This window comes from Mesorhizobium sp. B4-1-3 (assembly GCF_006439355.1).
Taxonomy (GTDB): domain Bacteria; phylum Pseudomonadota; class Alphaproteobacteria; order Rhizobiales; family Rhizobiaceae; genus Mesorhizobium.
Map to the genome: position 1 here is coordinate 114,074 of NZ_VFTG01000006.1, position 57,671 is coordinate 171,744.

43 protein-coding genes (2 of these 43 running past the window's edge) are annotated in these 57,671 nt (G+C 64.0%); 24 read left to right on the forward strand and 19 right to left on the reverse strand.

Going from position 1 to position 57,671, the window contains the following annotated elements:
* Positions 1–710 carry the 3' portion of a VOC family protein gene (locus tag FJW06_RS10745; protein WP_140751358.1) on the forward strand. 67 nt of this gene lie to the left of the window's left edge, so 710 of the gene's 777 nt are visible here — the last part of the coding sequence; the start codon falls outside the window, past its left edge; it ends in the stop codon at positions 708–710.
* A 28-nt stretch (positions 711–738) separates the two neighbouring features.
* Here the strand turns inward: FJW06_RS10745 and FJW06_RS10750 are convergent, their stop codons facing one another.
* Positions 739–1,230: a hypothetical protein gene (locus tag FJW06_RS10750; protein ID WP_140751360.1), complete on the reverse strand. Its 492-nt coding sequence runs from the start codon at positions 1,228–1,230 to the stop codon at positions 739–741.
* A gap of 198 nt (positions 1,231–1,428) precedes the next feature.
* On the opposite strand from FJW06_RS10750, the gene FJW06_RS10755 reads away from it, so the two are divergent.
* A complete protein-coding gene (locus FJW06_RS10755; protein ID WP_140751362.1) occupies positions 1,429–1,821 on the forward strand; it encodes a DoxX family protein in 393 nt (130 codons plus the stop codon).
* Between the two features lie 83 nt (positions 1,822–1,904).
* Here the strand turns inward: FJW06_RS10755 and FJW06_RS10760 are convergent, their stop codons facing one another.
* Together FJW06_RS10760 and FJW06_RS10765 are read right to left on the reverse strand one after the other, a co-directional pair.
* Complete coding sequence (locus tag FJW06_RS10760; protein ID WP_140751364.1) at positions 1,905–4,331, reverse strand: FAD-dependent oxidoreductase; 2,427 nt, start codon at positions 4,329–4,331, stop codon at positions 1,905–1,907.
* Positions 4,332–4,397: 66 nt separating this feature from the next.
* Entirely contained in the window at positions 4,398–5,936 is a 1,539-nt protein-coding gene (locus tag FJW06_RS10765) for a trimethylamine methyltransferase family protein (protein WP_140751366.1), read from the reverse strand.
* Between the two features lie 211 nt (positions 5,937–6,147).
* On the opposite strand from FJW06_RS10765, the gene FJW06_RS10770 reads away from it, so the two are divergent.
* On the forward strand, positions 6,148–6,738 hold the full coding sequence (locus tag FJW06_RS10770) for a hypothetical protein (protein ID WP_140751368.1): 591 nt from the start codon (positions 6,148–6,150) through the stop codon (positions 6,736–6,738).
* Positions 6,739–6,751: 13 nt separating this feature from the next.
* Here the strand turns inward: FJW06_RS10770 and FJW06_RS10775 are convergent, their stop codons facing one another.
* The 6 genes from FJW06_RS10775 to FJW06_RS10800 all read right to left on the reverse strand — a co-directional run bounded on the left by FJW06_RS10775 (position 6,752) and on the right by FJW06_RS10800 (position 21,399).
* Positions 6,752–9,073, reverse strand: coding sequence for an ABC transporter ATP-binding protein (locus FJW06_RS10775; RefSeq protein ID WP_140751370.1), 2,322 nt, complete (start codon positions 9,071–9,073; stop codon positions 6,752–6,754).
* Between the two features lie 52 nt (positions 9,074–9,125).
* Positions 9,126–10,283, reverse strand: a complete 1,158-nt coding sequence (locus FJW06_RS10780; RefSeq protein ID WP_140751372.1) for an ABC transporter permease — start codon at positions 10,281–10,283, stop codon at positions 9,126–9,128.
* A gap of 11 nt (positions 10,284–10,294) precedes the next feature.
* Entirely contained in the window at positions 10,295–11,329 is a 1,035-nt protein-coding gene (locus FJW06_RS10785; protein ID WP_040984157.1) for an ABC transporter permease, read from the reverse strand.
* Between the two features lie 150 nt (positions 11,330–11,479).
* Complete coding sequence (locus FJW06_RS10790) at positions 11,480–13,138, reverse strand: ABC transporter substrate-binding protein (RefSeq protein WP_140751374.1); 1,659 nt, start codon at positions 13,136–13,138, stop codon at positions 11,480–11,482.
* Between the two features lie 276 nt (positions 13,139–13,414).
* A complete protein-coding gene (locus FJW06_RS10795; protein WP_140751376.1) occupies positions 13,415–19,468 on the reverse strand; it encodes a translocation/assembly module TamB domain-containing protein in 6,054 nt (2,017 codons plus the stop codon).
* Between the two features lie 2 nt (positions 19,469–19,470).
* Positions 19,471–21,399 (reverse strand): autotransporter assembly complex family protein, encoded by a 1,929-nt coding sequence (locus FJW06_RS10800; protein WP_140751378.1) that lies wholly within the window; start codon positions 21,397–21,399, stop codon positions 19,471–19,473.
* Positions 21,400–21,676: 277 nt separating this feature from the next.
* On the opposite strand from FJW06_RS10800, the gene FJW06_RS10805 reads away from it, so the two are divergent.
* The 11 genes from FJW06_RS10805 (at position 21,677) to FJW06_RS10850 (ending at position 37,497) form a co-directional block, all read left to right on the forward strand.
* Positions 21,677–27,157 carry an alpha-2-macroglobulin family protein gene (locus tag FJW06_RS10805; protein WP_140751380.1) on the forward strand — a complete coding sequence of 1,827 codons (5,481 nt, stop codon included), beginning with the start codon at positions 21,677–21,679 and terminating at the stop codon, positions 27,155–27,157.
* 82 nt (positions 27,158–27,239) lie between these two features.
* On the forward strand, positions 27,240–29,330 hold the full coding sequence (gene pbpC, locus FJW06_RS10810; protein ID WP_140751382.1) for a penicillin-binding protein 1C: 2,091 nt from the start codon (positions 27,240–27,242) through the stop codon (positions 29,328–29,330).
* A gap of 1 nt (position 29,331) precedes the next feature.
* Positions 29,332–29,595, forward strand: a complete 264-nt coding sequence (locus FJW06_RS30900) for a hypothetical protein (protein ID WP_348644026.1) — start codon at positions 29,332–29,334, stop codon at positions 29,593–29,595.
* A gap of 5 nt (positions 29,596–29,600) precedes the next feature.
* Positions 29,601–30,053, forward strand: coding sequence for a M15 family metallopeptidase (locus FJW06_RS30905; RefSeq protein WP_348644027.1), 453 nt, complete (start codon positions 29,601–29,603; stop codon positions 30,051–30,053).
* 202 nt (positions 30,054–30,255) lie between these two features.
* Positions 30,256–31,284 (forward strand): sulfate ABC transporter substrate-binding protein, encoded by a 1,029-nt coding sequence (locus FJW06_RS10820; protein WP_140751384.1) that lies wholly within the window; start codon positions 30,256–30,258, stop codon positions 31,282–31,284.
* A 93-nt stretch (positions 31,285–31,377) separates the two neighbouring features.
* A complete protein-coding gene (gene cysT, locus FJW06_RS10825) occupies positions 31,378–32,229 on the forward strand; it encodes a sulfate ABC transporter permease subunit CysT (RefSeq protein WP_140751386.1) in 852 nt (283 codons plus the stop codon).
* Positions 32,222–33,106, forward strand: a complete 885-nt coding sequence (gene cysW, locus FJW06_RS10830) for a sulfate ABC transporter permease subunit CysW (protein WP_140751388.1) — start codon at positions 32,222–32,224, stop codon at positions 33,104–33,106. The genes cysT and cysW overlap by 8 nt, the downstream gene beginning before the upstream one ends.
* Before the next feature lie 13 nt (positions 33,107–33,119).
* Positions 33,120–34,160 carry a sulfate/molybdate ABC transporter ATP-binding protein gene (locus tag FJW06_RS10835; protein ID WP_140751390.1) on the forward strand — a complete coding sequence of 347 codons (1,041 nt, stop codon included), beginning with the start codon at positions 33,120–33,122 and terminating at the stop codon, positions 34,158–34,160.
* Positions 34,161–34,365: 205 nt separating this feature from the next.
* Entirely contained in the window at positions 34,366–35,352 is a 987-nt protein-coding gene (locus tag FJW06_RS10840) for a sulfate ABC transporter substrate-binding protein (protein WP_140751392.1), read from the forward strand.
* A gap of 335 nt (positions 35,353–35,687) precedes the next feature.
* Positions 35,688–36,137 (forward strand): Rrf2 family transcriptional regulator, encoded by a 450-nt coding sequence (locus FJW06_RS10845; RefSeq protein ID WP_040984137.1) that lies wholly within the window; start codon positions 35,688–35,690, stop codon positions 36,135–36,137.
* A gap of 214 nt (positions 36,138–36,351) precedes the next feature.
* Positions 36,352–37,497: a hypothetical protein gene (locus FJW06_RS10850; RefSeq protein WP_140751394.1), complete on the forward strand. Its 1,146-nt coding sequence runs from the start codon at positions 36,352–36,354 to the stop codon at positions 37,495–37,497.
* 26 nt (positions 37,498–37,523) lie between these two features.
* Here the strand turns inward: FJW06_RS10850 and FJW06_RS10855 are convergent, their stop codons facing one another.
* From FJW06_RS10855 to FJW06_RS10885, 7 genes are all read right to left on the reverse strand, one after another.
* Positions 37,524–38,036 carry a gluconokinase gene (locus FJW06_RS10855; RefSeq protein ID WP_140751396.1) on the reverse strand — a complete coding sequence of 171 codons (513 nt, stop codon included), beginning with the start codon at positions 38,034–38,036 and terminating at the stop codon, positions 37,524–37,526.
* A 43-nt stretch (positions 38,037–38,079) separates the two neighbouring features.
* The gene (locus FJW06_RS10860) at positions 38,080–39,066 is read right to left on the reverse strand and encodes an ABC transporter permease (protein WP_140751398.1); all 987 of its coding nucleotides are present in this window, start codon (positions 39,064–39,066) and stop codon (positions 38,080–38,082) included.
* Complete coding sequence (locus tag FJW06_RS10865) at positions 39,063–40,043, reverse strand: ABC transporter permease (RefSeq protein ID WP_140751400.1); 981 nt, start codon at positions 40,041–40,043, stop codon at positions 39,063–39,065. Before FJW06_RS10865 ends, FJW06_RS10860 begins: the two co-directional genes overlap by 4 nt.
* Complete coding sequence (locus FJW06_RS10870; RefSeq protein WP_140751402.1) at positions 40,040–41,584, reverse strand: sugar ABC transporter ATP-binding protein; 1,545 nt, start codon at positions 41,582–41,584, stop codon at positions 40,040–40,042. The genes FJW06_RS10865 and FJW06_RS10870 overlap by 4 nt, the downstream gene beginning before the upstream one ends.
* Positions 41,585–41,652: 68 nt before the next feature.
* Positions 41,653–42,777 carry a sugar ABC transporter substrate-binding protein gene (locus FJW06_RS10875; RefSeq protein WP_140751404.1) on the reverse strand — a complete coding sequence of 375 codons (1,125 nt, stop codon included), beginning with the start codon at positions 42,775–42,777 and terminating at the stop codon, positions 41,653–41,655.
* 348 nt (positions 42,778–43,125) lie between these two features.
* Positions 43,126–44,154 carry a LacI family DNA-binding transcriptional regulator gene (locus FJW06_RS10880; protein WP_140751406.1) on the reverse strand — a complete coding sequence of 343 codons (1,029 nt, stop codon included), beginning with the start codon at positions 44,152–44,154 and terminating at the stop codon, positions 43,126–43,128.
* 268 nt (positions 44,155–44,422) lie between these two features.
* Positions 44,423–45,649 carry an MFS transporter gene (locus FJW06_RS10885; protein WP_140751408.1) on the reverse strand — a complete coding sequence of 409 codons (1,227 nt, stop codon included), beginning with the start codon at positions 45,647–45,649 and terminating at the stop codon, positions 44,423–44,425.
* Positions 45,650–45,803: 154 nt separating this feature from the next.
* Here FJW06_RS10885 and FJW06_RS10890 point away from each other — a divergent pair, with 154 nt between their 5' ends.
* Positions 45,804–46,091, forward strand: a complete 288-nt coding sequence (locus FJW06_RS10890; RefSeq protein WP_073985318.1) for a DUF3175 domain-containing protein — start codon at positions 45,804–45,806, stop codon at positions 46,089–46,091.
* Positions 46,092–46,108: 17 nt separating this feature from the next.
* Here FJW06_RS10890 and FJW06_RS10895 read toward each other — a convergent pair whose 3' ends face one another.
* Together FJW06_RS10895 and FJW06_RS10900 are read right to left on the reverse strand one after the other, a co-directional pair.
* Positions 46,109–46,885, reverse strand: coding sequence for a FadR/GntR family transcriptional regulator (locus FJW06_RS10895; protein WP_140751410.1), 777 nt, complete (start codon positions 46,883–46,885; stop codon positions 46,109–46,111).
* A 101-nt stretch (positions 46,886–46,986) separates the two neighbouring features.
* Complete coding sequence (locus FJW06_RS10900) at positions 46,987–47,883, reverse strand: NAD(P)-dependent oxidoreductase (RefSeq protein WP_140751412.1); 897 nt, start codon at positions 47,881–47,883, stop codon at positions 46,987–46,989.
* Between the two features lie 147 nt (positions 47,884–48,030).
* Here FJW06_RS10900 and FJW06_RS10905 point away from each other — a divergent pair, with 147 nt between their 5' ends.
* Positions 48,031–48,969: an NAD(P)-dependent oxidoreductase gene (locus FJW06_RS10905; RefSeq protein WP_140751414.1), complete on the forward strand. Its 939-nt coding sequence runs from the start codon at positions 48,031–48,033 to the stop codon at positions 48,967–48,969.
* A 96-nt stretch (positions 48,970–49,065) separates the two neighbouring features.
* Here FJW06_RS10905 and FJW06_RS10910 read toward each other — a convergent pair whose 3' ends face one another.
* On the reverse strand, positions 49,066–50,055 hold the full coding sequence (locus FJW06_RS10910; protein ID WP_140751416.1) for a sugar-binding protein: 990 nt from the start codon (positions 50,053–50,055) through the stop codon (positions 49,066–49,068).
* Positions 50,056–50,507: 452 nt separating this feature from the next.
* Between FJW06_RS10910 and FJW06_RS10915 the strand changes: the two genes are divergently transcribed.
* The 8 genes from FJW06_RS10915 to FJW06_RS30795 form a co-directional block, all read left to right on the forward strand.
* Positions 50,508–51,251 carry an ATP-binding cassette domain-containing protein gene (locus tag FJW06_RS10915; RefSeq protein ID WP_140751418.1) on the forward strand — a complete coding sequence of 248 codons (744 nt, stop codon included), beginning with the start codon at positions 50,508–50,510 and terminating at the stop codon, positions 51,249–51,251.
* Between the two features lie 56 nt (positions 51,252–51,307).
* A complete protein-coding gene (locus tag FJW06_RS10920; protein WP_140751420.1) occupies positions 51,308–52,306 on the forward strand; it encodes an ABC transporter permease in 999 nt (332 codons plus the stop codon).
* Between the two features lie 145 nt (positions 52,307–52,451).
* Positions 52,452–53,279: an AraC family transcriptional regulator gene (locus FJW06_RS10925; RefSeq protein WP_140751422.1), complete on the forward strand. Its 828-nt coding sequence runs from the start codon at positions 52,452–52,454 to the stop codon at positions 53,277–53,279.
* Positions 53,280–53,645: 366 nt separating this feature from the next.
* Entirely contained in the window at positions 53,646–54,089 is a 444-nt protein-coding gene (locus FJW06_RS10930) for an SRPBCC family protein (protein WP_140751424.1), read from the forward strand.
* A 12-nt stretch (positions 54,090–54,101) separates the two neighbouring features.
* Entirely contained in the window at positions 54,102–54,896 is a 795-nt protein-coding gene (locus FJW06_RS10935; RefSeq protein WP_140751426.1) for an FAD binding domain-containing protein, read from the forward strand.
* Between the two features lie 56 nt (positions 54,897–54,952).
* Positions 54,953–55,435 carry a (2Fe-2S)-binding protein gene (locus FJW06_RS10940; RefSeq protein WP_140751428.1) on the forward strand — a complete coding sequence of 161 codons (483 nt, stop codon included), beginning with the start codon at positions 54,953–54,955 and terminating at the stop codon, positions 55,433–55,435.
* A gap of 12 nt (positions 55,436–55,447) precedes the next feature.
* Positions 55,448–56,815: a xanthine dehydrogenase family protein molybdopterin-binding subunit gene (locus tag FJW06_RS30790; RefSeq protein ID WP_140751430.1), complete on the forward strand. Its 1,368-nt coding sequence runs from the start codon at positions 55,448–55,450 to the stop codon at positions 56,813–56,815.
* 1 nt (position 56,816) lies between these two features.
* Positions 56,817–57,671: the 5' portion of a molybdopterin cofactor-binding domain-containing protein gene (locus tag FJW06_RS30795; protein WP_140751432.1), read on the forward strand. It continues 150 nt past the right edge of the window; 855 of the gene's 1,005 nt are visible here — the first part of the coding sequence; it begins with the start codon at positions 56,817–56,819; its stop codon lies beyond the right edge, outside the window.

Below are 57,671 nucleotides of genomic sequence, written 5' to 3' on the forward strand. Positions count from 1 at the left end.
CTTTCTACACCGCCGTTGTCGGATGGAAAGCCGAGCCTTTCGACAAGGCGCCTGGCATGCCCCGCTATATCGTCGTGAACTCAGCCATGCGCGGCGTCGGCGGGCTGATGACGATGCCGGGAGAACCCGCCAAGAGGGGCATGCCGCCGACCTGGCTGGGTTACATCTATACCAAGGATGTCGACGCCTCGACGCAAGCGCTCAAGGACGCCGGCGGCGCGGTCCATCGGGCGCCCGACGACATTCCAGGCGTCGGCCGCTTCGCCGTCGTCGCCGACCCGCAAGGGGCGGCCTTCATGTTCTTGCAGCCCAATCAGCCTGAACAGCCGCCGGTGCCGGCGACCACGCTTGGCCATGTCGGCTGGCATGAGCTCTACACGACCGACTGGAAGGCGGCTTTCGAGTTCTATTCCAGCCAGTTCGGCTGGGAGAGCGCCGGCGAGTTCGACATGGGCGAGATGGGTATTTACAAAACCTTCGGAGCCGGCCCCGAATCCGGCGGCGGGATCATGAACAAGCCGCCTCAGATCCCGGTTCCCGTCTGGCAATTCTATTTCAACGTCGACGCCATCGATGCCGCGGCGAAGCGTGTCGCCGACAATGGCGGCAAGGTCATCATGGGTCCGATGGACGTGCCGAGCGGCCAGTGGATCATCCAGTGCCAGGACCCGCAAGGCGCGCATTTCGCGCTGCTGGCGCCGGCACGATAGCAGCACTGTTCGATGGGCTGGCGCCGGGTCACTCCGGCGTCAGCACCGCGAGCTTCAGGTCGGCCTTTTTCGCGCCGCTGAGCTGGATGATGGCCGCGCCGCCAGCCAACTTGAAGCGCACGCTCTTGCGGATGCCCGGGCAGTTCTTGACGCCGCTGAAAGCCGCCGATTTCACGGTCTTCCCGTCCTGCACGACATCGATCCAGGCCTCATCGGACAGGCTGAACTGAAGCTCACCCCCGGGCGGCACGGTCACATTTGCCGTCGCACCGAACGTGCCGGCTTTCGGCGCACGGTCCGGCGGCACTTCAAAGCTGACCGTGTCGACGGCCTCAAGCGAGAAATCCACCGCTTGCCCGACCGCGAGGGTGGCGCCGGACTGAACCGCCGGCGCTGTCGGAAACAGGGCTTGCTCGCGCGCGACCGGCCATTTGAAGGCATCGCAACCCGCGTCTGCGGCTGCGGCGAAGCTGGTGCCTGCAAGAATTGCCAACAGGCTGATGATGACGACTTTTTTCATGGCAAAGCGGATCCGTACGGTTTGATACCTCATCCATCAATACAACTTTAAGGATAAATATGCAACCATGGAGAGAATAAGAATCTGGGAGAATGAACATTTCCACTCACCGATTGTTGATGGTGAGCCATGGGAAGTGAGTGGTCCATTGCCAGGCGATAATCTATGGCCGGACGGGGAGGGTAGATGGAGTTCTAGATGAAGCTTTTCGAAGGCCTTGCTCAGTACCGTCCGCAAGCGCTGGGCGTGTTGCGCATCATGACCGCCTTGCAGTTCATCGAACATGGCTCGCAGAAGCTGTTCAACTTCCCGGCCAGCGCTGAGCCGCACGCCCTCACTGCGCTGACGACGACCGCCGGCATCCTCGAATTCGCCGGCGGCATCCTTTTGGCGCTCGGCCTCTTCACCCGCCCGGTCGCCTTCCTTCTGGCCGGCGAAATGGCCATCGCCTATTTCATGGCGCACTTCCCGCGCGGCTTCTTCCCTGTCAACAATGGCGGCGACTTGGCGATCTCCTTCTGCTTCATCTTCCTCTATCTGTTTTTCGCTGGTCCTGGCGCCTTCGCACTGGACAACCGCCGCAGCGCCTGAAGCATCGAAGGCTGCGCGTCTGGAGGCTTTTTGTTTTGACGCGATTCCGCGCGGAAAACCGCTTCGCACCTTCTGGAATTGCTCTAGCCGCGCATCCGCTCGAAATTGGCATCGAACAGCGGTGCGGCCTGGATGCGCGCCGCATGGCGCTTGCCGAGGATCTCGATCTCGAAGCCGTCCGGCCTGTCGGCGATTTCCTTCGGCAGATAGCCCATGGCAACCGACTTCTTCGAATGATGGGCGTAGCCGCCCGAGGTGACCCAGCCGCGCACGACGCCCTCATGCCAGATCGCCTCGTCACCGATGACATCGGCATCGACAGCGTCGACGATGAAGGCGCGCAGCCTGAGCTTGCCGCCTTGCTTGCGTTCGGCAAGCGCTGCCTGCTTGCCGATGAAATCGGCCTCCTTGCCATAGGCGACGAAGCGGTCGAGCCCGGCCTCGACCGGCCCGTAGATCGGCCGATATTCGCGCGCCCATGAGCCGTAGTTCTTTTCCAGCCTCAGCGCGTTGAGCGCGCGCGAGCCAAACAGGCCGATGCCGAATTCCTCGCCAGCTTTCACCAGCGCGTGGTAGGCGGCGCGCTGGTATTCCGGCGCCACCCAGATCTCATAGCCGAGATCGCCGGTATAGCTGACGCGGCCGACAAGGCACGGCGCCATGCCGATATCCATTCGCGCAAACGCCATGAAGGGGAACGCCGCGTTGGAGACATCGGCGCGGGTGACCTTGGCGAGCACTTCCCTCGCCTTCGGCCCGGCAATCGCAAGGCCGGTGAGCTTTTGCCCCAGCGCCTCGACCCTCACCGAGCCGTCCTTGGGCAGATGCGCCTCGAACCAGCGCATATGATACTGCTCGGCGATGCCGGATCCGGCGATGAACCACTCTGCGTCGTCGATATTGGCTAAAGTGAAATCACCGATCAGCTTGCCGTCGGCCTTCAGCATCGGCGCAAGCGTCATGCGGCCGCGCTTGGGCAGCTTGCAGGCGAAGATGCGGTCGAGCCACGCGGAAGCGCCCTCGCCCGTCACCTTGTATTTGGCGAAGTTCGAGATCTCCGACAGACCGACGCCGTTGCGCACCACCGCGACTTCCTTGGCGACATGGTTGAAGTCGGTGGAACGCCGCCAGGAAAACTCGTCGGTGACGTCTTCCGGCGCATACCAGAGCGGCACTTCGAGCCCATAGGACACGCCCCATTGCGCGCCTTTGGCGGCAAGCGTGTCGTAGAGAGGCGTCGTCTTGAGCGGACGTCCAGCCGGTAGTTCCTCGTTCGGGAAACGGATCGAGAAGCGCCGCGAATAATTCTCGCGCACCTTGGCGTTGGTGTAGGCCATTGTCGCCCAGTCGCCATAGCGCGCCACGTCCATCGCCCAGATGTCGGCGCCCGGATCGCCTTCGATCATCCAGTTGGAGAGCGCAAGGCCGACGCCGCCGCCCTGGCTGAAGCCGGCCATGACGCCGCAGGCGACCCAGAAGCCCGGCAGGCCGCGCACCGGACCGACCAGCGGATTGCCGTCCGGCGCGAAGGTGAAGGGGCCGTTGATGATGTGCTTGATGCCGGTCTTCTGGAACGCCGGGAAATGGCGGAAGCCGACCTCCAGCGACGACGCGATGCGGTCGATGTCCGGCTCCAGCAGCTCATGCCCGAAATTCCAAGGTGTGGTGAACTCCGACCACACCTTGTTGGCCTTCTCATAGGTGCCCATCAGCATGCCGCCGCGCTCCTGGCGCAGATAGAGCTCGCCGTCGAAGTCGACCGCGTGGATGATCTCGGTGCCGGTCTTCTTGTTCCAGTCGGCGACTTCCGGCATGTCCTCGGTGATCAGGTACATATGCTCCATCGCGAGCACCGGCAGTTCGAGCCCAACCATGCGGCCGACCTCGCGCGCCCACAGCCCGCCGGCATTGACGACATGCTCGGCGATGATATCGCCCTTGTTGGTGATAACGCGCCACAATCCGTCGGGACGCCGCACGATATCCTCGACCTTGGTGAAGCGCTCGACCTCGGCGCCCAGCTTGCGTGCGGCCTTGGCATAGGCATGCGTGACGCCGGACGGGTCGAGATGGCCGTCCTCCTTGTTGCGCACCGCGCCGACGAACTGGCTGGGATCGATGAGCGGCATCAATTCCGCCGCTTCCTTGGCCGAGATCACCTCGAGGTCGATGCCGAGATAGCGGCCCTTCGATACCACGCCGCGCAGCCAGTCGAGCCGCGCCTCGGTCGCGGCCAGCAGCACGCCGCCGGTCAGGTGCACGCCGGTCGCTTGCCCAGAAAGCTCCTCGATCTCCTTGTAGAGCGAGATCGTGTATTTCTGCAGCTTGGCGACGTTGGGATCGCCATTGATGGTGTGCATGCCGCCGGCCGCGTGCCAGGTCGAACCGGACGTCAGCTCGTCGCGCTCGAGAAGCACGACGTCGGTCCAGCCATGGCGGGCAAGATGGAACAGCACCGAGCATCCGACGACACCGCCGCCGATGACCACGACCTTTGCATGCGACTTCATGGACTTTTTTCTCGTTGGTTCAGTGAGTTGAGAGATCGAAATGAATCAGGATGGGAAGCTGTTCCCTCACGGCTCGCCTTGCCCGATCGCTTCCTTGCGGCGCGCCATATAGGCTTCGAGCGCTTCGCGCAGGGCAGGATCCATGGGCGGCTGGGCATATTCCTCCAGCGCCTTCTTCCAAAGCCTGGTCGCGCGCGCCGTCGTGTCCAGCGCGCCCGCCTCCTGCCAGGCCTCGTAATTCTGCCAGTTGGAAAGCATCGGCTGGTAGAAGACGGTGGCGTAGCGCTCCAGCGTGTGGGGCTCGCCGAAGAAGTGGCCGCCGGTCGGCACCGCGCCCAGCGCCTCCACCGCAAGCTCCGGCTCGTCGACCACGATCGGCCGCAGGAATTCCATCATGTGCTGGATCATCTCGACATCGATGACGAGCTTTTCGAACGAGGCCGTCAGCCCGCCTTCCTGCCAGCCGGCGGCATGATAGACGAGATTGCCGTGGCCGAGCACCGCGCCCCACAGCGCCATCATCGTCTCATAGGCGCCTTGCGCGTCGGCGGCGTTGGAGGCCGAGCCAGGCGTCGTGCGGTAGGGCAAATTGTAGCGCCGCGCCAATTGCCCGGAAGCAACGTTGGCCTTGGTGTTCTCCGGCGTGCCGAAGGCCGGCGCACCCGACTTCATGTCGACATTGGAGGTGAAGGCGCCATACATCACAGGCGCGCCGGGACGCACCAGCTGGGTCAGAACGATGCCGAACAGCGCCTCGGCGTTCTGCTGCGCCAGCGCGCCGGCCAATGTCACCGGACTCATCGCGCCCATAAGCGTGAACGGCGTCACCGCCACCGACTGGCCGTATTCGGCCATGGTCATCAGCCCCTCCGCCATCATCTCGTCGAAGCGGCGCGGCGAGTTGACCGAAATGATGGTGGTGATTCCCGGGTCCTGCGCCATCTCATCCAGCGTCAGACCGCGCGCGATCGCCATCATTTCGATGCCGTCCAGCGCCCTGCCCCGGCCGATGGCCGACACGTGGAAACATTTGTCGGTCAGCGTCAGATTGGCGAAATAAGTGTCCATATGCCTTGTGTTCGCCGGCAGTTCGACCGGCGCGCAGACCTGGTTGCCCAGCATGTGGATGCAGTTGAAATGCTGCGCCAGCCGCACAAGGTCGGAATAGTCGGCGAGGTTGCCGGCGCGGCGGCCGCGTTCCATGTCGTGCACATTGGGAGGGCCGGCGACGAGGGTGAAATTGATGGTGCTGCCGCCGAGATGGACGGCGTTGTCCGGATTTCGGGGCGTCAGCGTATATGCCGGGCGTGTCGACTTCAGCGCCTCCTCGACCATGCCGCGATCAACGCGCACATTCATCGAGCCGCGGTCAACCTTGGCGCCGGCACGCTCCAACAGCGACAGCGCCCGCGGGCTCATCACCTCGATGCCGAAGTTTTCCAATATATGCATCGATGCCTGGTGGATGGCCTCGATCTGATCGGCCGACAGCAGCGCCATCGGCGGATAGGGATTCTCCACCCGTCGTCGCGGCAGTTGTGGGATGGCGGCCGGTCCCCGGTTGCTGGTGCGCTCGGCGCCGCGCTTGCGTCTTGGTTCGCTCATGCATGCATCAGAGCGCCGGCATCACAGGCGAGCTGTCAAGAATTCGCCATTTGCGGGCGTGATTTTAGCCAAGGCGGCATTTCTCAAAATCGAGAAAAAGAATTACGACACAGACGGTCGTAATATCGATACTCGATTTTTCATGCCGGCCACATCCGCGTTAAGGAAGCCAGCAAGACTCCTTTTATGATTTCGGCCTATTCGTCTTCCAATGCGTAGGTCGAGTTTTAGTAAAATTGTTGCTGTTTCCGTGCTGCTGGCGCTTTCGGCCTGCGCGACGGCGCCCAGCCACATCAACAATGTCTGCGCCGTCTTCGACCAGAATGACGGCTGGTTCGACAACTGGCAGTCCGCCGCCGAGCGGACCGAGCAGAAATACGGCATCCCCGTTCCCGTGCTGATGGCGACGGTGCGCAAGGAATCCGGCTTCAAGAGCAATGCCCGCCCGCCGCGCACCAAGCTGCTCGGCTTCATCCCGTGGACGCATGTCTCGAGCGCCACCGGCTACTCGCAGGCGCTCGACGGCACCTGGTCGCAATATCAAAGCGAGACCGGCAACTGGGCCGCGCGCCGGACACGCTTCGCCGACGCCGTCGATTTCGTCGGCTGGTACCACTCCAAGACCGCCGCCACGTTCGGTGTCGCCCGCAACGACACCTACAACCTCTATCTGGCATACTATCTCGGCTGGACCGCCTATGGCCGCGGCAATCGCGGCGACGCCGGCGTTCAAAGCTACGCGCGCGCCACAGACCAGATGGCGCGCGACTACGCAGCGCAGCTACGGCAATGCGGCAGCTGACACCCGACCCGGATTAGTGTCGCCTTGTCGTGTCCTTCGGCCTTGGGACACCGGTTTCCGAATCCTCGTCGCGCACTTCATGGCGACGGGCTTTGAGCACCGCCTCGTTCTCCTCGACGCCCTCTTCGATAGCATCGGCTTCCGCACTGGCGTTTTTGCCATCCGGACGCTGCGGCGGCGTGCCGGCAAAGCCCGGCCCCTCGCCCTGCGGCGCATCATCCGGCACGCCTTCATGCGCAGCGTGCTCCTTGTCGAACTTGATGACCGGCTCCATCTTGGCCAGCACGTCGTCCGAAAGCCAGCACAGGCTCGTATGGCCGCCGCCGAGATTCTTCACCGGCGGCACCTTCGTCTCGCACAGATTGTCGGGCACCAGCTTCTTGTAGCCGCATCGCGTCTGGAACGGGCAGCCGGTCGGCGGGTTCATCGCCGAGGGAATGTCGCCTTCGAGCACGATGTGCTTCTTGACGACGCTGGTGTCGGCGATCGGGATCGCGGACAGTAGCGCCTCGGTATAAGGGTGGTAAGGCGGCGAGAAGATCTGGTCGGTCGTGCCCTGCTCGACGATATAGCCGAGATACATCACGACGACGCGGTCGGCGATGTAGCGTACCACCGACAGGTCGTGGCTGATGAACAGCATCGTCGTCTTGTTCTTGCGCTGGATGTCCATCAACAGCTCGGTCACCGCCGCCTGCACCGAGACGTCGAGCGCCGAGACCGGCTCGTCGGCCACCACCACCTTGGCGTCGCCGGCAAAGGCGCGCGCGACGCCGATGCGCTGCTTCTGTCCGCCCGAAAGCTGGCGCGGCTTGCGGGTCTCGAAGGCCCTGGGCAGCTTCACAAGGTCGAGCAGCTCCAGCATGCGCTGGCGTCGCTCGGCGACCGTCTTGCCGACTTTGAACTTCTCCAGCGTACGGATGATCTGCGAGCCGACGCTGTGGCTGGGGTTCAGCGTGTCGAACGGATTCTGGAACACCATCTGGATCGACGACACGGTGTCGACGCCGCGGTTCTCGATGCCCGTCGACTGGATTTCCTTGTTAGCCAAAGTCACCGTGCCGGAGCTGGCGGTCTCGAGACCCAGAAGCACCTTGGCCAGTGTCGACTTTCCGCAGCCGGACTCGCCGACGATCGCCACGGTCTCGGATTCGCGCGCGGTGAACGAGATCGTCTCGTTGGCCTTGACGACGCGGCCTTCGCTGGAGCCGAACACCTCGCTGCCGCCGACCTTGTAGTATTTCTTGAGGTCCTGGATCTTCAGCACCGGCGCGCCGGGCTCGACCTTTTCGCTGACCTTCTTGGCGCCGGGCGGCAGCGCCTCCCAGTCGATCTCGTTGAAGCGCACGCAGCGCGAGAAATGCCCCTCATGGCCCTCGACCGGGATCATCGGGATCTCCGCCGCGTTGCAGACGCCCTCGACGAAATGGTGGCAGCGCGGCCCGAAATTGCAGCCCTTCGGCCGCTCATGCGGCAGCGGCAACTGTCCGGGAATGGAGATCAGCGGCCGCGAATTCTTGTCGGCGCCGGGCAGCGGGATCGAGCGGAACAGCCCCTGCGTGTAGGGATGGCGCATCCGGTCGAACACGTCCTCGATCTTGCCGGTCTCGACCGCCTCGCCGGAATACATCACCGTGATCTTGTCGCAGGTTTCCAGGATGAGGCCGAGATTGTGCGACACGAAGATCATCGAGGTGCCGAACTTCTCGCCGAGCCCCTTGACCAGTTCGACGATGCCAGCCTCGACCGTGACGTCGAGCGCGGTGGTCGGCTCGTCGAGCAGAAGCAGCGCCGGCTTCGACAGCAGCGCCATGGCGATGACGATGCGCTGCTGCTGGCCGCCGGAAAGCTGGTGCGGATAGGAGCGCATCATGCGCTCCGGATCGGGCAACTTCACCGCCCGCACCATATCAAGGGCGCGGCTGTAAGCCTCTTCCTTCGACACCTTGTCGTGGATCAGCGGCACTTCCATCAGTTGCTGGCCGATCTTCATCGCCGGGTTAAGGCTCGCCATCGGCTCCTGGTAGATCATGGCGATCTTGTTGCCGCGAATGGTGCGAAGCTCTTCGTCCGACATCTCGCCCATGTCCCTGCCCTGGAACTTGATCCGGCCGCCGACGATCTTCCCGATATTGGAGAGGTCGCGCATGATGCCGAGCGACACGGTCGACTTGCCGCAGCCGGATTCGCCGACGATGCCCATCGCCTCGCCGGGCATGACCGTGCAGGAAAAATCCATCACAGCCGGGATCTCACCCTTGCGGGTGAAGAAGGAGATCGAGAGGTTCTCGATCTCGATGATGGGCTGAGCCGGATTTCGAACTGCCTCGTTCATGGGTCGCTCCAATCCTAAATTGTTCCAGCAGGTAGGGCCTGAACCCTGACCATCAATCCTTCATCGACTGTTCGCGCAGCGAATCCGCCAAAAGGTTAAGCCCCAGCACGAACGACATCAGGGCGATCGTCGGCGGCAGCGCCGGGTGGATGAAGGAACGCAACAACCGGCTGGCATCCTTGATCGCGGTGCCCCAGTCGGGGCTCTCCGGCGCCAGGCCCAGGCCGAAATAGCCGAGCGTCCCGAGCAGGATCGTCGTGTAGCCGATACGCAGGCAGGCATCGACGATCAGCGGACCCCGCGCATTGGGCAATATCTCCCACAGCATGATGTACCAGGGCGATTCACCGCGCGTCTGCGCCGCCGCCACATAGTCGCGCGTCTTGATGTCCATGGTCAGTCCGCGCACGATGCGGAACACGCCGGGGCTGGAGGCGAACACCACCGCCACGAAGATGTTGAGCTGGTTGGGATCGATGTGGACGATCTTGAGCGGATCCTTGTCGAAGACCAGGCCCGCATAGATCCAGCCGCCGACGACCAACGTGATGCCGAGCAGGATATAGAGCCGGTCCGGCCGGTTCTTGTAGCGGGTCCAGAACAGGACGCAGAAGAAGATGATCGGGAACAGGAAGAACAGTCCCGCCATCGCATAGGGGATCGGCGTGTCCATGATGCCCGGCGTCACCAGGAGGTAGAACAACAGGATCACCGGGAAGGCCAGCACCAAGTTGGCGAGGAAGGACAAGAGCGTGTCGATCTTGCCGCCATAGTAACCGGCAGGCAGGCCGAGCGTGATGCCCACCATCAGCGCGAAGCCGGTGGCGGCCGGCGCGATGATCAAAACAATCTGGCTGCCATAGACCATGCGCGAGAACACGTCGCGCGCAAGCTTGTCGCCGCCGAAATAGTAGACCAGCTTCGACGCCGGCTCGATCGCGCCGGGCAGCGTGTCCTTCATCACCGAGACCTGGGCCAGCGGGTCGAAGGGCGAGATGGTGGAGGCGAAGATCGCCGTGAACAGCCAGAACAGGCAGATGAAGACGCCGGCAATGCCGACGCCGCTGTCGAAGAGCTGGCCGTAGAGCCCGAGCTTCCGCCTGTAGGAAAAGCTCGCGCCCATCACCAGGATGAGCGCGACCCACACCGGCCAGAACCGCCAGAGCACGCCGAGAACGACATCGAAGGCGCTGATATATTCCGTTTGCATCGGCCCTGCCCCTACTGAACCCTGATACGCGGATTGAGAAACGCGTAGCCGACATCGGAAATGAGCTGCGTGATCAGCACGATGAACACCGAGACCAGCGAGCAGCCGAGCAAGAGATCGATGTCGTTGTTGCCGGCGGCTTCGACCAGCGTATAGCCAAAACCCTGGTAGCGGAACATCACCTCTACGATGACGACACCGGTGAGCAGCCACGGGAACTGCAACATGATGACGGTGAAGGGCGCGATCAGCGCGTTGCGCAATGCGTGCTTGATGACCACGCTGCTGAAGGACAAGCCCTTCAGCCGGGCTGTGCGGATATATTGCTGCGTCATCACCTCGACCATCGAGGCGCGTGTCATGCGCGCGATATAGCCGATGCCGTAGATCGCCAGCGTGATCACCGGCAGCGTGAAATTGTAAAAGGTGATGCCTTGGCTGGCTGACGCCGCCGAGCCGTTCAGCCAGCCGAGCCAGGATGCGAAGATGACGGTGAAGATGACGCCCGACACATATTCGGGCGTCGCCGTCGAGGCGATCGAGGCGACCGACAGCACGCGGTCGGTTCGCGAGCCTTCGCGCATGCCGGCCAGAATGCCGATGAGCAATGAGATCGGCACCATCACCGCCAGCACCCAGAACATCAGCAATCCAGTGGCGCCGAGCGCCGGGAAGAGCTTCGCCGCGACGGTCGTCTTGAACTTGGTCGAGCAGCCGAAATCGCCCTGCAGCACGCCTGAGAATTGCGGCTCGGTCGGGTCGTTGCAGAAGGAGAAGCGCTGCGTGGTCTTGCCGGTCGCCGGGTCGGTGATCGGATGCTTCGGCAGGACGCCAAGCCACTGGCCGTAGCGCAGGAAGAAGTTCTGCCGGTAACCGTGGTTGACCAGCCAGCTTTCAAGCTGGTCGGCGGGCGTGTGCATCTCGGTCTGGCTGATCGCCAGCTTCTTCAGATTGGGCTCGAGATTGACGAGGAAGAAGACGACCAGCGTCAGGCACAGCATCGTGAGCAGTATCGTGCCGATGCGTCTGGCGATGAATGAGAACATGTGTGCCCCCCTGCCGGCCGGGTTGGGGTCAGATGTGTTCAACCCTGTTTCGTAATGCGGATGGCGCCCCGCCGCCGCTGCAGGTCATGCAACGGCAACGAAGCTGCAAATACGAGGGGCGGCTGCCCCTCGTATTCATCGCGCCATGGATCACGCCTGGTCGAGCCAGACCTTGCCGAAGTCGTGCTCGTAGGTGGGGTGCATCGAGTGGTTCTTCACCTCGGGCTTGATGTTGATGTAGAGCTTGCGCCAGTAAGGCTGGATGATGATGCCGGAATCCTGCAGCATCTGCTCGATATCTTTCATCACAACCTTGCGCTTCTCCGCATCGGCGATGCCGAGCGCCTCGTTCACTTTCTTGTCGAAGTCCGGATTGGCGTAGGCCGTCTCGTTCCACGCTTCGCCGGTGCGGTAAGCGATGGCGATCACCTGGATGCCCAGCGGGCGCATGTTCCAGTTGGTTTCCGAGAACGGATACTTCGTCCAGTCGTTCCAGAAGGTCGAGCTCGGCAGCACGGTGCGCTTCACCTTGATGCCGGCTTCGCGCAGCTGGGCGGCGATCGCGTCCGTGGTGTTCTTGTGGTAGTCCTCGTCGTTGCTGATCAGCTCGTGCTCGAAATCGATCGCGCCGGCTTCCGTCAGCATCTGCTTGGCCTTGGGGATGTCGCGCTTGATCTCCGGCAGCTTGACATATTCCGGATGGATCGGCGCGACATGGTGGTTTTCGGCCGGCGTGCCGGCATTGCCGTAGCCGAGCTGCAGGACGGTTGCGTTGTCGACGGCAAGCAACATCGCCTGACGAACCTTCTGGTTGTCATAGGGCTTGTGCGTGACGTTGAAGCGCGACACCACGGTGGCCGCCGTCACGACCTCCGACACCGGGGCGCCGACATCGGCGATGATCTTGATATAGTCGGCGGTCGTTTCGTGATTGGTCTGGACTTCGCCCGATTCGAAGGCCGAGACGGTCGCGGCCGGATCAGTGCCGTAGTCGATGAACTCGACCCCGTCGAGGAAGGCCTCGCCCTGCCACCACTTGCCGGTCGTGCGGCGCTTGTAGACCACCTTCTGGCCGACGTCATAGGAGACCAGCTCGAACGGACCGGTGCCGATCGGGCAGTTCTTGAAGTTGGCGCCCTTCTCGTCGAAGGTCTTGTGCACGACGAGCGCCGGATAGTCGGTCAGGTTCGGGATGATGGCGATATCGGGCTTGGTCAGCTTCAGCTTGACGGTCATGTCGTCGACCTTGACGACCGAGCCTTCGCGCAGCTTCTTGGTCTTCTCGTCAACCAGGCTGCCGAGGCGGCCAGGCATCGAGTTGCCTTCCGCGCTCTTGTCCGCCCAGCGGCCGAAATTGTAGATCACGTCATCGGCGGTGAACTTGTCGCCGTTGTTCCATTCGACGCCCGGCCGCACATGCAGCGTGTATTCGGTGGCGTCGTCATTGATGTCCCAGCTCGCCAGGAGGTAGGGCGCGAAGGTGTATTCCTTGGTGTATTTCACCAGCGGCTCGAGCGCCTGGCGCTCGGCGTTGGAGATTTCGGACCAGTCGGCGGTGCGCGGATCCTTCGGGTCCTTGACCGACATCGCGACCTTGATCACTCCGCCCTTCTTGCCCTGCACGTCCTCGGCCCGGGCCGAGGTCGGAGCGGCGAGGCCGAGCATGCCATAGGCCATTGCTGTCGATGCGCCAAAAACGCTGGCCAAAGCCAGGAATTCGCGACGATCGACCCCGCCCGATTTGGCTTCTTCGGCCATTTTCAGAATGTGATCCGGAACCCGATCACCATTGCTTTTGTAGATTGCCATGACTTACTCCCATTGTTGGCTTTCCGCCTTTTAACATTCCGCATCCAGACCGCGTTGTCAAAAGACGGTGTAGAATGGGAACATGCCCGGGAATGTGCATCTTTGGCTGCAACTCGGTTCGCGCGATAGCGACAGTCTTGACGCAAATTTGTTATCGCGACGGGGATTTCCCAAAAAATCTTCGCGGGCGATTAAATCAATACATTTTATACGGATAAGGGGCCTCGCCTCCGCGGCGGATAGCCTGCCGGGCATACCGATAAGCGCCGGAACAGCTCAGTATTCGCGTTCGTAGAAGACGCCGCCTTTGGCTTCACCGGCGTCGTTGGCCTCGCCGCGCAGCTTCACGCCGCGACCGACATTGAGGTCGATCGTCGCCTTGCCGGAACCCGGCTTGTCGCCCTTCTGTATGGTCACATAGGTGCGGTCGTTGAGGTACTTGCCGGCCGAAACCGCCGTGCCGCCCTTCTCGTCCATCGTCACGTCGAGATCGTCAACGCCGATGGCGCTTTGCAGGTTCTCGAGCAGCGAGGTCGAACCGCCGACGCCTGCCAGTTGCGCGGCGGCGCTCGCAAGTTGCGCGATCTGCAAGGGCGACAGTTTCGACATGGATTGACCGAAGATGAGCTGCGCCAGCACCTCGTCCTGAGGCAGCGCCGGCACGGAGGAGAAGTTGAACTTCGGATCGGTCGCTTCGCCCGACACAACGATCGTGACCGTGGCGCTGCTCGTCGTCGTAGTCGCCGTCATGTTGAGATAGGGAACCAGCGAACCCTGGAACCCGATCGTGCCGTCGGTGAAGGTCAGCCGCTTGGAAAGGATGATCAGCCGTCCGCGCTGCAGCGTGAAGGTGCCGACCGCCTGCGGCGACGAGGCCGGGCCCGTCAACTTCAGCGAGCCGCCGAGCTCGGCGTCGACGCCCCTGCCCTGGATGAAGATCTGGTTCGGCGCGTTTACCGTCACGTCGAGCGTCAGGCCGCTGCCGCTCTTGCCGCTGCCGCTCGACGTCGCCGGGCGCAGCGCCTTGTCCTGCGCCCGCACGGACGCGGGCGCGTTCTTGTGTTTCACATCCAGCGCCGAAAGCGACCCCGGCAGCTTTTCTGGGACGGTGATGACCGTCCTCGCCAGATTGATCGTGCCGGCGATCACCGGCGCCGAAACGAGCGGCCCCTTGACCGTCAGGTCGCCGCCGAGATTGGCGGTCACCACCCGGCCGTCGGTGTAGCGGCCATCGGTGAGCTTGATCGACAGGTCGGCTGGGAAGCCTTGCGCCGGCGTGATGCCGACCGTGCCGCTGGCCGACAGGTTACCGCGCGTCGACAGCTTTCCGGTCAAACGGTTGATCCTGGCGACGCCGCTGCCGATCGAGACGTCGGCGGCAATATCGTTGACCGCCAGGCCGGAGCGGGCATCGATAAGGCGCGAGCCGGATGTGGTGACTTTGCCGCTGATCACCGGCGCGGATGCAGGACCACGCACCTGCACATCGACATTGGCGGTACCGTTGAGCGCCAGACCTTGCGCCGCGAGCTTGGCGGCAAGGAAGGAAAACGGCACCTTGCCGTTGAAGTCGAGCGCCAAGGTTGGTGTGCCTGCCGTCGCAACCGTGCCGCCGCCCTTGAGGCCAAGTCCGGCACCGTCGCTGATGTTTGCGTCGAAGGCGAGCTTGTTGCCGGCGAAAGTACCGGACGACGACACATTCATGCCGCCGAGGCCGGCGCCGCGCGTCTGCGAGGTCTGCACGCCGGCGGCATCGATCTTGAAGGCGACCGAGGGGGTCGAAGGCTGGCCGGTGACCTTGACCGTGCCCGAGATCGAACCGGCCGCATCGAGACCCGGCGAGAAGCTGTTGGCGAGCGAGATCGGCACCCTGGCCAGATTGGCGTTGATGTCGAGCGCCTGCGCGGCCTTGCCCGTCACCGTCGCCGTGCCGCCGCCGAGATTCAGCACCAGCCGGTCGAGCGTCGTCACGCCGTTGGCGATCGTGATCGTCGAGGCCTGTGCGATCGCGGCCTTGATGCCCTGCACGGTCGCCTGGCCGGACGCCAGCTCGACGGTCGTCATGCCGTTGGCGACCTTCACGCGGCCGGCGGCTTTGGCCGGGATGTTCTTGACGGTGGCCCCTCCCGAAAAACCGGTCCAGTCGCCGTCGCGCTTGAGATCGACATCGATGCCGGTGATGGCGGTGCCGCCGGACGTCACGCTCTCGGCCCGCACCGTGCCGGCAATGACAGGTGCTGCCATGTAGTTCGCGATCTGCGCGTCGATGGCGACATTCCTGGCGGAAAGATCGCCGCGCTTGATCTCCGAGGTGTTCGCCTTGATCGCGACATTCGGCCCGTTGCTCGCCTTGGTAAAGGCGATCGTGCCACGCACATTGCCCTCGGCTTTTTCCAGGGCCAGCGCGGCCAGCGGCCCGATATCTGGGAGGTCGAGCGAAACGGTGCCGACCGGCACGAAGGCGTCGTCGAGCGCGAGATCGCCCGAAATCTTGTTCGGACCGAGCGACAGCAGAAGCCCGTTGATCGCACGGCTGCCATTGGTCGTGGCGAGCACCGCGCTGCCCTGCAAATTCTGCCCGGCGACGTTGCCGGTGAGCTGAACATTGGCCGCCGGATTGGTCGCATCGGCCTTGCCGCTGGCCGTCAGCCTCAGCGCGGTGATCTCGCGCGCCGCCACCGAAAGCCGGTCGCTGCTCACCGTCATCGACAGGTAGGGCGCGGTGACCGGGCCCTGCGCGTTCAGGGCAAAGGCGACGGCGCCCTTGGCGTCCTTCGAGAGCCCTGAAACGTCGCTCAGCGCACCCCTGATATCGGCGGCCAGCTTGCTGTCGGCAAGGCTCGCCTGCCCGTCGGCGCTGAGCGCTCCCGAATTCAGCCTCAGGCCATCGACATTGACATCGCCCTTGGCATCGCGCTTCAGCGTGGCGCTCAACTCAGCGCGCTCGCCAAGCACGCCGCGCACCGCCGCCGGCAAGGCGGAAGAAGCGACATCGGCCTTCATATTGAGGTCGACCGCGCCGTCGCCCAGCGATATCCGGCCGGCGACCTCACTGTTAAGCGCATCGCTCTTGAAGGAGCCGCTGTTGATGGCGACGGCATCGGGTGCCAGGCGGCCGTTGACCTTGGCCGAGACCTTGCCGGCAATCAGGGGTGCCAGCATTGGATTGTCGAGGCCGATCCTGTCCACCGACACGGTGCCGGAAACCTGACCAGCCCGCCCCTTGAGGTCGAAGGCATCCGAATGCAGCACTAGGGTGAGACCGTCCACCTTCGCCTGGCTGGCGGCAACGGAAGGCAGGATGGCGGATATATCGAGCCGCGCTTGCGTGCTCTCGCCCGCCATCTTAGCCGACAAGGACTGGACCGCGATCTTGACCGGGCTTTCGGCGCTGCCGATCGTCAATGGCAGGCTCGGCCCCGATGATGTGAGGTCGAGGGAGAAGTCGCTGGCGCCATTGGGATTGAGGGTGCCGGCGGCCTTGCCGGAAATCCCTTCGCCGGAAAGCGTGGCGTGGTCCAAGGCGACGCCGCCAGCCAGCGTGTAGCTGCCGGCAGCGTCCAGATCCAGCGGCCCGAGCCCCGCCTGCCGGGTCTGGCTGGACTGGGCGCCCGCGACCTTGGCGTTGAACTGCACGTCGGGATTGGACGACGGACCCGTGACATGTGCCGTGCCTTCCAGCGTTCCGGCCCCGTCGAGGCCGGGCACGAAATCATTGGCGAGCGCCACCGGAAGGTCGGCGAGGTTGGCCGTGAGGTCGAGGGTCTGGCCGGCGCTGCCGGAAACGATTGCCGAGCCGCCGCCGAGATTGAGCGAGAGCTTCTCGATTGCAGTCACGCCATTGGCGATGGACAGGCTCGAAGGCTCGGCGATGCCCGCCTTGATGCCGCGCACCGTCGCCTCGCCGGACGTGATCTCCACGCTTGTCGTGCCGCCGGCGATCTTCACGCGGCCGGTAGCGGTGGCGGGAATGCCGGACGCCGTGGCACCGCCGGTAAAGTTCGTCCAGTCGCCGTTGCGCTTTAAGTCGATGCCGATGCCGCTGATGACCGTGCTGCCGAAGGTCACGCTGTCGGCTTTGATCGTGCCCGAGATCGCCGGCCCTTTCAGGTAGTTGGCGATCAGCGCGTTGACAGTGATGGCTTTCGCCGCCAGATCGCCGCGCGCGATCGACGTGCTGGCCGCATTGATGGTAACCGTCGGCGCCTCGCCATCCTTGGCAAAGGCGATCGTGCCGTTGATGTCGCCGGTCGCGGTCTGGTTGCCGAGCGCCGCAAGCGGTCCGATGTCGGGCACGGCAAGCGTCAGCGTGCCGAGCGGCAGGAACTTGTCGTCGAGCGCGAGATCGCCCGACACCTTGTTGTCGCCGAGCGCCAGGCTGAGACCCCTGATCGAGCGCTTGCCGTCGGCCGTCACCAGCGAGGCTGCGATGTCGAGCGCCTGCCCCTCGGCGTTGCCGGTCAGCGAGATTTCGGCGGTCGGATTGGCGACATCGGCTTTGCCCTTGGCTGAGAGCTTGATGTCCTTCACCGTGCGGCCGGCCGCCGTCAGGCTGGGGCTGTCGGCTGAAACGGAGAAATCCGGCGCCCAGCGCGGACCGGTAGTCGTCAGCGCGAAATTGACCCCGCCAGCGAGCGGCGTGCCGGCGAGCGAGGACAGCGGCGAGACGTCGCCCAAACTGCCCTTGACGCTGGCCTGGATGTCCGTTCCTTGCATGCTGCCGGTGCCGCTGGCGCTGAGCGAGCCGGAGCTGATCTCCAGCGAGTTGGCGGCGAACGCGCCTTGCGGATCGCGCGTGGCGGTGGCCGAGAATTTCACCCGTTCGCCGAGCAGCGAGCTGATCTGCGGCGGCAACGCCTTCGAGATAGCGTCGGCGTTCATCTTCAGCGTCATCGACAGGTCGGCCAGCGCCACATTTGCCGTCAGCCCGGCATTGAGCGCATCGCTGCGCAAGGTGCCTTTGTCGATGGTCACGTTTTGGCGGCTGATCGTGCCGGAAAGATCCGCGGCGAGCTTGCCGGTCACCAGCGGCGCCAGCGTCGCCACATCGGTCTTCAGGCCGGCGGCCGCGAGCTTGATGGCGACCGGGCCGCTGAGGGTCTCGATGTTGAAGCCATCGGAATGGATCTCGCCCGTAATGTTGTTGAGCTGCGTGCCGCCGACGGCGATCGAGGTAAGGGACGTGCCGACATCGACCATCGGCGCCTTGCCGTCGCCGAAAGCGCGCACCGTGGCCTTTTCGACCGCGACCAGGATCGGAACCGCGCTGTTGCCGACATCGACGGTTACCGGCTTGTCCTTGGCGGAGAGCTCGACCGCCAGGTCGCTGGCGCCCTTCGGATCGACATTGCCGGTCGCGGCGCCGTGCACGGAGTCGCTCTCTATGATGGCGCGCTCGATATCGACACCGCCGGATGTGGTCGCCGTTCCGGCGAGGTCGAAGTTCGTCTTGCCGGCAAACATCGCCTTTATCTTCTCCGGCAGGAACCCTTCGAACTGGCCGTCACCCTTCGCCTCGATGCGGTGGCCCTTGTCGGTGAGCTGATGTCGGCCGGTGAGTTGGCTGATGATCCGGCCGTCGACCATGAAGGTGCCGACGCCGCTCCAGTTGGCCAATGGCCCGCCGCCCGAAACGACGATGTTGACGGGCGGCGCATCCGGCAGTTTGAGCAAATTGGCGATGATGCCGCCGGCCGGCTCCGACGCCTTGAGATCGAGGTCGAGCTTGTTGTCGGCCGGCGCGAAGTGGATCTTGGCGTCGACATTGCCTTGCTTGCCGTCATGGCGGCTGACGTTGAGCACGCTTTGGATCGCCAGAGGCGACGGATCGGTCCTGAGCGATCCCTTGGCGGCAAGTTCGGCGATGCCACTGCCGGCAAGCTCCTGTCCCAGCGCGATCTCCGGCAGGTCGATCTGCTTCACGTCGATCGACACCGGCAGGCTCGTCGAGCCACCCTGCGACGGCTGCTGGCTCGGCTGCGGCAGTCGCGCCAGCTCGATGCGCTCGGCGGCGAAGCGGTCGGCATTGAAATTCCGGGAGAGCAGCGCCACCGGCGACCAGTCGAGCGCCACCTTGCGCGCCACCATCCAGGGGCCGGCGCGGTCCTCCAGCACGACGTGGTCCACCCTGAGCGCGCCCGACCAGATGCCTTCGATGCCGGCGACCGTGACCTTGCGGTCCTCGTTGGAAGCCATCTTCGAAATCAGGCTGGCGAGGTTCTGGCGGCCGCCTTCGGTGCCGGTCAAGACGACCACCGCGCCGATCGCCACCACCAGCAGGATGAGCAGCGCGTAGATTAAGGTGCGGAGGATGCGCCAGAGAATCTTCATCGTCAGAACGCCTGGCCGATGCCGGCATAGATGCCGAAATGCGGATCGCCCGGATCGCGATTGAGCGGCACGGCCGCGTCGATGCGCAGCGGACCGAACGGCGTGATGTAGCGCAGGCCGACGCCGGCGCCGACCTTCACATCTGAGAAATTGGGGAAGGACTTGGTCGATACCGTGCCGGCATCGACAAACGGTACAATGCCGATCGTATCGGTGACGCCGATGCGCATCTCGACCGAGGTTTCGAAGAAGGAGAGGCCGCCGATCGGCTGGCCGTTAATGTCCTTCGGGCCGATGCCCTGGTAGGCATAGCCGCGCACCGAGCCGCCGCCGCCGGAATAGAAGCGCCGGTCGGCCGGCACGTTCTGCAGCCCGGTGCCGACGATCGAGCCGAGCGTCGCGCGTTCGGCGAGCACGAACCGGCTTGCCGTGTCGAGCGACTGGTAGGTGTAGCCCTCGCCCTTCAACTTCAGGAAAGCCGCGCCGCTCAATATGTCGTAGCTCGGCTCGGCATAGGCGAGGAAGCGGAATCCCCTGGTCGGGTTCAGCTTGTTGTCGCGGCTGTCATAGACATATTGCAGCGGCACGCTGGCGATCAGGTAGGTGTGCTTGCCGAAAGCGTCGGTGATCCTCGAATAATCGAGGTCGAATTCGGCCGACACCCGCTGCTTCTTGTCGAGGTCGTAGGAGACTCCCACATCGCCCTTGACCGAGAAATGGTCATAGGCATCGGGGTGCTCGAACACCGTCTTGATGCCGGTGAAGAATTTCGATGTCGGACCGAGCACGCCAGGCTTCTCGAACATGACGCCGGCATTGTAATTGAGCGCAGAGATGCTGTTGCTGCCGATGCCGCTGATGGAGCCGTCGAAACGCAGCTTCTCGGCCTGGCCGAACAGGTTGCGGTGCCCCCAATAGCCTTCCAGCCCCAGGCCTTCCGTGTTCGAGAAGGTGCCGCCGACGCCGAAGAAGCGCGGCTTGCGCTCGCTGACCTGGACGCCGATCGGGATGTTGCCGTTGGCGTCGAGGCTGTCGGCTTCCTTGACGGTCACGCTGTTGAAGACCTCGAGGCCGAGCAGCCGGTCGCGGGCATCGTCGATCTCCTGCGGCGAATATTGCTGGCCCCGCTTCAGCCCGGTCATGTATTCGGTGAAGTCGCGATCGACCTTTTCAGTGCCCTCGACCGTGGTGTCGCCATAACCGGCGATCGGACCGGCGGCCACCGTCAGCGTCACGTCCAGCGTTGAGCTGGCATGCTCGGCGACGATCTCGCGGTCCGTCACCTTGGCAAGCGGCCTGCCCTCTTCCTTCAGCGCCCGCACGATCAGCGCTTCGGCTTTGAGCACCGCGCCGGAGCCGGCATCGCCGCCGGCGATCAGGCCGAAATCGGCCGCCGCCAATCCCGCCGCATCGCCCTTCAGCCGGATGTTGCCAAGCGTGAACTTCGCCCCGGGCGAAACGGTGACGACCACCGGAATGGGCTGCGGCCCCTTGAACTCGGCATCCGGCGGCAAGTCGTCGATCGACTTGCCGCCGATCGTGATGGTGACCACGCCCTCGTAGCGGGCATCCGCGTAGAGGGCGGCGACCAGTTGCTCGCGGTCGCCGCGCGCCTTCGCCATCAGGCCGAGCGACCCCGACACCGGATGGTCCTCGTCATTTTTCAACGCCGAGGCGTTTTCGAGCCTCTTGACCAGGTCCTTGTCGGCATCAGGCGCATTGATCGTCACCGAATAGCGCAGCGGATCGACGATATCGGCATCCTCGTCCTTGGACGAGCCCCAAAGCTTGATGCCGAAAATCTCGAAAGCCGCCGCCTGCCGCATTTCTCCGGCCAGCACGGTCAAGCAGACGAGCGCGAAAAGCAGGGCGCGCGGAAGCCCGCGCCCTGGCGCGAACCCTCCTGACATCTGCGTTTCATGCGCCGGCATTAAGACAACCTAGTCGACAAAACTAAAATTGGAATGAAGTTCCGCAACGTTCGTAAAGGGGCCACAATCCAATTGTCTGAAATAGATCGGGCTTGGAATTCACACCTTTTGCGATTCCGCAAGAAACTGTGATCCGTCTCACAGAGGTTCTGTCGAAATACCGGCCTTTGGCCGGCATGGAAACCGTTCGCGGGTGATAAACCTGCGGCGCTCCGGCGTTGACAAGCCTGCACGAAGCTTGATCATGCCCGGACGCTGGCGATGTCTGGAGGGTGGTATGGCAATGCGCGCGGCTCGTGGTCTCTCTTTCCTTGTTCTCATCTTTTTCGCCCTGGGCGGGGCGGCCCTTGGGGCCGAAGCCCGGCGAATGGTGACGACCGACAATTCCGACTATTTCGGTTTCGACCTCCGGTCGGAGCAGAATGTGAGCCTCGACCAGTGCAAGGCCACCTGCCTCGGCGACCCGGCCTGCCGCGCCTTCACCTACAACATCAAGGCCAAATGGTGTTTTCTCAAATCCGACTATAACCAGTTGAAATCCTTCAACGGCGCCGTCGCCGGCAAGGTCGCGAATGTCGACGGCGACCCTGATATCGGCGCCCCGCCGGCACTGGCTTTTTTCCCGAACTGGATGGCCGACCAGGCCCAGCAGTTCCGCAACAAGCTGACCGATCCGGCCTATGACAAGCCGACCGAAGGGCTTGCCGCGCTGCAGGCCGCCGCCGAGCAGGCCTCGCTTACCGGCGATCACCGGCTTGCGATGCAGAAATACCAAGCCGCGATCTCCGTTCTGCCCGATGACGGCGCGCTCTGGCTGGCGCTGGCGCGCGAGATACTTGCCGTGGAGCCGGCGCCGAACACCACCGAGCCCGCGACCTTCCCGATGAACGCCACTTCGGCGGCCTTCAACGCCTACAAGCTGGTGCGCACGGCAAAGACCCGCGCCGAGGCGCTGGCGCTGCTTGCCGCCGGCCTCGACAAGCGCGATCTCTACCGGCCGTCGCTGCAGGCCTATGAGGCGAGCCTTGCGCTGGTGAGCTCGCCGGCCGTCCAGGCCGGCTATGCCGATCTCAAGGCGCGCAAGGGCTTCCGTGTCGTCGAGCACACCGTCGATGCCGATTCCTCCGCGCCGCGCATCTGCGCCCAGTTTTCCGAGGAACTGGTCAAGACCGGGGTCGATTATTCGCAATTCGTGACTGTCGACAACGCCGCGCCGAAGGCCGTTGAGGCCAAGGACAAGCAGATTTGCGTCGAGGGCCTGGAGCACGGCCAGCATTATGACGTGACCTTCCGCGCCGGCCTGCCGGCGGCGATCGGCGAAACGATCGCCGCGCCCGTCGTGTTGTCGATCTACGTCCAAGACCGTGCTCCGTCCGCCCGCTTCACCGGCGACAGCTTCGTGCTGCCGGCCGGCGCCCGGCGCGGCATTCCGGTCGTCACCGTCAACATGAATGCCGCCAAGATGACGCTCTACCGCATCGGCGACCGTTCGCTGGCGCAGCTTCTGTCCGGCTATCAGTTCCTGCATCAGCTCGATGGCTATGACATCTCCACCATTTCCGACCAGATGGGCGCCCCCGTCTGGTCGGGCACGCTCGATATCGCCAATGATCTCAATAAGGAGGTTACCACTTCGTTCCCAGTGGATGAGGCGATCCCGCAGCGCAAGCCCGGCGTCTATGTGCTGACCGCTCAACCTGTCGACGACAAGAGCGACGACTATGGTTCGCGCGCCACGCAGTGGTTCGTGGTCTCCGACATCGGCCTTTCCACCTATACCGGCCAGGACGGCCTCAATGTCTTTGCCCGTTCGCTGGGCTCGGCCAAGCCGATTTCCGGCGCCGAATTGACGCTGCTTGCCAAGAACAACGAGATCCTCGGCACCGCGACGACCGACGCCGAGGGCCACGCCGTCTTCAATCCGGGCCTCACCCGAGGCGAAAACGGCATGGTGCCGGCCGTGCTGATGGCGAAGCAGGGCGACAACGACTTCGTCTTCCTCGACATGGGCAAGGCCGGCTTCGACCTGTCGGATCGCGGCGTTGAGGGGCGGGCCTCGCCGGGCGCGCTCGACGTCTATGCCTGGACGGAGCGCGGCATCTATCGCGCCGGCGAGGACGTGCATGTCGCGGCGCTGGCCCGCGATGGCGCCGCCAAGGCGGTCGAGAACCTGCCGCTGACCTTCATCTTTACGCGTCCCGACGGCGTCGAGAACCGCCGCATCGTCAGCAATGGCGAGTCCGCCGGCGGCCATGCTGTCGACCTGCCGCTCGAGGCCAACGCCATGCGCGGCACCTGGACCGTGTCGATCTACACCGATCCCAAGCAGTCGCCGGTCGCCAGCCAGATGTTCTTGGTCGAGGACTTCGTGCCGGATCGCATCGAATTCGACCTGACCGCCGACAAGAAGGAGATCGCCCAGGGCGAGACCGCCAACGCCACGGTCGACGGCCGCTTCCTCTACGGCGCGCCGGCCGCGGGCTTGGCGCTTGAGGGCGAGATGACGCTGTCGACTACGAGCACCTGGGACAGCTTCAAAGACTTCACCTTCGGCCTCGCCGACGAGCAGTCGAGCGAGCCGACCGTGACGCCCCTCGCCAACCTCCCCGTGGTCGGCGACGACGGCAAGGCGACCTTCCCGATCACCATCGACCAGTTGCCGTCGACCACCAAGCTGGTCAACGCCAAGGTCACGGTGCGCATGCGCGAGGCCGGCGGCCGCGCCGTCGAGCGCTCGCTCGACATCGGCGTTCGCCCGCAGCGCGACGTCATCGGCATCCGGCCGGACTTCGAGAGCGATGAGGTGCCGCAAGGCGGCACCGCCAAGTTCAGCATCATCGCCGTCGACCCGAACGGCAAGCGCGAGGACCTGAAAGGCGCCCAATGGTCGCTGGTCAAGGTCGAGCGCAATTATCAGTGGTACCGTTCCAACAATTCCTGGAACTACGAGGCGGTGAACCTCACCAAGGCCGTCGCCAATGGCGCGGTCGACCTGAAGGCCGATGGCGAGGCGACCGTGTCGCTGCCCGTCGACTGGGGCCGCTACCGGCTCGAGGTTGAGACCGCCGATCCCGACGGCCCGACGACCAGCTATGAGTTCGATGCCGGCTGGTATGTCGCTTCCACCACCACCGAGACGCCCGACGGCCTGGAGATCGCCCTCGACAAGGATACTTACGCGGCCGGCGAAGTCGCGAAGCTGAAGGTCTCGCCGCATTTTGCCGGCGAACTTCTGGTCACCATCGGCGCCGAGAAGCTGTTGAAGACCGTCACCGCTTCGGTGCCGGCCGGCGGCAGCACCGTCGACATCCCTGTCGGCGACGACTGGGGCGCCGGCGCCTATGTCACGGCAACCCTGTTCCGGCCCGGCGACGCGCAGGAATCACGCATGCCGGCCCGAGCCATCGGCATCCAATGGCTGTCGGTCGATCCGGGCTCGAAGAAGCTGGCGGTCGCGCTGACGCCGCCCGAAAAGGCCGTGCCGCGCCAGCAACTGTCGATCCCGGTCGCCGTCAGCGGCGCCCAGGCCGGCACCAGCGCCTATGTGATGGTGGCTGCCGTCGACGTCGGCATCCTCAACCTCACCAACTACAAGGCGCCAGATCCGGAGGACTGGTTCTTCGGGCAGCGCATGCTGGGGCTGGAGATCCGCGACCTCTATGGACGCCTGATCGACGGCTCGCTCGGCACCATGGGGAAAATACGCACAGGCGGCGACGGCGCCAACATGCAGGCGCAGGGCAGCCCGCCGACCGAAAAGCTGGTCGCCTTCTTCTCGGGCCCGGTCGAGCTCGACGCCAACGGCAAGGCGCGCATCCACTTCGACATTCCGCAATTCAACGGCACCGTGCGTATCATGGCCGTCGCCTGGACCAAGGAAGCCGTCGGCCACGCCCAGACCGACGTGATCGTGCGCGATCCGGTGGTGATTACCGCCGGCCTGCCGCGCTTCCTGGCACCCGGCGACGCCGCGACCATGCGCCTCGACATCGCCGACACCGATGGCCCGGCCGGCGACTATGCGCTCTCGGTCACCACGACCGGAGATCTTACGACCGGCGACAAGCCTTTGCCCGAGAAGCTGACGCTCGCCCAGGGCAAGCGCCAGTCGCTCACCTTCCCGCTGGTAGCCAAGACTGCGGGCGACGCCTCGGTCACCGTCAAGCTCGCGCATGCCGACGGCACCCAGGTCGAGCAGACGCTCTATCTGCCGGTGCGGCCGGCGCAGCTTCCGGTCACCAACCGCATGGTTGTCGACCTGAAGCCCAATGGCGGCTCGCTGCGCGTCGACAAGGAACTGCTTGCCGCCAGCGTGCTCGACGGCGCTTCGGTCAGCGTCGGCGTTTCGCAGTCCTCCGCGCTCGACGTGCCGTCACTGCTGATGTCGCTCGACCGCTACCCCTATGGCTGCGCCGAGCAGACCACCAGCCGCGCCATGCCGCTGCTCTATGTCAACGACATGGCCAAGAGCATCGGCATGGAGAACGACCCTGACCTGCATCAGCGCATCCAGGATGCCATCTACAAGGTGCTGTCCTACCAGTCGTCGAGCGGCAGCTTCGGCCTCTGGGGACCAGGCTCCGGCGATCTCTGGCTCGACGCCTATGTCAGCGAATTCCTGACCCGGGCGCGCGAGGAGAAGTATGACGTTCCGGCGCTGGCGATGAACCAGGCGCTGAACAACCTGCAGAACTCCCTGGGCTACGATCAGAGCGTCCAGGATCGCGGCAGTGAGATCGCCTATGCGCTCTACGTGCTTGCCCGCAACAAGAAGGCCTCGATCGGCGACCTGCGCTACTACGCGGACACCCAGCTCGAAGCCTTCTCCAGCCCGATGGCGGTCGCCCAGTTGGCGGCGAGCCTGGCGCTCTATGGCGACACGCAACGTTCGGAGGCCACCTTCCAGACGGCGCTCAGGCTGGCGCAGTCGGAGACCGACTACGACTGGTATCGCTCGGACTATGGTTCGCGGCTGCGTGACGGCGCGGCGATGCTGGCGCTGGCGGCAGAATCGAAACCGGTGCCCAGCATCATGCCGCAACTGATCAAGCTGGTGGGCGTGGCGCGCGCAGATGCCCGCTGGACGAGCACGCAGGACGAATCCTGGATGCTGCTTGCCGCGCGGGCGCTGAAGGAAGGCAATGATTCCATCACGCTTTCCGTCAACGGTGCGCCGCATTCTGGCGGCTACTCCGACCAGGTCGCCGGCAGCGAGCTTGTCGACAGCCCGCTCACCATCGCCAACACCGGCGCGACACCGCTGCAGGCGGTGGTGACCGCGGTCGCCGCGCCGGTCGATCCACTGCCTGCCGGCGGCGACGGCTTCACCATCGATCGCACCTATTACAAGCTCGACGGTACCGAGGCCAACGTCAGCGAGGCCAAGCAGAACGAACGCTATGTGGTCGTGCTCAAGATCTACGAGCAGAACAAATGGCCGTCGCGGCTCCTGATCACGGACCTGTTGCCGGCTGGCTTCGAGATCGACAATCCGAGCCTGGTTTCCAGCGCGCAATTGTTGAACTTCTCCTGGCTGGCGCAGACGGACGCCGCGCATCTGGAGTTCCGCGACGACCGCTTCGTCGCCGCCTTCAACCCCAACGAAGGCGATGGCGACCGCAACATCACGCTGGCCTATGTCGTGCGCGCCGTGACGCCGGGCACCTACGCCCATCCGGCGGCGACGGTGGAGGACATGTACCGGCCGCAATATTCGGCCCGCACCGCTAACGGCGTGATGGAGGTGAAGGCCGAGTAGCAATGAAAAGGTCGCCGATATCTCCCTTCTCCCCGTCCCTATACGGGGAGAAGGTGCCGGCAGGCGGATGAGGGGCAGCGCCATGCTCTCCAAGAAGTTTGTGCGTCGAACAGCCATCGGCGGGATTTCGCTCACTGGCTTGGCGGCACTTTCGGTCGCCGCGCTCTGGGAACTTGACCGCGCCTTCCCGCCGCCGCTGCCGGCGAAGCTGACGGTCTCGACCGAAGTGCAGGATCGCGACGGCCAGCTGCTGCGCGCCTTCGCCACGCCCGACGGCTACTGGCGGCTCGAAACCCGCCTGGACCAGGTCGACAGGCAATTCGTCGACATGCTGGTCACCTATGAAGACAAGCGCTTCTGGGACCACCGCGGCGTCGACTTCCTTGCGCTTTGCCGCGCCGCCGGCCAGCTCGTCACCAGCGGCCATATCGTGTCGGGCGGCTCGACCTTGTCGATGCAGCTTGCCCGGCTGATCGAGCCGCGCGACAGCCGCAGCATCGGCTCCAAGCTCAAGCAGATGCTGCGCGCCATCCAGATCGAGCGACGTCTCTCCAAGCAGGAGATCCTCGAACGCTACCTGACGCTGGCGCCCTATGGCGGCAATCTGGAAGGCGTGCGCGCCGCATCGCTCGCCTATTTCGGCAAGGAGCCGAAGCGGCTGACCGTCTCGGAAGCCGCCCTGCTCGTCGCGCTGCCGCAACTGCCGGAGAAGCGTCGCCCCGACCGCAATCTCGGCATTGCGCACGCCGCGCGCGACCGCGTGCTGACCCGCATGGTCTCGGCTGGCCTGCTCGGCGAGCGCGAAGCCGCGCGTGCCGCGCTCGACGATGTTTCCGGCCTGCGCCGCAAATTGCCGGCGCTGGCCGCGCATGCGTCCTATGCCATGCTGCCCAAGGCCGTGCCCGGCACGCCGCTACAGCTCACCATCCGCAAAAGCGTGCAGCAGGGGCTGGAGCAGGTCGCAAGGGATGCCGCCAGGAAGCTCGGCCCGAAACTTTCCGTCGCCATGGTCATGGCCGATGCGCGCACCGGCGACATTCTGGGCGAGGTCGGCTCGGCCGATTTCTTCGACGCCAGCCGCTCCGGCTGGATCGACATGACCAGGGTGGTGCGCTCGCCCGGCTCGACGCTGAAACCTTTCATCTATGGACTTGCCTTCGAGCAGGGGCTGGTGGCGCAGGAAACCATCATCGAGGACAGTCCCGCCGATTTCGGCGGTTACCGCCCGAAGAATTTCGACATGGGCTACCAGGGCGATGTCTCGATCCGCCAGGCCCTGCAATTGTCGCTCAACGTGCCGGCGATCCGGGTGCTCGACGCCGTCGGTCCGGCACGGCTGACGGCGCGGTTCCGCCAGGCCGGCGTCAACCCTATCCTGCCGGTCAACGAGGCGCCGGGCCTTGCGATCGGGCTAGGCGGCGTCGGCATGACCTTGCGCGACCTGGTGCAGCTCTATACGGGCCTTGCCAATGGCGGGAAGATGCACACGCTGCATGACGGCACCGAGCCGGCCAATGCAGAGCGCACCACCGCCACCATCCTCGACGACCAGGCAGCCTGGCAGATCAACGACATCCTGTCCGGCGTGAAGCCGCCGGAAGGCGCCGTGCAGCGCGGCATCGCCTACAAGACGGGCACCTCCTACGGCTATCGCGATGCCTGGTCCGTCGGCTTCGACGGCCGTTACGTGCTGGGCGTATGGGTCGGCCGCGCCGATGCCAGCCCCGTCCCCGGCCTGTCGGGCTATGTCTCGGCCGCACCCATCCTGTTCGAAGGCTTCGTCCGTTCCGGCCTTGCCGGCGTGCCGCTGCCCGGCCGGCCGCCGGGTGTCTTCAACCCCAAGCGCGATGAATTGCCGGTGACGCTCGCCCGCTTCGGCGCCGGCGCCGACGGTCTGGTGCAGGCGACCGCCGCCGAGCCGGCGCCGACCATCATCTTCCCGCCCAATGGCGCCCGCGTCGATCTCGGTACCAACTCCGCCGATGCCACCCCGCTGGTGCTGAAGCTCCAGGGCGGCCGCGCGCCGTTCCGCTGGCTTGCCAACGGCAAGCCGCTTGCCGGCATCGACCGCCGCCGCACGGCGATCTGGCAACCCGACGGCACCGGCTACTCGACGTTGACCGTGATCGACGCGGCCGGCCGCGCGGCCAGCGTGAAGGTTTTCGTTGAATAGGATGCGGCAAGCGATTCAGGGGATTGCGTTTTGGGCGTCGCTTTCGATCGCTGGCACCCTCGCAGCTCTTGCCGATCCCCTGCCCGCCGGCTTCGTCAGGCTGGCCGATGTCGATCCGACCATTCGCCAGGACATTCGCTACGCCGGCCGCGAAAACTTCCTGCGCCGCAAGGTGGACGGCTATGATGCGCCGACCTGCATCCTGCCGCGCAGGCGGCGAAGGCGCTGTCCAGCGTCCAGAAAGCCATCACCGCCAAAGGCCTGACGCTGGTGGTCTTCGACTGCTACCGTCCGGCGCACGCCGTCGCCGATATGGGCAGTTGGACAAGAGAAGGCGGTCCGCCGGATCCGCAATGGTATCCGACCATCGAGCGCGGTGATCTCATCGCCAAGGGCTATGTCGGTGAGCTGTCCAGTCATTCTCGCGGCTCGACGGTCGACCTCGCCATCGCCGATGCCGCCGGGAAAAGCACCGTCCATCCGGCCTGCGGTGCGCCCGACGGCGGCGCGCTCGACTTCGGCACCGGTTTCGACTGCTTCGATCCGGCGAGCGAGACGGCGCACCGCCCTCTTGGCGCCGAAGCGGCAGCGAACCGCAAGATGCTGCTTGCTTCCATGCGTGCCGCCGGCTTCCGCAATTATGCGCGCGAATGGTGGCACTTCACCCTCGCCGAAGAACCTTTTCCAAGACGGCGCTTCGATTTTCCGGTCACCGCCAATTAAGGCGCGCCGACGCTTGCCCTGATCTCGACCATCTCTAATTAGCGCGGCGGACGAGGAGGCGTGCGGCCAGCGTTGAGGAAATTATTTTATCAACCGGCCAGATCACGGCGAAAAATTGCTTCCAGAAGGTGAAAATGGCAACATTCAATGCACCTAAATTCTATAAACTAGGTAGAGTTCGTGCAGTCCAACGGAGGCGGGAATGACCAAACCTCATTTCAGGAAACTGCTCGGCGCGCTGGTCGCCACATCTGTCCAGTTCGGCACGCTCGGTTTCGCGTTCGCCGACACGACCATTCTGAATGTATCCTACGACCCGACACGTGAACTCTATAAAGCCTATGACGAGGCCTTTGCCGCGCATTGGAAGGCAGAGACCGGCGAAACCGTGACCATCCAGCAGTCGCATGGCGGATCCGGCGCCCAAGCCCGGGCGGTGATCGACGGCCTCGACGCCGATGTCGTGACGCTGGCGCTCGAAGGCGACATCAACGCCATCGCCTCGAAGACGAAGAAGATCAACCCGGACTGGCGCACGAAGTTCGAGAACAACTCGGCGCCTTACACCTCGACCATCATCTTCCTGGTGCGCAAGGGCAATCCCAAGGGCATCCACGACTGGAGCGATCTGGTGAAGGACGGCGTCCAGGTCATCACGCCGAACCCGAAGACGTCCGGAGGCGCGCGCTGGAATTATCTTGCCGCCTGGGCCTATGCGAACGCCAATGACGGCAACGACGAAGTCAAGACCAAGGAGTTCGTCGGCAAGCTCTATGCGAACGTCCCCGTCCTCGATACCGGCGCGCGTGGCTCGACGGTGACCTTCGCGCAGAAGGGCCTGGGCGACGTGCTGATCGCCTGGGAGAATGAAGCCTATCTCGCGCTCGACGAATTCGGCGCCGACAATTTCGACATCGTCTACCCGCCGACCTCGATCCTGGCGGAGCCGCCGGTCGCGGTCGTGGACGCCAATGTGGATGCCAAGGGTACGCGAAAGGTCGCGGAAGCCTATCTGGGTTGGCTCTATTCCAAGGAAGCCCAGACCATCATCGCCAAGAACCATTATCGCCCTGCCAAGCCCGACCTGGTGCCGGCGGAGGACCTTGCAAAGCTTCCGGCAATCAAGCTGGTCACCATCGACGACCCGCAATTCGGCGGCTGGAAGAAGGCGCAGCCTTATCATTTCGGCGACGGTGGTATATTCGACCAGATCTACAAGCCGGCGCAGTGAGGCCGGACGGCCGGTGAGCCTCACGGGCATGCCGGCCGAACGCGACTGCGCAAAGCCATTCTGGTTTGAACAGAAGGGACGATCCAGAACAGCATGACCACAGCACCCGTCAAGGCGGGGTGGCGATTCAAGCAGCCGAGTGTCATTCCGGGTTTCGGACTGACGCTCGGCTTCTCGCTTGCCTACCTCACGATCATCATCCTCATCCCGCTTTCGGGGCTGGTCTGGCGCTCGGCCGCGCTTGGCTGGGCCGATTTCTGGGCAATCGCCGCTGACCGGCGCACCCTCAACGCGCTGAAGATTAGCTTCGGCACCGCCTTCCTGGCGGCTGTCGTCAACGTCGTGTTCGGCACGGTCGTCGCCTGGGTGTTGGTGCGCTACCGTTTCCCCGGACGCCGCATCGCCGACGCGATGGTCGACCTGCCTTTCGCCCTGCCCACGGCCGTCGCCGGCATCGCGCTCACCACGCTCTATGCGCCGAACGGCTGGATCGGTCATCTCCTGATGCCGCTCGGCATCAAGGTCGCCTACACGCCGCTCGGCATCGTCGTCGCGCTGGTGTTCATCGGCCTGCCCTTTGTCGTGCGCACCGTCCAGCCGATCATGGAAGAGATCGACAAGGAGGTCGAGGAAGCAGCCGCCACGCTCGGCGCCAACCGTTTCCAGATTATCACCCGCGTGCTCTTCCCAGGCCTGGCGCCCGCGATCATCACCGGCTTCTCGCTCGCCTTCGCGCGCGGCGTCGGCGAATACGGCTCGGTCATCTTCATCGCCGGCAACCTGCCCTTCAAGTCCGAGATCGCGCCGCTGCTGATCGTGATCAGGCTCGAGGAATACAATTACGAGGCGGCGACCGCGATCGCCGCGATCATGCTGGCGCTGTCCTTCCTGATGCTTCTGGTCGTCAATCTCGTCCAGACATGGAGCCGCAAGCGCTATGGCTGATCCCGAGATCAAATCTTACGAGCCGCATCACGAAAGCCAGTCGGCCGCCGTGACCGAAAGCCGGCCGGTCAAGGCCGTGCTGATGGCAATCGCCCTTGCCTTCCTTGCCGTCTTCCTGCTTTTGCCGCTGGTCGTCGTCTTCCACCAGGCGCTTGCCATGGGCATCGGCGCCTACACGGAAGCCCTTTCCAGCCCCGACACGCGCTCCGCCATCCGCCTGACCTTGCTGGTGGCCGCGATCTCGGTGCCGCTCAACGTCGTCTTCGGCATCTCGGCCGCCTGGGCGATCGCCAAGTTCGAGTTCAAGGGCAAGGCGTTCCTGACGACGCTCATCGATCTGCCCTTCTCGGTCTCGCCGGTCATTTCCGGCCTGGTCTATGTGCTGCTCTTCGGGGCGCAGGGACTGCTCGGCGCCTGGCTGAAGGCGCATGGCATCGTCATCCTCTTCGCCGTTCCCGGCATCGTGCTGGCTACGATCTTCGTCACTTTTCCCTTCGTCGCGCGCGAGCTCATCCCGCTGATGCAGGAACAGGGCAATGGCGACGAGGAGGCGGCGCTTTCGCTGGGTGCCAGCGGCTGGCAGGCCTTCTGGTACGTGACGCTACCCAACGTCAAATGGGGACTGCTCTACGGCGTGCTTCTGTGCAATGCGCGCGCCATGGGCGAATTCGGCGCGGTCTCGGTGGTGTCGGGCCACATACGCGGCCTCACCAACACCATGCCGCTGCATGTCGAGATCCTCTACAACGAATACAACGCCGTCGGCGCCTTTGCCGTCGCTTCGCTGCTCGCTGGCCTGGCGCTGGTGACGCTGGTCTTGAAAACGCTTCTCGAGATGCGCTACGGCGCCGAGATCGCCGCGACACGCGGGCATTGATAGAGGTCATTCTATGGAAGTTCGCGTCGTCAATGTGCGCAAGGAGTTCGAGCGGTTTCCGGCGCTCCACGACGTGTCGCTCGACATCAGGTCCGGCGAGTTGATCGCGCTGCTCGGGCCGTCGGGCTCCGGCAAGACGACGCTGCTCCGCCTGATCGCCGGCCTGGAGCGGCCGACCAAGGGCGCGATCTTCTTCGGCGACGAGGACGCCTCGCAGAAGTCGATCCAGGAGCGCAATGTCGGCTTCGTCTTCCAGCACTACGCGCTGTTCCGCCACATGACGGTTGCCGACAATATCGGCTTCGGCCTGAAGGTCCGGCACGGCGCCACAAGGCCGTCCGGCCAGGAGATCCGCCGCCGGGCGCTCGAACTGCTCGACCTCGTCCAGTTGTCGGGCCTGGAAAAGCGCTATCCGGCGCAGCTTTCCGGCGGTCAGCGCCAGCGCGTGGCTTTGGCCCGCGCCATGGCGATCGAGCCCAAGGTGCTTCTGCTCGACGAACCCTTCGGCGCGCTCGACGCGCAGGTTCGCCGCGAGCTGCGCCGCTGGCTGCGCGATATCCATGACCGCACCGGCCACACGACCGTCTTCGTTACGCATGACCAGGAAGAAGCGCTGGAGCTCGCCGACCGCGTCGTGGTCATGAGCCAGGGCCGCATCGAGCAGGTCGGCACCGCCGACGATATCTACGACACGCCAAACTCGCCCTTCGTCTATTCCTTCATCGGCGAGTCGAGCTCGCTACCGGTCAAGGTCGAGAATGGCGAGGTCTGGATCGCCGACCGGCCGATCGGGCTGCAGGCGCCGCATGTGCCGTCCGGCGAGGCGGTTCTCCACTTCCGCCCGCATGACGTCGAGCTGCTTGACGGCTGCAGCGGCTGCATCGCCGGCACGGTTGCCGCCAGCCGCCGCGTTGCCGGCACCAGGCGCGTCGAGCTCGAAATCGGCGGCGAGCGCCAGCGCGTCGAGATCGAACTGCCGGTCGACCATCCCGCGGCACAGAAGAGCCGGGTGGCTTTCAGGCCGCGGCGCTGGAAGCTTTTTCCCACGTCCTGAGCTGTCTTTCACCCTGACAGCTCCTCCGGCGCCCAGCTTGGTGCAACCTGCGAATCCACTTGGAAGAAAATCCTAGCAGAGAGCTGTTTTGGCGAGATATTTTCCAGACCTTCGCCTACCTCTCGGAGCGCGTGCCTCGTCGCACCAGGCTTTCCCGACTATGGTCTCGCCATAGCTTGATCCATTTCCAAGGAGCCCTGTTTTCATGAAGCGTCTGTTGTTCGGCATCGCAGCTTTTGCCGGTCTCGTCCTCGCGTCCTCCCAAGCCTGGTCGGCCGACAAGCTTTTGAACGCATCTTATGACGTCGGCCGCGAGCTGTTCGTCGACATCAACAAAGCCTTCATCGCCAAGCACCCCGGCGTCACGATCGATCAGTCGCATGCCGGCACCTCGGCGCAGGCGCGCGCGATCGCCGAAGGTCTTGGCGCCGATGTCGTCACCTTCAACCAGGTCACCGACGTCGACTTCCTGGTCAAGAAGGGACTGGTCTCAGCTGATTGGCAGAAGGATTTCCCGGACAACGCCTCGCCCTTCTATTCCTTGCCTTCGTTCCTTGTCCGCGCGGGCAATCCCAAGCATATCAAGGACTGGAACGATCTGGTGCGTGAGGACGTGCAGGTGATCTTTCCGAACCCGAAGACGTCCGGCAATGCGCGCTACACCTATCTTGCCGCGACCGCCTACGCCAAGGAAGCCTTCAAGGGCGACGACGCCAAGGTGAAGGAATTCATCACCAAGCTGTTCAACAACGTGCCGATCTTCGACACCGGCGGCCGCGCCGCCACCACCACCTTCGTCCAGCGCGAGATCGGCGACGTGCTGATCACCTTCGAGTCCGAGACGCGCGGCATCCGCAAGGAATATGGCGATGACAAGTTCGAGCAGGTCACGCCTTCGGTCAGCCTGCTGGCCGAGTTTCCGGTAGCGGTCGTCGACAAGGTTGCCGACGAGCATGGCAGCCGCGATCTCGCCAAGTCCTATCTCGACTTCCTCTACACGCCGGACGGCCAGGAGATCGCCGCCGAAAACGGCTTGCGGGCTAGGGACGCGACGGTGGCCGCCAGGCACAAGGCCGACTTCCCAGATGTCCGGCTGCTGACTGTCGAGGAAGTCTTCGGTGGCTGGGACAAGGTGCAGAAGGAGCATTTCGCCGCCGGCGGACTGCTCGATCAGGCCTACGGCAGCCGCTGAGCCACCGCACAATCAGGAAGCGCAGGAAAGCCGGCTTTAGAGCATGATCCCGAAAAGTGGGAACCGGTTTTCGGAGAAGATCATGCTCCAACGAAGAGTTAGATCAGGATGACGATTCAACGAAACGCCATCCTGATCTAGCCGGCTTCCTCATTTGAGCCGGCCGGCATTTCGTAGGGGAAATCCGGCATCCAACGTGAAAAACGTTACGAAGAATCAACGCGTTTGCGCCTAAGCTGCCGGGCAAATAGTAGGTCAGGCGGTCAACTGTCATGATTTGCACACAAACAACCGCCAGATGCAGGCGCACTGGGGTTTGATGAATTGAATCGGGCATGCTGACCAAAAAAGGCAAATACGGCCTCAAGGCCCTCGTGCATCTTTCCGGCCTGCCGGCTGGCCAGCTTGCATTCGTCAACGACATTGCCGTCGCCAACAACATCCCGAAGAAATTCCTGGATGCGATCCTGGGCGAGCTGCGCAATGCCGGCTTCGTCCAGAGCCGCAAAGGCAAGGAAGGCGGTTACCGCCTCGCCCGGCCCGCTTCCGAGATCAAGATCGGCCATGTCGTGCGCGTGCTCGACGGGCCGCTGGCGCCGATCCCTTGCGCCAGTCGCACGCAATACCAGCGCTGCGAGGATTGCGACGAAGCCACCTGCCAGGTCCGCCACATGATGCTGGAAGTGCGCCAGGCGATCGCCGAGGTGCTGGACAACCGCAGCCTCGCCGCCATGCGTGACGCCGACAACGACGATTTCCCGGCGGAGCTCACGTCTCAGATTTGAGGCAATTCAAGAGGGTAAAGCGGCAGGCTTGACCGTTTCGCCGCAAACTTGCGCCCGCAATTGCCCTAAAAGACAAGCCGCACCCCTGACTTGTCGCCCTCGGTTGCCAGTCTACCGCGGACGCAGTAAAGCGACAGAGCATGGTCCCGAAAAGTGGGAACCGGTTTCGGGCAGGATCGTGCTGCATCGAAAGAGTGAAACAGGGCTCTGACGCATGAGGCTGCCTTGGCTTGGCAATTCCCGCAGGGCCAGCCGGCAGCCAACGTCGAACGATATCTATCATACCGAGATCACCGCCGACGTGCCGGTACCGGAGCGCAACGAGTCCGTCCGCTTCTTCAGCCGCAAGGTCATTCGCCCCGGAAAGCTGCGCCGCTTCACCAATCGGGACCTGCGCGAAAGCCTGCAGTCCTGTTTCTATCTCGGCGTCGCGGCAATGCTGCCGGTCTCCTGGTGGGGACCCATCTGCGGTTGGGTGTCCAGGCTCAGGCGCAAGCGCCACTTTCGCAAGGAGTTCGCCCGTTACGATATTGCGGTGAAGGCCGTACTCGGCGATTCCGTCGACACGCGAGCGATGTTCGAGGCGCAACTCGCCGCCATTCACCGCCGGCGGCTGACGCTTGCGGCGCATCTCGTCGCCGGCTGGCGTTGGTCGCCGGCGGTCCGCCTTGAAGGCATCGAGGCTCTGCAACAAGCCCTGCGCAACGGGCACGGCGCCATCATATGGTGCGACCAATTCACGGCGCAGACGATCATGGGCAAGCGCGCCCTGCATGAGGCCGGCGTCGACACCCATCAGGTGAGCGCGCAGTATCACGGCTTCTCGCCGAGCCAATTCGGTTTCCGCGTGATCAACCCGCCATTGGTCAAGGTCGAGAACCGTTTCCTGAAAAGCCGGATCGTCTTTGAGCGGACCGACGCCTATCAGGTCACTACGCGTATCCAGAAGGCGCTGAAGGCAAACGGCGTGGTGCTGATGACCAACACCATCTATGCCGGCTCCGCCTTCGCCGAGGCCGCCATGGGCGAGCGCGGTTGGACCCACCTCGCTTCGGCGCCGGCAAACTTCGCCGCGCGCGCGGGTGCTGCGCTGTTTCATATGGCGACGATCGAGACGGTCCCTTTTCGCCAGTACCGGGCGATCGTCCGCGAGCTGAGCGCGAGTCCAGAAGCGTCCACATCGCCCCCCAAGGACGCGACAGGGAAGAACCTCGTCGTGCAGGCGGGATTTATCCTGTCGAAGCGCGACCATACGCTGGAAACGCTCAAACTCTGCCCGGAGCAGATGATGGCCTGGTCGAGTGCCACGCGGCTAACCGAGCGTCCAACCGAGGCTACGATCGGCAACGAGGGCGCCTGAAGCCCTGTCCGGTGCAATGCTGAAAATCACTGATCCTGGTCGACGACTTCTCTCAGGATCCCGGCAACGCTTCGGGTTCCGTCGACCGTCACCGCCCGCTCGTCCGCGGCGGGCTCTTCCAGCGTGGCGAACTGGCTGTCGACCAGGCTAGCGGGCATGAAATGGCCCTTGCGGTTGGCGACCCGCCGCCAGGCGGTCTCGCGATCGATCTTCAGATAGAGGAACACTGTGTCGGGACAGAAGCCGCTCAACCGCTCGCGATAGCTGCGCTTGAGCGCCGAGCACGCCGCCACCGTTGTCCGCCCGTCGGCAACCGAGGCCGCGATACGTTCGCCTATGGCGTCGAGCCAGCCCTCGCGCAGCGCATCCGTCAGCGGCTCGCCGCGTGCCATGCGCGCCACGTTCTCCGGCGGATGCAGCCGGTCTCCTTCGATGAAATAGGCGCCAAGCGCCTCGGCGAGCGCCTCGCCGACGGCCGTCTTGCCGCAGCCGGCGACACCCATCACGACGATGGCCGGCGCGGTCCGAAGATCGGTCATGCGGAACTCCGGGATCTGCGGTCTCGCGCTCGCCTCATCCACGTCAGCGGCTTGCCGGCGCGCGCCCGTAGAGCAGAAGCATGGCGACGATGACGACGCCGTAGATGATCTGCCGCCCCGCTTCCGGCATCTGCATGACCGAGAGGATGGACTGCAGGAGCGTGATCAGGATCACGCCGGCGACGGTGCCGAGATAGGAGCCGCGCCCGCCGAGGATCGACGTGCCGCCGAGCACGACGGCAGCGATCGACGGCAGCAGATAGGCATCACCCATCGACTGCGCCGCCTTCGACGCATAGCCCGCCAGAAGCACACCGCCAAAGGCAGACAGCCCGCCGGAGACGGCGAAGGCGATCATCACGATGCGACGCGTGTCGATGCCGGAGAGATAGGCGGCGCGCTCGCGGTTGCCGATGCCGTAGACGGCGCGGCCGAAGCTGGTGCGGGTCAAAACGAAGACCATCGCGGCGCCGATCAGCGCCCAGATGATGACAGCGTTGGGAACGCCAGGAATGGTGAAGCCGGTCGCCAGGTATCGCATCGCGGCGGTCGCCGAATCCTGTGGCGAGAAGCCGCCCGTATAGACCACCATCAGCCCTTGAGCGACTGCGTTGGTGGCCAAAGTTATGATCATGGAGGGGATGCGCAGATAGGCGACACCGATGCCGTTGACGATGCCGACCGCTACGCCGCACAGGACGCCGAAGGGGATGGCCAAAGCGACGCCGGCCGGCCCGTAGGCGGCCGCCGCGCAAGCCATCATGGCGCCCGCCGCGACGGACCACGGCACGGAGAGGTCGATCTGGCCGAGCAGGATGACCAGCATCATGCCGGTGGCGATGACGCCGAGGAAGGACGCGACCTTCAACTGCTGCAGCAGATATTCCGGCGACAGGAAGCTGCGCGAATAGAGGCTGCCGAGCAGCAGCAGGATGACGATGCAGGCGAAGGCCGTGAGCACCGCCGGATCGGCGCGGCGGATGAATTTCGGCATGCGTCCGGCAAGGCCGCCAAGCGTCGTTTCGCTCACAGGAACCACTCCAACCGGTTGCGCACCCGAAACAGCGCGAAGGCGCCGAGGCTGACCGCGATCAGCAGGATAACGCCCTGGAACAGCGGCTGCCAGAGCGGATCGAAGTCGAAGACGAACAACAGGTCGCCGATGGTGCGGAAGGCGAGCGCGCCGAAGATGGCGCCAATGGCGCTGCCCTTGCCGCCGAAAAGCGAGACACCGCCGAGCACAACCGCCGCGATCGAGAACAGCGTGTAGGAATTGCCGCTCGCATAGGCTGCCTCGCCCGTATAGGTGAAGAAGGTGAGGAACAGCCCGCCGACCGACGCCAACAGCCCCGCCAGCGCATAAGCAAGGAACTTGCCGCGCCGGATCGGCACGCCGGACATATAGGCCGCCGTTTCCGACGAGCCGGCGGCGTAGGCCGCACGGCCGAACTCGGAGCGGCTGAACGGCACCCAGACGACCAGCACGACGACGAGCAACGCGACCAGCGAGGTCGGGATCACGTCGAACAGCTTTCCCGTCAGCGCGTCTGCCAGGTCTTCATTGACCGATCCGCCCGGAAACGGCCGCAGCAAGAGCCCGATGCCGTAATAGACGGCACCCGTTGCAATCGTGGCGACGATCGGCTGTAGGCGCCCATAGATGACGATGGCGCCGTTGATCGCCCCGCAGACCAGCCCCGCCGCAAGGACCGCGATCACGCCGAGCGCGGTCTGGAGCGGCGTGCCGACCACCAGCCATGACGCCAGGCAGTTGGTGAGGAGCAGGATCATGCCGACCGACAGGTCGATGCCGGCGGTGATCACCACCAGCGTCTGCGCCATGGCGACGAAGGCAAGAAGCACGCCCTTGTTGGCTGCTGTCTGCACCACATTGGCGGTGAACCCCGCGGGATGGTTCGTGGTGTAGATGATGAACATGACGATGAAGATGCCGAGCGCCAGCAGCGTTCCGCGTTGCTCGGCCAGTAAGTAGCGCCAATCCTTCACGCGCCCGCTCCCTGCTTCATGTCGACGCCTTCGCCATGGATGTTGAGCGCGCTGGCGATCAGCGCGTGCTCGGTGATATCGGCGCCGACGAGCTCGCGCTTGACGCTGCCGTCATAGAGCACGAGCACGCGGTCGCAGCAGCCGATCAGCTCGTCATAGTCGGTCGAATAAAACAGGATGGCGGCGCCGGCATCCGCCAGCTTGCGCATCAATTGGTAGATTTCCTGCTTGGTGCCGACATCGATGCCGCGCGTCGGATCGTTGAGCAGGATGATGCGCGGTTGCCGCATCAGCCATTTGGCGATGACGACCTTCTGCTGGTTGCCGCCCGAGAGCGCACCGACGGGAATGTCGAGCCCCGCTGTTTTGATGGCGAGCAGCGCGACCATGTCGTCGATCAGGCGCTGCTCGGCGGCGCGATCGATGATGCCGCCCTTGGCCAGCCGGTCAAGGGCCGCGAAGGAGAGGTTTTCGCGCACCGTCATGGGCAGCATCAGCCCCTCGGTCTTGCGATCCTCGGGGATCAGCGCCATGCCGATGCCGTCGTCGCTGGCCGCCTTCGGGCTGGAGATGGACGCCGGCTTGCCGTCGATCAGCACCTCGCCGCGCAGGCCGCGCAGCACGCCGAAAAAGGCAAGCAGCAATTCGCGCTGACCCTGTCCGTCGAGACCGCCCAGGCCGACGACTTCGCCGGCCCTGACGCTGAGCGAGATGTTGTCCAGCCGGTCGGCCCAGGAGAGATTGCGCGCTTCGAGCACCGGCGTGGTGGCCTGAGCGCCAGCGGGTTTCGGCGGGAAGATGTGGCTGTATTTGCGGCCGATCATCAGCTCGACCACCTCATTGTCGCTCTTCGAGCCAGCCGGGTAGCTGGCCACATTGCGGCCGTTGCGGAACACCGTGCAATGGTCGGCGAGCTCGGCGATCTCGTTCATGCGATGCGAGATGTAGAGCAGCGCCAATCCTTCCGAGCGCAGCCGCTTCAACACCTCGAAGACCCTGGCGACATCCGCCGCCGTCAGCGCGGAAGTCGCTTCGTCGAGGATCAGGATGCGCGGCTTGCGGGCCAGCGCCTTGGCGATCTCCACCATCTGCCGGCGCGATAGCGGAAGGTCCTTGACCAGAGCGCGCGGATGGATGTCGGAAGCGCCGGCGCGCGCCAGCGCTTCTTCAGCGATCCGCCGCTGCGCCTTGCGGTCGATCATGCCGAAGCGTTTCGGCGGATCGGAAATGGCGATATTGTCAGCGACGCTGAGTTCAGGGATGAGCGACAGCTCCTGGAAGATGCAGACGATTCCGGCCTGATTGGCCGCGGCCGGCGAAGCGAAGCTCACTTCGCTCCCGTCCAGCGTAATGCGGCCTTCGTCGGGCGCCACGACGCCCGCCATAATCTTGATCAGCGTCGACTTGCCGGCGCCGTTCTCGCCGAGAATGGCGTGGATGCTGCCGGCGGTGACGGTCAGGTCAGCCTTTTCCAAGGCCCTGACGCCGCCATAGCGCTTGGATATGCCTTCCATGCGGAAGAGCGGAACCACACCGTCCATCGGCCCTCCGAAATGTTCATGGGAAGGGCGCCACGGTTCACCCGCGGCGCCAGCCAGCGACCCAAAGACTACTGGTTTTCTTTGGTCTGACCCATGATTTCCTGCGCGCTGAAATTGATGCCGCAGGTCGGGAAGGAATTGCCGACGAAGAAATTGTCGGACTCCTTCGGGAAGTAATCCGTCCCTTCCTTCATGGGATCCGAGGCGACGGCCAAGGGCAGCTTCACCTCTTGCGGCACCACTTCGCCTTCCAGCGCCGCGATCGCGGTCTTGATGGCCACTGCGACCTGCGCCGGGCCGGAGCCGGCCGAAGTGCACTTCAGCCCATCGGCCGAATGCGCCGCGCAGAATTTGCGGAAGCCGTTCTCGGTCTCGCCGCCGAATGGCACGAAGGGATGCTTGGCGTCGATCATCGCCTGCACGATGCCGGTGTCGCCGCCTTGGCCGGTGATGCCGTCGAACGGGCCGTTGGTCGCGATCGCATCGGCCGTCACCTTTTGCGCCACGCCGTCATCCCACTTGCCGGCGACCTCGGTGACGTTCCACTTCTTGCCGGAAGCATCCAGCACCTCATGGATACCATTGTGTCGGTCGGTGTCCACCGAGGTGCCGGCGACGCCGCGCACCTCCAGGATTTTGCCACCGTTCGGCACTTTCTCGACCAGCCACTTGGCCCATAACTCGCCGAGACCCTTCTGGTCGACATTGACGTTGATGGCGTCCTTCGTATCGAGGATGTTGTCGAAGGCGACCAGCACGATGCCGGCTTCCTTGGCGCGCTTGATGACTGGGCCGAAGGCGGTCGGGTTCTGCGCGTCGGTGACGATCGCGTCATAGCCGGAATCGATGAAGTTGTTGATCGCCGAGATCTGCGCCGGCACGTCCTCGCCGGTCGAGACGACCTTGAATTCCTTGATCTTGGCCTTCACGTCCGGCTGCGCCGCATAGGCCTTCGCCGTCTGGACCATCTGGATGCGCCAAGTGTTGGCGATATAGCCGTTCGAGAAGGCGATGCGGTATGGGCCTTCCTTCTTGGGGAACTTGAAGAACTTGGTGTCGGCCGACCATGGCGCGAAGCAGTCCGGCTGCGCGGCGGGTCCGGAGACGATTTCCGGTCCGGCGGCCATGGCGGCCGAATGGAGCATGACGAATGCAGTGGCGGCAACGACGCCGCCAACGAGTGACTTGATCATCGGTATTCCTCCCAATTGCCTATCTGCAGAACTATGAAATCATGGCACGCCGGCACCCTCCTGCCGAACCGAGATGCTTGCCGGGCGATATGGATCGCCCGCCTTCTCCCTCTTCCCTCGCCTTCCAGGGACATTCAGAAAACTATCATGTTATACATAAGAAACAAGCATCAGCTGTAGCTTATGTATAAAAAACAGGCTTCTGAAGCCCCGGATGTTGATTTTACAGACAAATGGTAGCGCTACCATGGAGAGCTGTAAAGCGCCGCTTTTCGTCATTTTTTCGTGTTCAGAAAAACCCTTCCAGGAATGGTGCAGAGCGGTTCGCTCGTCGTTTCCGCTGCAGCTCTAACGCGCGGTGCTCTCGCGTCGCATGAGCTCGAAACCGAGGTCGACGATCCGCTGTTCCGGCCGGTTCCCGGCGATCGCCGCCAGCGCCATGGCGACGGCGCGCGTGCCGATTTCATAGCGATGCGTACGCACGCTGGTAATCGAAGGAAACGACACCTGCATCATGTCCAGATCGTTGAAGCCGGCAATGCCGATCTGCTTGGGCACGTCGATGGAAGCGCGATGGCATTCGAACAGAACGCCGAGCGCGATATCGTCATTGTTGCAGAACACGCCGTCCAGCGTCGGCATCTTGGCCAGCGCGTCGCGGAACAGCTCGCGTCCGAGGCTCACGCTTGACGGAACCGGCGTCGTGGTGATCAGGCGCTGATCGAACAGGCCGGCGGCTTCCATGGCGGCGCGGTAGCCGGCAAGGCGCCGCTGCGAGCGCGGATCCATTCGCGCACCGATGAAGCCGATCTTGCGGTACCCGGCTTCAAGGAGATGCTCGGCGGCCGTCCTGCCGCCATCGAAATGCGAGAAGCCGACCATCATGTCGACCGGGTCCGGCCCGGTCTCCATCACTTGCACCACCGGGCAGCCGGCATTTTCCAGCAACCGCCGCGCGCTTGGCGTCTGGTCGATGCCGGCAACGATCAGCGCCGCCGGGCGTTGCGATCCGAAGACCTGCAACAGCCGCTCTTCCTCGAGGCCCGAATAATGGGTATTGCCGATCTGGATGCGGAATGGACTGTCGGAGAGGCTGTCGTAGATGCCGCGCACCACCTCGGCGAAGACGTTGTTGGTGAGCGATGGAACCAGCACACCGAACACCTCGGCGCGCGCCGAGGCAAGCGCACGGGCGTTCGGGTCGGGCACGTAGCCGAGTTCGGCGACGGCCGCCTGGATCTGCCGGCGAAGGTCCTCCGACACCCGTCCCGGCTCACGCAGCGCGCGCGACACCGTGATCGCGCCGACACCGGCCTTGCGCGCCACATCGGCGATGGTCGGACGGCCGCCGCCGCGACGGGAGCGCGGCTTGCTCAAGGGCGAGCCTCCTGCGGCAAATCCCACCCGCTGCGCGCCTGCAATGCCATTGACCCTGGTGTCGCCATCTCGCAGGCCTGTACCGCGTTCATCAAAGCATGTCTCCCGAAAGGGGACCGGTTTCGGGACAAAGACATGCGTAGAATCAAGAGCCTAAAGCGCAAAGAGCGAATCTGAAAGATCGCGACGCGCTTTAGCCTTGGCGTCGCGCAGCCGCGATTTGTTGTCAAGCTGAAGCGTCTTCCTGGAAAGCGCCGGCACGAGCCAGTCAGGCCGTGACGACGCCGCTGCGCCTTGCCTTCCAGAACACCAGAACCATCACCAGGATGTTGAGCAGGTTCCAGGCAATCCCGTTCAGGAAGGCGGCCGAATAGGAACCAGTGAGGTCATAGATCCAACCCGACATCCAGCCACCGATAGCCATGCCGAAAATAGTCGCCATGATGACGATACCCACGCGTTGGCCGGCTTCTTTGGCCGGCATGTATTCCCGCACGATGATCGCATAGCAAGGCACGATGCCGCCTTGCGACAGGCCAAACACCAGCGAGACGACGTAGAGCGAGGCGAGCCCGTCGAAAGGAATGTAAAAGAACAGCGACAGGCATTGCAGCACCGAACCGATCAGCAAGGTCTTCACCCCGCCGATCCGATCTGCGACGAAGCCGGAAGCGAGGCGGCTGACGACGCCGGCGGCCATCATGATCGAAAGCATGTCCGCGCCATGCGCGACGCCATAGCCAAGGTCCATGCAATAGGCGACGATATGCACCTGCGGCATCGACATCGCCACGCAGCAGCCCAGACCGGCTACCACCAGCAGCATCTGAAGTGCCGCCGGCGACAATGCAATCGGCTGGACCGGGCGCGTGCCCGGCGAGCCTGCCACAACCACCGGAGCACGACGGCGCAGCATCAGAACCAGCGGCACCATCGTCACCAGGCACGCGATGCCGATCGCCAGATAGGTGAAGCGCCAGCCCTCCGCCCTCATCATCGGCGGTATGATCGCCGGCCAGACCGTTCCGGCGAGATAGCTGCCGGACGCGGCCGCAGCCACCGCAACGCCGCGCCGACGATTGAACCAATGGGAGATGTCGGCGATCAACGGTCCGAAAATCGCGGACGTCCCCAACCCGATCAGCAAGCCTTGAGCGAGCGTGAATTGCAGGATCGAACCGGAGAGCGACGCCAGCAGGAAGCCGGCAGCGAGCGCCGTCGAGGAAACAAGCGCCGGGATCCAGTAACCGACACGATCGATGGCGCGCCCGACCAGCACATTGCCGGCCGCGAAGCCGACCATGGTCGCGGTGTAAGGCATCGAGGCCGCGGCGCGATCGACGCCGAACTCGGCCTGGACCGCCGGCAGAACCACGACCACCGCCCACATGCCGACGCCCCCTATGGTCGCCAACAATACGGAAATGGCCAACCTCGTCCAGGCATAGCTGCTGTCTATGCCTGGGAGCGCTGCATTGCTGGAGATCGTCGTCAAGGCGTTCCTGTCCGCTGTTCTCGAAGTCGGCGGTTCGGCCTCCACTATCGGTGCATTTGCCGAGCCGAGCAGCGCCAGGACGCACAATTCGGTGACTCCAGAGCCTGGAACCCGTCTCAACTCCTGGAGTTTTGCCTTGAGGAAGGAGTTCGCCATGACCGCCAAAAAGAAATGGTCGGCCGACGTGACCGAGCACAGCGATGCGCTGGATCTGGAGGAGCACGTGTTCGAATCCGACGACGCCAAGAAGATCGCCGCCTCGCTCAAGCGCTCGGCCGAGCACAGCGACCGCCGCAAGGCCGAGCCGTTCCAATCCGCTATGTCGATGTTGAATTTCTACATCAACCGCGCCGGCAGGAACCTGCCCGAAGAGCGCAAGAGGGTGCTGGAAAAGGCCAAGGACGAGCTGCGCGTCGCCTTCGGCCGCGAGAAGCAGGATTAAGTTCTGCCTGGCAGGCTCTAACGCGACTGGATCACGTCGTCGGTATTGGCCAGCAGTTTGCGGACCGCGTTGCGCGCCGCATCCGGCCTTTTCAGGCGGATATTCCTCTCGATCGCCTCGTGCAGCTTCTGGGCATGCTGCAGGTCGTCGAGCTCGCGCGTGGTGTATGTAAAGAGATGGTCGAAGGCAGATTCGATCAGCACGCCGAGCGGGACCAAGAGGTCGTTGCCCGACGCTCTCAGGATGGCGAGATGGAAGCGCGTGTCGGCGCGGGTTCGCTCCTGCAGATTGGTGGCCTCGCCCATCTCGCGGCAGGCTTGACTGATCTCGGCCATCTGCTCGTCGGTGCGCCGCATCGCCGCGAAGGCCGTCGCCTCCGGCTCGATGATGTGGCGGAACTCCTGCACCGTCCTCAGGAAGACCTCGCGATCCGGCGACGTCGCGTACCAGGACAGCACGTCGCGGTCGAGCAGGTTCCAGCGTTCCTTCGGCTCGACCCAACTGCCGATCTTCGGCCGCGACGCCAGAAGGCTCTTGGCCATCAGCATCTTGATCGCCTCGCGCACCGCGGAGCGGCTGACGTCGAACGTCTCCGACCATTTCGCCTCATTGGGCAGGATGGTGCCCGGTGGATAGTCACCGCGCACGATCCGAAGCCCGATCTCGCTGGCCAGAGAGGTATGCACGCTGGCGCCCGGGATGCGTGGCGCATCGGCCCGGCGGACGCCGGCCCGACGCTCCGCGGCCGCCGTCTTCGTCGGCCTTTTTTCGTTGTTCGGCTTCGCGTCCCGCATAGGTCCACAAAATCCCGTTTTCAGGGGCTGTCAAGCATGGCAAGCCCGCTTTGCCAAAACCTGCCGAGATGTGCACAGTTCAACGGGCATTTGTTGTCGCCTCAGGTCGTTTTGACGTATTTGCGCCAACCGTGCTCGGGCCGGAAGCCAAGCACCTCGCGCGCCTTGCGGTTCGAAAGCAGCGTCTCATATTCCCCGAGTTCGGCCTTGACCGGCACGTCCGGATAGAAGCGCTTCAACAGCTCCGCCGTCGGCAGGTCCGACGAGGTATCGTCATTGGCCGCGTTGAAGACCTGGTAGCCTAGGCCGTCCTTCTCGATGGCGCGCAAGGTGATCTGGCCGAGATCGCGCGCGTCGATGTAGCTCCAGGCAATGCGCTTGCGGAAGCCCGGATCGGCGAACCATTTCGGGAACAGCGAATATTCGTGCGGCTCGATGACGTTGCCGATGCGCAGCGCATAGATGTCGGCGCCGCTGCGCAGCGCGAAGGCCCGCGCCGTCTTCTCGTTGACGATCTTGGACAGCGCGTAAGAGTCCATCGGGTCGACGTCATAGTCCTCGTCGAGCGGGAAATGGGTGGGGTTGCGCGGCTCGTTGGCGAAGACCAGACCATACGTCGTCTCGCTGGAAGCGATGATAACCTTGCGTATGCCGAGCTTCACCGCCGCCTCGATGACATTGTAGGTGCCCATCGCGTTGATGCGGAATACCTCGTTGTCCGGCGTGATCATGATGCGCGGGATCGCCGCGAAATGCACCACGGCGTCGACCGGCTGGGCCCTCAGCGACGGGTCGAACTCGTGCAGGCCCATATAGCTCGACAGCGCGTTGAACACCTGCCCGCTGTCGGTGATATCGGTGATCAGCGTGCGCACCTTCGGATTGTCGAGCGGCTTGGTGTCGATGTTGAGCACCTGGCAGCCATGTTCGACCAGATACTGAACGACATGCCGGCCTGCCTTGCCGCTGCCGCCGGTGAACATGATCCGCTTCGTCATTTTGCTCTCCACAAGGCTCGGGAATTATGTGTATTGTCAGACAATATTGTATTCCGCAATCGCTTGCCAACCGCGATCCGCGGAAACCTTCTCGACAATCGCCCCCGCGCGGGCGCTCATCACCATGAAAGACAGGGAAGAGACGACATGACCACCACCGCTGCCCGCGAGAACATCGGCTTCATCGGGCTGGGCCTGATGGGGCACGGCATCGCCAAGAACATCGTCGACAAGAGCTATCCGCTCACCTTCCTCGGCCGCAAGAACCGCAAGCCCGCGGAAGACCTGGCTGGCCGCGGCGCCAAGGAGGTTGCAACGTCCAGGGAGGTGGCAGCGGCATCCGACATCGTCTTCATCTGCGTCACCGGCTCGCGCGAGGTGGAAGCGATCATCCGCGGTCCCGGCGGGCTGAAGGAAGGCTTGAAGCAAGGTTCGGTGGTTGTCGACTGCTCGACCTCCGATCCGGTCTCGACCGTGGCGCTCGCCGCCGAACTCAAAGCGCTCGGCGTCGACTATGTCGATGCCCCGCTCAGCCGCACGCCGAAGGAGGCCTGGGAAGGCACGCTCGATGCCATGGTCGGCGCGCCGGACGCGGTGTTCGCCAGGTTGAAGCCGGTGATCGAGACCTGGGCCGGCCGCATCGTCCATATCGGCGACACCGGCGACGGCCATCGCATGAAGCTGCTCAACAACTTCGTCTCACTCGGCTACGCCGCGATCTATTCCGAGGCTCTGGCGCTGGCGCAGAAGGTTGGCATCTCGCCGGCGCGCTTCGACAGCGTCATCCGCAACGGCCGCATGGATTGCGGCTTCTACCAGACCTTCATGCGCTGGACCTTGGAGGGCGACCGCGACGCGCACAAGTTCACCATCGCCAATGCCTTCAAGGACCTGACCTATCTGGAATCGATGGCGGGCGCGGCCGGCATTGCCAACCCGCTCGGCAACGCCACCAAGAATTCCTTCGCCACGGCCTTCGCCACCGGTCCTGCGGAACAGTATGTGCCGATGCTTGCCACCCATATCGGCAAGCTCAATGGCGTCGACCTGATGCCTTCGAAGGACGGCGTAAAGCAGAAGATTTGAGAGCCCCTAATCCCGTTCGATCAAGAGCTGAGGTCAGAAGAAATCGGGGCGCCTCGCGGCGCCCCCTTTTTTGATGGCTCCGGATGCAGCCGATACCTATCTCTGGATGCAGGTGTCGGCCGTTTCTTTGGTGCATTCGTCGAGGCCGGTGAAGACCGGATCGTCGACCTTCTTGCCGCCGATGAGGTCGAGCATCACTGCCGGTGCCTTGTAGCCCATCTCGAAAGGCCTCTGGCCGACCAGCGCGGTCACCAGGCCTTCCTTGGCGATCGCTACCTCGTCGCCGATCGTGTCGGCGGCGCCGATGACGAACTCGTTCTTGGCGATCTTGTCGGCCATCGGCTTGAACAGGTCGCGATAAGGCTGCGGCGCGCCGAACAGCGGCCAGCCACCCATGATGCCGAAGGCGTCGAGCTTCGGATTGGCGGCTAGGATGTCGGTCATCGCCTGCACGCCCTTGGCGCCGTCGTCATTGGTGAACACCGGGCAGCCGGGGGCCTCGGTCCAGCCGCCTTCGCCGGCAAGTGCGGCGAGGCCTTCCTTGCCCGACAACGCATCGCGCATGCCTTGCGCGCGGCGCAGGATGTTGTCGGCCGCAGGATTGCCTTCGATGGTGCAGATCGTGCCGCCATTCGGCTTGGCCTTCTTGATGTACTCGCCGATCTTCTTGCCCATCAAGTAGTTGTCGGTGCCGAGATAGGTCTTGCGCAGCGCCGCGTCTTCCTTGGCAAGGTCAGCGTCGACCGTCATGATCGGGATCGACGGATTGGCGCTCTTGATCGTCTGCGCGATCAGCGGCGCGTTCGACGGCGAGATCGCCATCGCGGCCGTGTCGGGCTTGCTCAGCATGTCTTGCACGATCTGCGCTTCGCCGGCCTCGTCCGAGGTCGATGCCGGGCCGGTGTAGAAGCATTCATATTCCGAGCTGGCGTTCTCCTTGTTCCACTTTTCGCAGCCCTGATGGATGGCTTCGAAGAATGGATTGTCGAGACCTTTCACGACGATGACGAGCTGTTTCTTGGCCAAAGCCGGCCCGGCGCCCAATGCCATGGCGGCGACGGCGGCAAGCAAAAGTGTTTTCCTCATATCAGTCCTCCCTTGAACAAACGGACACCGCGTGCCCGCCACACCGATCAGACCGGATGCGCAGGAACGATGGAGAGCATCTTCCCAATGCTCGTGTCCCGGGCCAGGCTGATAAGCATTTGCCGATCCGTTTGCCCCAACACTGGCGCGCCCGAATCCTTGATCGTCAAACCATTTGCCCCGATCCGCCATATGCGCGCTCGATGGGCAAATTATTCCTCCAAGGCTAGCTAATATCGGCTTTTCGCTAACGGTCAATTCCTATTTGTCCTACAAAACAGATTTTTTGTCGAGTCTCGAAATTAATCGTCAGACAATTGATTGACGGCTTTGCCGGCTTTTGCCTAAATGCATCTGCCGCGCCGATCGTGAGGAGATGGACGGGCGGGACGTAAGTGGCGCCGGCGAGCTCGGCGGAAGGCTGCGTCAACAAATGGGGAGGCTTAAGGCTGGTGTCGGTTCTCGAACTCGCCAACATCTCGAAGCATTTCGGCGCCATCCAGGCGGTCAACGACGTCTCGTTCTCGCTGGAGGCCGGCGAGGTCGTCGGCCTGATGGGCGACAACGGCGCCGGCAAGTCGACGCTGGTGAAGATGATCGCCGGCAATTTCCGGCCGAGCCACGGCACCATCCATCTGGAGGGCAAGGAGCTTGTCATGCACAAGCCCGCGGACGCCCGCCAGAACGGCATCGAGATCGTCCACCAGGACCTTGCGTTGTGCAACAACCTGACGGCCGCGGCAAACGTCTATCTCGGCCGCGAGCTGCGCCGCGGCATCGGCCCGTTCCGCATCCTCGACTATGCGGCGATGTACAAGCGCGCCGGCCAGCTCTTCGCCGAGCTGAAATCCGAGACGCGGCCGCGCGACCTGGTCAAGCAGATGTCGGGCGGCCAGCGTCAGGCGGTGGCGATTGCCCGCACCATGCTGTCGCAGGCCAAGATCGTGCTGATGGATGAGCCGACGGCGGCGATCTCGGTCAGGCAGGTGGCCGAGGTACTCAACCTCATCCGCCATCTGCGCGACCAGGGCATCGCCGTTGTGCTGATCAGCCACCGCATGCCCGACGTGTTTGACGTCGCCGACCGCGTCATCGTCATGCGGCGCGGCCGCAAGGTCGCCGACAAGAAGATCGCTTCGAGCTCACCCGAGGAAGTCACCGGGCTGATCACCGGCGCCATCGAACAGGTGGCATGACTCACGGATTTGAACGGGTGGCGTGACGCACGATTCCACCTCAGGAAAGGTCGATAATGGCAGTCACCCTTGACCAGACGATCGCACAGAAGCAGCATACCTTCCTGTCGCGGCTCTTTGCCAACCAGACTTTCTGGGTGGTGATCGCGGTCATCCTCGCCTGCCTGTTCCTGTCCTTCGCCACCGATTCCTTCGCGACGTCGAAGAACCTCTTCAACATCACGCGCAACGTCACCTTCGTCGCCATCGTCGCGCTCGGCATGACGTTCGTCATCATCACCGGCGGCATCGACCTGTCGGTCGGCTCGGTGCTGTGCCTGTGCTCCATGGTGCTCGCCGTCACCATGCATGCCGGCTATTCGATCGAGATCGGCATCCTGGCCACGATCGTCACCGCCCTCGCCATCGGCGCCTTCAATGGCGTGCTCATCGCCTATCTCGGCTTCCCCCCCTTCGTGGTGACGCTCGGCATGCTCTCGGTGGCCCGCAGCCTTGCCATGGTCGCTTCGAACAACACCGTGGTCTTCCAATTCGGGCCGGACCACCAGAAACTTCTGGCGCTGGGCGGCGGCGCCTGGGTCTTCGGCATCGCCAATCCGGTTCTCTACATGATCGTCCTGGCGCTGATCACCGGCTTCATCCTGCGCTGGACCAAGTTCGGCCGGCACATTTTCGCTATCGGCGGCAATGAGCACGCGGCGACGCTGACAGGCGTTCCCGTCAAGCAGATCAAGGTCGCAGTCTACATGATCTCAGCGCTATCGGCCGGGCTCGCCGGCATCATCCAGACCGGCTGGCTGGGTGCGGTCACCACCAATCTCGGCACCGGCATGGAGCTGCAGGTCATCGCCGCCACTGTCATCGGCGGCGCCAATCTCGCCGGCGGCGTCGGCACCGCGCTCGGCGCCATCGTCGGCGCCGCTCTCATCGAGGTGATCCGCAACAGCTTGGGCCTGCTTGGCATCAACGCCTTCTGGCAAGGCACCTTCATCGGCGGCGCGATCATCCTGGCGGTGCTGTTCGACCGCATCCGCAACTTCCGGCGCAGCGACTAGCTCCTATCGCCCAGTCTGAAAATCGGTCCGGACGGGCGACGCGAGACTGCCATCATTCCTGCCTGCCTTGACGCGACCGCACCCCGGCCGCACTATTCTATGGCAGGCGAAGGGAGGCCAGTCGCCTGCGGGAGGAACGATACCCATGACGGACGCGATCAGGCTCTATTGGGGCCGGTTCGGACATGTTTCCGTGCTGAATGTCGCTAACGACTTCGTCACCCATGCCCATGGCGAGGCGCATCTCATCATCTGGTTGGAAGGCACGGCAGGCGAAATGACCATCGGCCGCGAAACGGTGCGGCTTGGGCCCGGCACCGCGGCCGGCATCAATTCGTTCCAGCCACACAGCCATGCGCTCTCCCGCGACGGCAAGCCTGGCCTTTTCCTGGCCTTCTACATCGACCCGGATTGGGCGCGCCAGCGACGCGACCTCCCTTCGTCGGCGCCGCTTTTCACGCAAGCCGCGATCACACTGGAGCCCTGGCTGCACCAGGCGGCGGCGAACCTGCTCGATCACCTCACCGACAATGAGAGCATCGACGACGTCGCCAGTTACGAGATCGAGCGTTTCATCGACAGCGTGCTCGATGCGGCGGATGCTTCGGCGCCGCAGATAGCCCGCGCCCGCATCAACACGATGCTCGACTTCCGCGTCCGCAAGGCGATCCAGCTGATGAAGGCCAATGTCTGCGAGCGCATCTCCTTCGACGATGTGGCTCGTTCGGTCGGGCTCTCCCGGCCGCATTTCTTCGCGCTGTTCAAGGAACAGACCAACCTGACGCCGAACGTCTACTGGAACACGCTACGCATGGAGGAAGCCGTGCGGCAACTACAGTGGTCGCAGGAACCGTTGATCTCGGTCGCCTGCAATCTCGGCTTCACCACCCAAGGCAATTTCTCGCGCTTCTTCCGCGACCATGTCGGCGTGCCGCCGACGCTCTACCGCGAAGCCGCGAGAGCGACAGCCTAAGGCGCGTTGAGATTCAGGTCAGGCCGAGCCGGAATCGAAGACGGGCGCGAAGCGACCAAACTGGATAGTTCCGAGAACTGGAGCAGAGCGTACTTTAAGAGCAATTCCAGGAAAAGTGTGAGCGGTTTTCCGTCCGGAATTGCGTAAAAACAAAGATATAGAGCGTTTCGCCGTTTCCGTGAAACGGTGAAAAGCTCTAGCTACGTGAGCACCGGCAGCGCAGGAAGCCGTCATTTGCAGGCCGGCATCACCTGAACATCAATGCGCCTGTTTTTCCGACTGGTTGATAGGCACTCAAGACGCATTGATAAGCGCCGGCCCGTCGGCCGCCCTAGCCTGTTCCCGATCTTTGCAAGGGAACCAGTCATGGCGAAAGTCACCATTTCCAGCGTCATCGACGCGCCGGTCGAGCAGGTCTGGGCGCGCATCCGCGACTTCAACGGCCTGCCGAGCTGGCACCCGCGCATGGTGGAAAGCCATATCGAGGACGGCAAGGACGCCACCACGATCGGCTGCGTGCGTAATTTCAAACTGGTCAGCGGCGCGACGCTGCGTGAAAAACTGCTCGACTTCTCCGACGAGAATTTCCTGGTCAGCTATTCGATCCTCGATACGCCTCAGCCGCTCACCAATCACAAGGCGACGCTGCAATTGCGCCGCGTCACCGACGGCAACCGCACCTATGCGGAATGGACGGCGAGCTTCGACGCCGCGCCTGAGGAAGCCGACAAGCTGGCCGAGGGCATGGGCGCCAACGTCTTCCAGGGCGGCTTCAACGCCCTGAAGGCCCATTTCGCCGGGCAGAGCTGACGGGAGCGCGCCATGACGCTTGCGCTGCAGACTTTTTCGAGCGTGAAGGACGCCAACGCCGCCCTGCTGGCAGCGGGCGCACGCTACATTGGCGGCGGCACGCTTGTCGTCCGCGCGGCCAATGAAGGCGACATTTCCGTCTCCAGCCTTGTCCGCGTCACCGATCCCGGCCTGTCGCGGATCGCGGTTTCCGGCGGCAAGGTCCGGCTCGGCGCTTCGGTCACCATGGCCGCGATCGCCCGCCAGCCCGAGCTCGCCACGCTTGCACCGGCCGCGCGTGCCGTCGGCGGGCCGGCGATCCGCAACATGGCGACCGTCGGCGGCAATCTGTTCGCCCCTGCCCCTTACGGCGATTTCGCCGTGGCGCTGCTGGCGCTGGACGCGACCGTCGTCACCGGAGACAGCGAGATGCCGATCGAGACTTTTCTGGCCGGCCGCGACACCAGCCGCGCCGTCGTCACCGCTGTCGGCTTCTCATTGCCCAGGGCGGAGAGCTTCCGCTTCCTGAAAGTGTCGCGTGTCAAGCCGAAGGGGGTGTCGGTGCTGAGCATCGCAGCACTTCTGCAGCGCGCGGCGGACGGCACCGTGACCGCAGCGCGGATCGCGCTTGGCTGCATGGCCGACCGGCCGATACGCGCCAGGAGCGCGGAGAAGGCGCTGCTAGGCTGCAAGCTCACGCCTCAGGAAATCGCGCCAGCGCTTGCCGCGGCGAGCCAAGGCATTGCGCCGATCACCGACCCGATCGCCAGCGCCTGGTATCGCGCCGAGGTCCTGCCGGTCCATCTCGGCCGGCTGTTGTCGAATTAATCCGTTGGAACGCGCGTCTGTCCGACCGATCCGGGCAGGCGCGCAAGGGAGGAAGAATGGCGAAGGTCCCGGTTCAATTCACGCTCAACGGCTCCGAAAAGGCCGAATTCATCGAGAGCGGCACGACGCTGCTCCACGCGCTCAGGGACAAGATCGGTGACACGTCGCCCAAGGGCGGCTGTCACCAGGGTACCTGCGGCGCCTGCTCGGTCATCATCGACGGCGAATTGCGGCTCTCCTGCCTGACGCTGGCCGAGACCTGCAGCGGCGCCGACATCAAGACGACCGCCGGTCTCGCCGAAGGTGGCGTGCTGCATCCGCTGCAGCGCGCCTTCCTCGATGCCTTCGCCACGCAATGCGGCTTCTGCACACCGGGCATGATCATGGCGGCAAAAGTGCTTCTCGACCGAACGCCGAACCCCAGCCGCGAGGACGTGGTCGAGGCGCTGTCCGGCAACATCTGCCGCTGCACCGGCTACGAGCCGATCGTCCAGGCGGTGCTGACGGCCGCGCGTGCCAATTCGCAGAACGCCGCCTGAGGGAAACGAGCCATGGAACTGCGCAGGGACTATTTCGCCGATGTCCGCAAGGATGGCCTGCACGAGATCGGCCAGCCACGGCCGCGCCTCGATTCGCCCGGACACGTCACCGGCAAGACCGCCTATTTCGCCGACCGCAACTTCCCGGGCATGCTGCATCTGAAGATGGTGCGCAGCCCGCACCACCATGCCCGCATCCGCTCGATCGACACGTCCGAAGCGGAAAAGCATCCAGGCGTCGTGCGCGTGCTGACCGCCAAGGACGTGCCGCACAATGTCTACACCATCCTGATCCTGATCCAGATCGGGCCCGAGGACGAAACCGTGCTCGCTGACGGCAAGGTGCGCTGGAAGGGCGAGGCAGTCGTGGCGGTGCTGGCCGAGACCGAGCGTGCCGCGCAGGAAGCCGCCGCCAAGGTCAAGGTGGACTACGAGGTGCTGCCGGCCGTCTTCGACATGGAAGAAGCGCTGAAGCCCGGCGCACCTTTGGTCAACGAGTACCACGGCCAGAACTATTATCTCTACGACAGCGGCGAATGCCGGAAGGTGCGCTTCGGCGATGTCGAGGCCGGCTTTGCCAAGGCCGATCACATCCTCGAACAGTCCTACCAGTCCTCGCCAATAGAGCACGCGCCGACCGAGACCACAGGCTGTGTCGTGGCGCCCGAGGGCAATGACCGCTTCACCTGCTACACCAACACGCAGGCTATGTTCTTCACCCTCGACAACACCTCGATCATCCTCCAGATGCCAGGCAACAAATTGCATTTCGTCGGCGGCACGGTCGGCGGCGGCTTCGGCGGCAAGGTCGACGTCATCGTCGAGCCGATCGCCATCCTTGGCGCCAAGCTGACCGGCCGTCCGGTTTCCTTCATCTACAGCCGCGAGGAGGAGATGCAGATCTCTTCGCCGCGGGCGGCCGAAAAGGTCGTCATCAAGGACGGCGTGATGAAGGATGGCCGCATCGTCGCGCGCAAGGTGACCGGCTACACCGATGCCGGCGCCTATTCGCGCCACTCGCCTTATGGCGCGCAGAAAGGTGCTGGGCATTATCCCGGCCCTTACACCGTCCCGAATGTCTGGATCGATACTTATTGCGTCTACACCAACCGCACCCCTTCGTCGGCCATGCGCGGCTTCGGCGTCACCATCGGCGACTTCGCGCTCGAGGTGCAGATGGACAAGCTGGCGCGCCTGATCGGCATGGACCCGCTCGAATTCCGCTTCATCAACGCCTATCGCGACGGCGACATGAAGGCGCATCGCCAGCCGACTGAGGGTGCCGCGCTGATCGAATGCATGCAGGAAGCCTCGCGCGCCGCCAACTGGCCGGTGGCGGAAAAATATATGGCTATGTCCTCCTACAGGAAGGGAGCCTGAGATGGCGATCCGGCGTGGACGCGGCGTTGCCGCGATCAACTATCCGACCGGCATGAACCTCGGCGGCGACCCCACCCAGGCGCTGGTGCACTCGACGCCGACCGGCAACTTCATGGTCACGCTCTCCAGCGTCGATCTTGGCCAAGGCATGAAGCAGATCATGGCGCAGATCTGCGCCGAGATGATCGGCGTGCCGACCGACCGCGTCATCATCGACACCGCCGACACCGACACCGGCCCGCACTGCATGGGCACCTTCGCCTCGCGCGGCACGCATCGCGCCGGCAACGCCGTCATCCAGGCCGCCAAAGAAGCCCGCCAGGTCATGCTGGAAGTGGCGGCCGAGGAGCTGGAGGTGAACGCCTCCGACCTCGAGACCGACGGCCAAGGCAACATCCAGGTGAAAGGCGCCCCGCAGAAATCGATCTCGATCTTCGACGTCGCGCTGTCGGCGCATTTCAAGCGCGGCCGCTCGATCTCCGGCCGCGGCATGTTCCTGATCCCGCGCTCCTATCCGGAGAAGGAGACCGGCGCAATGAAGCCGTCGACCTGCTACGCCCATGCCTGCACCGTGGCCGAGGTCGAGGTCGACGACGAGACCGGCGAAGTGACCGTGCTTACGGTGAAGAACGTCTTCGAGATCGGCCGCGCGCTGAACCCGAAGATGGTCGAGCAGCAGCTGGTCGGCGGCTCCTGGATGGGCATCAGCCACGCGCTCTACGAGACGACCGAGCCCTACTATCCGAACCGCGACCATGGCGGCACCGATTTCAACCAATATCTGATGCCGGGTCCAGGCGATCTGGCCGAGACCGAGATCATCGTGCTCGAGCGTCCGTCCGCCGACGGACCGTTC

Excerpts from the sequence above, each read along its gene's own strand:
- FJW06_RS10800 (WP_140751378.1), bottom strand. The coding sequence starts at position 21,399 with ATGCCGGCGCATGAAACGCAGATGTCAGGAGGGTTCGCGCCAGGGCGC.
- FJW06_RS10795 (WP_140751376.1), bottom strand. The coding sequence starts at position 19,468 with ATGAAGATTCTCTGGCGCATCCTCCGCACCTTAATCTACGCGCTGCTC.
- FJW06_RS10850 (WP_140751394.1), top strand. The coding sequence starts at position 36,352 with ATGAGGCTGCCTTGGCTTGGCAATTCCCGCAGGGCCAGCCGGCAGCCA.
- FJW06_RS10895 (WP_140751410.1), bottom strand. The coding sequence starts at position 46,885 with ATGCGGGACGCGAAGCCGAACAACGAAAAAAGGCCGACGAAGACGGCG.
- FJW06_RS10875 (WP_140751404.1), bottom strand. The coding sequence starts at position 42,777 with ATGATCAAGTCACTCGTTGGCGGCGTCGTTGCCGCCACTGCATTCGTC.
- FJW06_RS30790 (WP_140751430.1), top strand. The coding sequence starts at position 55,448 with ATGGAACTGCGCAGGGACTATTTCGCCGATGTCCGCAAGGATGGCCTG.
- FJW06_RS10775 (WP_140751370.1), bottom strand. The coding sequence starts at position 9,073 with ATGAACGAGGCAGTTCGAAATCCGGCTCAGCCCATCATCGAGATCGAG.
- FJW06_RS10835 (WP_140751390.1), top strand. The coding sequence starts at position 33,120 with ATGGAAGTTCGCGTCGTCAATGTGCGCAAGGAGTTCGAGCGGTTTCCG.
- FJW06_RS10750 (WP_140751360.1), bottom strand. The coding sequence starts at position 1,230 with ATGAAAAAAGTCGTCATCATCAGCCTGTTGGCAATTCTTGCAGGCACC.
- FJW06_RS10805 (WP_140751380.1), top strand. The coding sequence starts at position 21,677 with ATGGCAATGCGCGCGGCTCGTGGTCTCTCTTTCCTTGTTCTCATCTTT.
- FJW06_RS10890 (WP_073985318.1), top strand. The coding sequence starts at position 45,804 with ATGACCGCCAAAAAGAAATGGTCGGCCGACGTGACCGAGCACAGCGAT.
- FJW06_RS10820 (WP_140751384.1), top strand. The coding sequence starts at position 30,256 with ATGACCAAACCTCATTTCAGGAAACTGCTCGGCGCGCTGGTCGCCACA.
- FJW06_RS10910 (WP_140751416.1), bottom strand. The coding sequence starts at position 50,055 with ATGAGGAAAACACTTTTGCTTGCCGCCGTCGCCGCCATGGCATTGGGC.
- FJW06_RS10930 (WP_140751424.1), top strand. The coding sequence starts at position 53,646 with ATGGCGAAAGTCACCATTTCCAGCGTCATCGACGCGCCGGTCGAGCAG.
- FJW06_RS30900 (WP_348644026.1), top strand. The coding sequence starts at position 29,332 with ATGCGGCAAGCGATTCAGGGGATTGCGTTTTGGGCGTCGCTTTCGATC.
- FJW06_RS10770 (WP_140751368.1), top strand. The coding sequence starts at position 6,148 with ATGCGTAGGTCGAGTTTTAGTAAAATTGTTGCTGTTTCCGTGCTGCTG.
- FJW06_RS10925 (WP_140751422.1), top strand. The coding sequence starts at position 52,452 with ATGACGGACGCGATCAGGCTCTATTGGGGCCGGTTCGGACATGTTTCC.
- FJW06_RS10755 (WP_140751362.1), top strand. The coding sequence starts at position 1,429 with ATGAAGCTTTTCGAAGGCCTTGCTCAGTACCGTCCGCAAGCGCTGGGC.
- FJW06_RS10785 (WP_040984157.1), bottom strand. The coding sequence starts at position 11,329 with ATGTTCTCATTCATCGCCAGACGCATCGGCACGATACTGCTCACGATG.
- FJW06_RS10900 (WP_140751412.1), bottom strand. The coding sequence starts at position 47,883 with ATGACGAAGCGGATCATGTTCACCGGCGGCAGCGGCAAGGCAGGCCGG.
- FJW06_RS10765 (WP_140751366.1), bottom strand. The coding sequence starts at position 5,936 with ATGAGCGAACCAAGACGCAAGCGCGGCGCCGAGCGCACCAGCAACCGG.
- pbpC (WP_140751382.1), top strand. The coding sequence starts at position 27,240 with ATGCTCTCCAAGAAGTTTGTGCGTCGAACAGCCATCGGCGGGATTTCG.
- FJW06_RS10790 (WP_140751374.1), bottom strand. The coding sequence starts at position 13,138 with ATGGCAATCTACAAAAGCAATGGTGATCGGGTTCCGGATCACATTCTG.
- FJW06_RS10905 (WP_140751414.1), top strand. The coding sequence starts at position 48,031 with ATGACCACCACCGCTGCCCGCGAGAACATCGGCTTCATCGGGCTGGGC.
- FJW06_RS10870 (WP_140751402.1), bottom strand. The coding sequence starts at position 41,584 with ATGGACGGTGTGGTTCCGCTCTTCCGCATGGAAGGCATATCCAAGCGC.
- FJW06_RS10840 (WP_140751392.1), top strand. The coding sequence starts at position 34,366 with ATGAAGCGTCTGTTGTTCGGCATCGCAGCTTTTGCCGGTCTCGTCCTC.
- FJW06_RS10855 (WP_140751396.1), bottom strand. The coding sequence starts at position 38,036 with ATGACCGATCTTCGGACCGCGCCGGCCATCGTCGTGATGGGTGTCGCC.
- FJW06_RS10845 (WP_040984137.1), top strand. The coding sequence starts at position 35,688 with ATGCTGACCAAAAAAGGCAAATACGGCCTCAAGGCCCTCGTGCATCTT.
- FJW06_RS10920 (WP_140751420.1), top strand. The coding sequence starts at position 51,308 with ATGGCAGTCACCCTTGACCAGACGATCGCACAGAAGCAGCATACCTTC.
- FJW06_RS10760 (WP_140751364.1), bottom strand. The coding sequence starts at position 4,331 with ATGAAGTCGCATGCAAAGGTCGTGGTCATCGGCGGCGGTGTCGTCGGA.
- cysW (WP_140751388.1), top strand. The coding sequence starts at position 32,222 with ATGGCTGATCCCGAGATCAAATCTTACGAGCCGCATCACGAAAGCCAG.
- FJW06_RS10780 (WP_140751372.1), bottom strand. The coding sequence starts at position 10,283 with ATGCAAACGGAATATATCAGCGCCTTCGATGTCGTTCTCGGCGTGCTC.
- cysT (WP_140751386.1), top strand. The coding sequence starts at position 31,378 with ATGACCACAGCACCCGTCAAGGCGGGGTGGCGATTCAAGCAGCCGAGT.
- FJW06_RS10940 (WP_140751428.1), top strand. The coding sequence starts at position 54,953 with ATGGCGAAGGTCCCGGTTCAATTCACGCTCAACGGCTCCGAAAAGGCC.
- FJW06_RS10935 (WP_140751426.1), top strand. The coding sequence starts at position 54,102 with ATGACGCTTGCGCTGCAGACTTTTTCGAGCGTGAAGGACGCCAACGCC.